Origin of the sequence: Rhodococcus sp. NPDC059968 (assembly GCF_042738615.1) — a bacterium.
GTDB lineage: Bacteria > Actinomycetota > Actinomycetes > Mycobacteriales > Mycobacteriaceae > Rhodococcus_F.
The window spans coordinates 1-57,671 of sequence record NZ_JBHWUE010000051.1 but is presented as its reverse complement, the minus strand read 5'-3'; the positions used below and the strand labels follow the sequence as shown (position 1 = coordinate 57,671).

The 57,671-nt window shown below is 63.0% G+C and carries 42 protein-coding genes and 6 pseudogenes (1 of these 48 running past the window's edge); 28 read left to right on the top strand and 20 right to left on the bottom strand.

The window, feature by feature from the left end; translation table 11 throughout:
• Window positions 1-1,171: the 5' portion of an MFS transporter gene (locus tag ACFWAY_RS32560; RefSeq protein ID WP_378513454.1), read on the bottom strand. Its footprint begins 11 nt before the window's first position; only the first 1,171 of its 1,182 coding nucleotides appear in the window; the start codon lies at window positions 1,169-1,171; the stop codon falls past the left edge of the window.
• Window positions 1,172-1,314: 143 nt separating this feature from the next.
• On the opposite strand from ACFWAY_RS32560, the gene ACFWAY_RS32555 reads away from it, so the two are divergent.
• Complete coding sequence (locus ACFWAY_RS32555) at window positions 1,315-2,481, top strand: acyl-CoA dehydrogenase family protein (protein WP_378513453.1); 1,167 nt, start codon at window positions 1,315-1,317, stop codon at window positions 2,479-2,481.
• Window positions 2,482-3,072: 591 nt separating this feature from the next.
• Here ACFWAY_RS32555 and ACFWAY_RS32550 read toward each other — a convergent pair.
• Window positions 3,073-3,687, bottom strand: coding sequence for a superoxide dismutase (locus ACFWAY_RS32550; protein ID WP_378513452.1), 615 nt, complete (start codon window positions 3,685-3,687; stop codon window positions 3,073-3,075).
• Between the two features lie 266 nt (window positions 3,688-3,953).
• Here ACFWAY_RS32550 and ACFWAY_RS32545 point away from each other — a divergent pair, with 266 nt between their 5' ends.
• From ACFWAY_RS32545 to ACFWAY_RS32535, 3 genes are all read left to right on the top strand, one after another.
• Complete coding sequence (locus tag ACFWAY_RS32545) at window positions 3,954-4,496, top strand: transposase (RefSeq protein ID WP_378513451.1); 543 nt, start codon at window positions 3,954-3,956, stop codon at window positions 4,494-4,496.
• Between the two features lie 134 nt (window positions 4,497-4,630).
• On the top strand, window positions 4,631-5,404 hold the full coding sequence (locus ACFWAY_RS32540) for an enoyl-CoA hydratase/isomerase family protein (protein WP_378513450.1): 774 nt from the start codon (window positions 4,631-4,633) through the stop codon (window positions 5,402-5,404).
• A 67-nt stretch (window positions 5,405-5,471) separates the two neighbouring features.
• Window positions 5,472-7,025, top strand: a complete 1,554-nt coding sequence (locus ACFWAY_RS32535) for a class I adenylate-forming enzyme family protein (RefSeq protein WP_378513449.1) — start codon at window positions 5,472-5,474, stop codon at window positions 7,023-7,025.
• 6 nt (window positions 7,026-7,031) lie between these two features.
• On the opposite strand, the gene ACFWAY_RS32530 is transcribed toward ACFWAY_RS32535, so the two are convergent.
• Both ACFWAY_RS32530 and ACFWAY_RS32525 read right to left on the bottom strand, forming a co-directional pair.
• Complete coding sequence (locus tag ACFWAY_RS32530) at window positions 7,032-9,353, bottom strand: ATP-binding protein (RefSeq protein WP_378513448.1); 2,322 nt, start codon at window positions 9,351-9,353, stop codon at window positions 7,032-7,034.
• A gap of 223 nt (window positions 9,354-9,576) precedes the next feature.
• Window positions 9,577-11,619, bottom strand: coding sequence for an FAD-dependent oxidoreductase (locus ACFWAY_RS32525; protein ID WP_378513472.1), 2,043 nt, complete (start codon window positions 11,617-11,619; stop codon window positions 9,577-9,579).
• A gap of 412 nt (window positions 11,620-12,031) precedes the next feature.
• Between ACFWAY_RS32525 and ACFWAY_RS32520 the strand changes: the two genes are divergently transcribed.
• The 20 genes and pseudogenes from ACFWAY_RS32520 (at window position 12,032) to ACFWAY_RS32425 (ending at window position 30,914) form a co-directional block, all read left to right on the top strand.
• Window positions 12,032-12,526, top strand: a complete 495-nt coding sequence (locus ACFWAY_RS32520) for a VOC family protein (RefSeq protein WP_378513447.1) — start codon at window positions 12,032-12,034, stop codon at window positions 12,524-12,526.
• 289 nt (window positions 12,527-12,815) lie between these two features.
• Complete coding sequence (locus ACFWAY_RS32515) at window positions 12,816-13,226, top strand: carboxymuconolactone decarboxylase family protein (protein ID WP_378513446.1); 411 nt, start codon at window positions 12,816-12,818, stop codon at window positions 13,224-13,226.
• A 102-nt stretch (window positions 13,227-13,328) separates the two neighbouring features.
• A complete protein-coding gene (locus ACFWAY_RS32510) occupies window positions 13,329-13,514 on the top strand; it encodes a ferredoxin (RefSeq protein WP_378513445.1) in 186 nt (61 codons plus the stop codon).
• Between the two features lie 99 nt (window positions 13,515-13,613).
• Complete coding sequence (locus tag ACFWAY_RS32505) at window positions 13,614-15,293, top strand: FAD-dependent oxidoreductase (RefSeq protein WP_378513444.1); 1,680 nt, start codon at window positions 13,614-13,616, stop codon at window positions 15,291-15,293.
• A gap of 126 nt (window positions 15,294-15,419) precedes the next feature.
• Window positions 15,420-15,548, top strand: a complete 129-nt coding sequence (locus ACFWAY_RS32500) for a biotin carboxylase N-terminal domain-containing protein (protein WP_378513443.1) — start codon at window positions 15,420-15,422, stop codon at window positions 15,546-15,548.
• Between the two features lie 41 nt (window positions 15,549-15,589).
• The gene (locus tag ACFWAY_RS32495) at window positions 15,590-15,787 is read left to right on the top strand and encodes a biotin carboxylase N-terminal domain-containing protein (protein WP_378513471.1); all 198 of its coding nucleotides are present in this window, start codon (window positions 15,590-15,592) and stop codon (window positions 15,785-15,787) included.
• A pseudogene (locus ACFWAY_RS32490) lies at window positions 15,766-16,318 on the top strand (biotin/lipoyl-containing protein); the annotation flags it as partial. The gene ACFWAY_RS32495 and the pseudogene ACFWAY_RS32490, both read left to right, overlap by 22 nt.
• 170 nt (window positions 16,319-16,488) lie before the next feature.
• Window positions 16,489-17,055 carry an NADPH-dependent FMN reductase gene (locus ACFWAY_RS32485; RefSeq protein WP_378513442.1) on the top strand — a complete coding sequence of 189 codons (567 nt, stop codon included), beginning with the start codon at window positions 16,489-16,491 and terminating at the stop codon, window positions 17,053-17,055.
• Between the two features lie 121 nt (window positions 17,056-17,176).
• Window positions 17,177-18,277 (top strand): pyrimidine utilization protein A, encoded by a 1,101-nt coding sequence (gene rutA, locus ACFWAY_RS32480; RefSeq protein WP_378513441.1) that lies wholly within the window; start codon window positions 17,177-17,179, stop codon window positions 18,275-18,277.
• Between the two features lie 31 nt (window positions 18,278-18,308).
• A complete protein-coding gene (locus ACFWAY_RS32475; protein WP_378513440.1) occupies window positions 18,309-19,688 on the top strand; it encodes an amidase in 1,380 nt (459 codons plus the stop codon).
• 53 nt (window positions 19,689-19,741) lie between these two features.
• Window positions 19,742-21,037 carry an NAD(P)/FAD-dependent oxidoreductase gene (locus ACFWAY_RS32470; RefSeq protein ID WP_378513439.1) on the top strand — a complete coding sequence of 432 codons (1,296 nt, stop codon included), beginning with the start codon at window positions 19,742-19,744 and terminating at the stop codon, window positions 21,035-21,037.
• Window positions 21,038-21,107: 70 nt separating this feature from the next.
• Window positions 21,108-22,337, top strand: a complete 1,230-nt coding sequence (locus ACFWAY_RS32465; RefSeq protein WP_378513438.1) for an acetyl-CoA C-acyltransferase — start codon at window positions 21,108-21,110, stop codon at window positions 22,335-22,337.
• A gap of 26 nt (window positions 22,338-22,363) precedes the next feature.
• Entirely contained in the window at window positions 22,364-23,410 is a 1,047-nt protein-coding gene (locus tag ACFWAY_RS32460; RefSeq protein WP_378513437.1) for a phosphotransferase family protein, read from the top strand.
• Window positions 23,411-23,486: 76 nt separating this feature from the next.
• Window positions 23,487-24,407: an SDR family NAD(P)-dependent oxidoreductase gene (locus tag ACFWAY_RS32455; RefSeq protein ID WP_378513436.1), complete on the top strand. Its 921-nt coding sequence runs from the start codon at window positions 23,487-23,489 to the stop codon at window positions 24,405-24,407.
• A 238-nt stretch (window positions 24,408-24,645) separates the two neighbouring features.
• Window positions 24,646-24,813: an SMR family transporter gene (locus ACFWAY_RS32450; RefSeq protein ID WP_378513470.1), complete on the top strand. Its 168-nt coding sequence runs from the start codon at window positions 24,646-24,648 to the stop codon at window positions 24,811-24,813.
• Window positions 24,810-25,883 (top strand): GTP 3',8-cyclase MoaA, encoded by a 1,074-nt coding sequence (gene moaA, locus ACFWAY_RS32445; protein WP_378513435.1) that lies wholly within the window; start codon window positions 24,810-24,812, stop codon window positions 25,881-25,883. Before ACFWAY_RS32450 ends, moaA begins: the two co-directional genes overlap by 4 nt.
• Before the next feature lie 967 nt (window positions 25,884-26,850).
• Complete coding sequence (locus ACFWAY_RS32440; protein WP_378513434.1) at window positions 26,851-27,792, top strand: LysR substrate-binding domain-containing protein; 942 nt, start codon at window positions 26,851-26,853, stop codon at window positions 27,790-27,792.
• Window positions 27,793-27,811: 19 nt separating this feature from the next.
• On the top strand, window positions 27,812-28,696 hold the full coding sequence (locus tag ACFWAY_RS32435) for an AAA family ATPase (RefSeq protein WP_378513433.1): 885 nt from the start codon (window positions 27,812-27,814) through the stop codon (window positions 28,694-28,696).
• Window positions 28,697-28,699: 3 nt separating this feature from the next.
• A complete protein-coding gene (locus tag ACFWAY_RS32430; protein WP_378513432.1) occupies window positions 28,700-29,797 on the top strand; it encodes a VWA domain-containing protein in 1,098 nt (365 codons plus the stop codon).
• Window positions 29,790-30,914 carry an XdhC family protein gene (locus ACFWAY_RS32425; protein ID WP_378513431.1) on the top strand — a complete coding sequence of 375 codons (1,125 nt, stop codon included), beginning with the start codon at window positions 29,790-29,792 and terminating at the stop codon, window positions 30,912-30,914. Before ACFWAY_RS32430 ends, ACFWAY_RS32425 begins: the two co-directional genes overlap by 8 nt.
• Window positions 30,915-31,886: 972 nt before the next feature.
• Here ACFWAY_RS32425 and ACFWAY_RS32420 read toward each other — a convergent pair.
• From ACFWAY_RS32420 to ACFWAY_RS32385, 8 genes and pseudogenes are all read right to left on the bottom strand, one after another.
• Window positions 31,887-33,203, bottom strand: coding sequence for an MFS transporter (locus ACFWAY_RS32420; protein WP_378513469.1), 1,317 nt, complete (start codon window positions 33,201-33,203; stop codon window positions 31,887-31,889).
• Window positions 33,204-33,326: 123 nt separating this feature from the next.
• Window positions 33,327-35,675: a xanthine dehydrogenase family protein molybdopterin-binding subunit gene (locus ACFWAY_RS32415; RefSeq protein ID WP_378513430.1), complete on the bottom strand. Its 2,349-nt coding sequence runs from the start codon at window positions 35,673-35,675 to the stop codon at window positions 33,327-33,329.
• A complete protein-coding gene (locus ACFWAY_RS32410; protein WP_378513429.1) occupies window positions 35,675-36,178 on the bottom strand; it encodes a (2Fe-2S)-binding protein in 504 nt (167 codons plus the stop codon). The genes ACFWAY_RS32415 and ACFWAY_RS32410 overlap by 1 nt, the downstream gene beginning before the upstream one ends.
• Window positions 36,175-37,050 carry an FAD binding domain-containing protein gene (locus tag ACFWAY_RS32405; protein ID WP_378513428.1) on the bottom strand — a complete coding sequence of 292 codons (876 nt, stop codon included), beginning with the start codon at window positions 37,048-37,050 and terminating at the stop codon, window positions 36,175-36,177. The genes ACFWAY_RS32410 and ACFWAY_RS32405 overlap by 4 nt, the downstream gene beginning before the upstream one ends.
• 353 nt (window positions 37,051-37,403) lie before the next feature.
• A pseudogene (locus ACFWAY_RS32400) lies at window positions 37,404-37,544 on the bottom strand (IS3 family transposase); the annotation flags it as partial.
• Window positions 37,545-37,822: 278 nt separating this feature from the next.
• Window positions 37,823-37,970, bottom strand: a pseudogene (locus tag ACFWAY_RS32395) (integrase core domain-containing protein); the annotation flags it as partial.
• Between the two features lie 428 nt (window positions 37,971-38,398).
• The gene (locus ACFWAY_RS32390; RefSeq protein ID WP_378513427.1) at window positions 38,399-39,796 is read right to left on the bottom strand and encodes a flavin monoamine oxidase family protein; all 1,398 of its coding nucleotides are present in this window, start codon (window positions 39,794-39,796) and stop codon (window positions 38,399-38,401) included.
• A gap of 460 nt (window positions 39,797-40,256) precedes the next feature.
• The gene (locus tag ACFWAY_RS32385) at window positions 40,257-41,729 is read right to left on the bottom strand and encodes an APC family permease (protein WP_378513426.1); all 1,473 of its coding nucleotides are present in this window, start codon (window positions 41,727-41,729) and stop codon (window positions 40,257-40,259) included.
• Between the two features lie 847 nt (window positions 41,730-42,576).
• Between ACFWAY_RS32385 and ACFWAY_RS32380 the strand changes: the two genes are divergently transcribed.
• Window positions 42,577-42,804: a hypothetical protein gene (locus ACFWAY_RS32380; protein ID WP_378513425.1), complete on the top strand. Its 228-nt coding sequence runs from the start codon at window positions 42,577-42,579 to the stop codon at window positions 42,802-42,804.
• A 467-nt stretch (window positions 42,805-43,271) separates the two neighbouring features.
• The gene (locus ACFWAY_RS32375; RefSeq protein ID WP_378513424.1) at window positions 43,272-46,787 is read left to right on the top strand and encodes a protein kinase; all 3,516 of its coding nucleotides are present in this window, start codon (window positions 43,272-43,274) and stop codon (window positions 46,785-46,787) included.
• Window positions 46,788-47,227: 440 nt separating this feature from the next.
• Here ACFWAY_RS32375 and ACFWAY_RS32370 read toward each other — a convergent pair.
• The 3 genes and pseudogenes from ACFWAY_RS32370 to ACFWAY_RS32360 form a co-directional block, all read right to left on the bottom strand.
• A pseudogene (locus ACFWAY_RS32370) lies at window positions 47,228-47,439 on the bottom strand (IS481 family transposase); the annotation flags it as partial.
• Between the two features lie 95 nt (window positions 47,440-47,534).
• Complete coding sequence (locus tag ACFWAY_RS32365; protein ID WP_378513423.1) at window positions 47,535-47,831, bottom strand: hypothetical protein; 297 nt, start codon at window positions 47,829-47,831, stop codon at window positions 47,535-47,537.
• Between the two features lie 396 nt (window positions 47,832-48,227).
• A pseudogene (locus ACFWAY_RS32360) lies at window positions 48,228-48,893 on the bottom strand (group II intron maturase-specific domain-containing protein); the annotation flags it as partial.
• A 39-nt stretch (window positions 48,894-48,932) separates the two neighbouring features.
• Here ACFWAY_RS32360 and ACFWAY_RS32355 point away from each other — a divergent pair.
• Window positions 48,933-50,257, top strand: a pseudogene (locus ACFWAY_RS32355) (IS256 family transposase).
• A gap of 3 nt (window positions 50,258-50,260) precedes the next feature.
• Here ACFWAY_RS32355 and ACFWAY_RS32350 read toward each other — a convergent pair.
• From ACFWAY_RS32350 to ACFWAY_RS32330, 5 genes are all read right to left on the bottom strand, one after another.
• Window positions 50,261-51,445, bottom strand: coding sequence for a reverse transcriptase domain-containing protein (locus ACFWAY_RS32350; RefSeq protein WP_378513422.1), 1,185 nt, complete (start codon window positions 51,443-51,445; stop codon window positions 50,261-50,263).
• Window positions 51,446-52,066: 621 nt separating this feature from the next.
• Entirely contained in the window at window positions 52,067-52,774 is a 708-nt protein-coding gene (locus ACFWAY_RS32345; protein ID WP_378513421.1) for a hypothetical protein, read from the bottom strand.
• A gap of 32 nt (window positions 52,775-52,806) precedes the next feature.
• A complete protein-coding gene (locus ACFWAY_RS32340) occupies window positions 52,807-53,130 on the bottom strand; it encodes a hypothetical protein (protein ID WP_378513420.1) in 324 nt (107 codons plus the stop codon).
• 89 nt (window positions 53,131-53,219) lie between these two features.
• The gene (locus ACFWAY_RS32335) at window positions 53,220-54,281 is read right to left on the bottom strand and encodes an IS630 family transposase (RefSeq protein WP_378513419.1); all 1,062 of its coding nucleotides are present in this window, start codon (window positions 54,279-54,281) and stop codon (window positions 53,220-53,222) included.
• A 187-nt stretch (window positions 54,282-54,468) separates the two neighbouring features.
• Entirely contained in the window at window positions 54,469-56,793 is a 2,325-nt protein-coding gene (locus tag ACFWAY_RS32330) for an ATP-binding protein (RefSeq protein ID WP_378513418.1), read from the bottom strand.
• 569 nt (window positions 56,794-57,362) lie between these two features.
• Here ACFWAY_RS32330 and ACFWAY_RS32325 point away from each other — a divergent pair.
• On the top strand, window positions 57,363-57,671 hold a 309-nt coding region (locus ACFWAY_RS32325), incomplete at its 3' end, for an AMP-binding protein (RefSeq protein ID WP_378513417.1).

Genomic DNA, 57,671 nt, shown 5'->3' with positions numbered 1-57,671 from the left:
ATGTTCTTGCCGGGACGAGTACCACCGCCACGGCAGGAAAGACCGCCGCGACGCAGAACGCTGCGACATAGCCGCCGCCGCTGACGATGACAAGGCCCAGAACGGGCGGTGTGGTCGCGGACGTCATGGTCTGGATTGTGTTCTGCACTCCCATGGCTCGGCCGGACCACTCCCTGCCGGCCAGTTCGGCGGCAGCGGTGAAACCAAGCCCGTTAGGGCTCACGGTGATCACTGCCGCAAGCGTCAACCCGACGACCACCAGCCACGGCCAACTCACATCACCCAACGCCACCAGAAGCATCACCGCCGCACTGGCGCAGGCGATCTGACGAATCGGACGGAAGCGGCTACCTACCCGATCCGACCAGTAACCAGCGCCGATCCTGCCCAACGCGCCGAACACCTGCACGCCGGCAAGGAACCAACCAGCGCGCACCGCATCCCAGTGCTGCACGGTCACCAGATACACGGGTGCAAACGCAGACACCGCGAACTGCGGAACCACCAACAGTGCGCTCGCGCCGTGTAGCCGCCAGAGGGTCGAACCACGATAGGGCGATACAGCCGGGGCGGAGGTGTCCGTGTCCCCCGCGCTCTCTCTCGGCGGATCGATGACGAGCACGGCGACAAGACCTGCGACCACGAGTGCCAGGCCCGCTGGAAACCACAACGCCGCCCGCAGGCCCCACTCATCGGCAATCGGCGGCAGAGTAAGCCCCGCAAGCCCCATACCGAGCGGCTGAGCGGTCTGCCGAACACCCATGGCGAACCCCCGCTCGGTCGCGTCGAACCAGCCCATCACTACTCGACCGCTGGCTGCATTGACCGAACTCGCGCACGCTCCCGCAAGCAGAAACAGGACAAACTGTGCCGCCAGGTCACGGGTCGCGACCGCGGCGAATGCGATCACCACGCCCGAACTGCCGAGGCCGAGCGCCATGATCAGCCGTTCACCGAAGGCGTCGGCCGCCGCGCCCCACAGAATCAGCGTCGCTACGAACCCGATGCTCGGCGCCGCCACGAGCATTCCTGCCTGTGTAAGCGAGAGCCCCTCGGAGGCAAGCAAAGTTGGGACCAGAAACGGGATCCCGAAGGCAAAGACGCAGTTGGCGGCTTGAGCGAGAAGCCCGAGAATGAGGATCAACCACCGTCGCGGAGGCTTAACCGGCATTCCCGCTCCCACCCGTAATCGTGATACTAACAAGTGTACGTAAGTGTCATGAAATCGACAACCACGGCGATCGGTTTGTGGATCCCGCGCAGCTGTGCCGTCACGTGACCGTCACCAGAGACTACGAAATGCGAGGAAGTAGAGTGGATTTCGATCTGTATGAGGAGCAGCAGCTATTCCGGGAGAGCGTCCGGCGGTGGGTGGACCGGGAGGCGCCCAAGCCGTGGGCGCGTGAGCTGGAGAAGGATGAACACACTTTTCCTCACGCATTGTGGGACAAGTTCACCGCAGCAGGATTCCACGGCATCGGTGTGGCCGAGCAGTACGGGGGTCAGGGCGGGGACATCATGACCCAGATGATCCTGGCGCGGGAGCTCGCGCGGTCATTGGCCGGACTGACTTGGGTGTGGGGAATCACCTCGTTTGCGGGAGGGAAGTCGGTCGGGTTGTATGGCACCGAACAGCAGAAGCGTAGGCACCTGCCCGCCATCGCCGAGGGTCGCGAAAAGTGGGCAATCGCGTTCACCGAGCCGGGGGGCGGTACTGACCTACTCGGCGCAATGCGGACGAAGGCGACGAAGATCGACGGCGGATGGGTGCTCAATGGACACAAGACTTGGAGTTCGATGGCGCACGTCGCGGACTACATTCTCCTCCTGGCGCGCTCCGATGAGTACACCGAGAAACGGCACCAGGGTGTGTCACTGTTCATCCTGCCCGCCAAGAGCGAGGGCGTGACGACATGCGAGATACCCAAGCTCGGTATGCGGTCGCTTGGCTCGTGCGATGTCTATCTGGACAATGTCTTCGTCGCGGACGAGAACCTTTTGGGGGAGCCGAACCGCGCCTGGTACATGCTCCTGCCCACACTGAACAACGAGCGCATCATGCTGTCGTCGTTCTGTGTGGGGATCATGGATGGCGTCCTGGAAGATGCGTTGCGATTTGTACAGGACCGTGAGGCATTCGGAGGGCCGATCGCCCGCTTCCAGTCGCTGCAGCATCACATCGCCAACATTCTGATGTGGCGCGACCAGGCGGAGCTGATGGTCTATCGGGCGGCGTGGTTGCAGTCACGCGGTCGGCCGTGCGGGCAGGAAACCAACATGGCCAAGGTCGTCGCCTCGGAACTGGGCAGCCGCGCCGCGGACCTGGGGTTGCAGATTCTCGGGGGTATGGGTTACTCGGCCGAGACGGACATGCAGCGCTACTGGCGCGACGCGCGGTTGTACCGGATCGGGCCGGTGACAAACGAGATGGCCCGTAACAGCATCGCCGAGGGTCTTGGACTGCCAAGGTCGTTCTTTTGACCGCCGTCTCATGCAACACCGCCTGGCGGCGCACAGCGCCGGTACACGAACCCCGGTTGCCTCGAGTCAAGGATGCGCGCGAAGGACCTTAAGGGGGCAGCCGAAACTCCGCGATAAAAAGCCGACGATCGGGATGGGTGCCGACCGTGGTTGATCCGGCGCATGGCCAATTTGTGTTCGTGCCCGGAATCGTGTTTGGTCGCCCTTCTGGCGAAGTCCACCGAGGTCATGCTCGGCATCGAATTGACAGCACCCCACGATCACGCTGGGCGGCCACCGTTGTCAACTCGTCCAGGTACGGGAGGAGTTTGGCTTCCGTCTGGATTCCGCTCCGGCACTTGGTCAATTCTCGCCGCGGACGACACTCTGCTCATGCTGGACTGGCCCGGAGCAGCGTCAACCGTGTGATCGGTTGCGACCGTCCAGAGCACGCTCAGGTCAGATCCGTGCGTCGCCCGGCCACCCCCGGAGACAGCAACTCAGTCATTGGCCGGACCCTGCCCGGTTACAGGGCGGCACCCGCAAAAGCTGCCGCCCCGGACCGTGCAGACTGTCCGGGGCGGCAGCTTACCTGTGATCAGGCGGGGACGATCAGCTCGGCACTAGGGTGCAGGCCTTGTCGAAGCGCTCGGCGGCGTCCGCCCAATTGACGACGTTCCACCAGGCCTTGATGTAATCCGGCTTGACGTTCTTGTACTGCAGGTAGAACGCGTGCTCCCACATGTCGAGCATGACCACGGGGATGATGCCGACCGGGGTGTTGCCCTGCTGGTCGGTCAGCTGCTGGATGACCAACTGCTCGCCGATCGTGTCGTACGCCAGGATCGCCCAGCCGGAACCCTGCAGGGTCGTGGCGGCTGCGGTGAAGTGCGCCTGGAACTTGTCGAACGAACCGAAGTCGTTGTCGATCGCCCCGGCCAGGTCACCGGTCGGCTTATCGCCGCTGTTTGGGGCGAGGTTCTTCCAGAAGATCGAGTGGTTGGTGTGACCACCCAGGTGGAAGGCGAGGTTCTTCGACAGTGAGAGCGCCTTACTGGCGATAGTGCCGTCCTCTCGAGCCGCGGCCATCTGCTCGAGCGCGTCGTTTGCGCCCTTGACGTAGGTCGCGTGGTGCTTCGAGTGGTGCAGTTCCATGATCTCGCCGGAGATGTGAGGCTCGAGAGCGCCGTAGTCGTAGGGGAGGTCGGGAAGCGTGTATTCAGCCACGAGTTGTCTGTCCTTTGTGGGCGTGTGGACGCCCTGATAGTGGATGTTGGTTGAAGCGTCCAGCTCTTTCCGCGTCGCTATCGGGTTCCGCTCCGCAGCCTTCTTGCCGTCGCGGGAATTACTGCGGGCCGCGACCGGGTGGTGCGTGCCGTCATCCGCGAACTCGATAGGCCGAACAGCGCCAACCGGACGCGGTTAGCGTGCGCGCTCAACCGCTTTGGCGTCAAGGCCCTTTCGATGCCGTCTTGCCGTCGGCGAGCCAGTCCATGGCGGCGTACACCTCGCCGGTGCGAGGACCGCGTCCGTGTCGCGAAAAGGGTCGATCTGCAGAATCTTCGCACCAGTTCGCCCAGAACCGGATCTGGCTCGCCATCGTCCAACTCGCCAGCGAGCTGATCGCATGGACCCAGATGCTCGCCCTCCCCGAGCGTCGGGCTCGCCGATGGGAGCTGAAACGCCTTCGACTGCGGCTGCTGCCCATCGCCCGGCGTATCGCCCGCCGCACCCACCTGCGGCTGTCAGCGCACGCACCGTTCACCGACCTGCTCACCACCGCACTCGCGGCCTCGCCGCATTGCCGGCGCCCCGCCCAACAGAACCGATGTCAAACCGACCCGAACGGACCTTCACCGCCGGACCGTGGACCCGGCCTTCACCGGCGACTCGGGCGGACGGCCACGCTCCGAACCCGCTACGACGACCGAGGAACACCAGTCCGGAACCTGATCGGGCCGACGCATCAACTCACGAAAGATCGAGGCTGGAACCGGCGCGGCCCGCTCCTGCCGTATTCCGCCGTGCACCCTTGACAGCGGCAAGACCCATAGAAGATACTCACAGTCGTTAGTTAGTCCCCCAATCTGGTCTTCGACCTGAGGCTGGCACGCGCCGCCAACCGCGGCAATCGCGTGCGCCAAGTCTGTCCATAGAGAGGTGTATTTTCGTGTCGATCGAGTCCGGGAAAGTCAAGTTCGAGATCGTGGGCAATACCGCGCTCATAACCCTCAACGACGGAGCGCGACGCAATGCGCTCGGCCCGGATATTCGAAACGGAATACTACAGGGACTTGACGCAGCGTTGTCGGACGATGACGTGAATGCAATAGTTCTCACAGGCTCGGGGCCCGCTTTTTGTGCCGGCGGCGACTTCCGCAACGATTTCCTCGCGGTACGGAACGATCCGCGGGCGATCGACAGCCTACTGACCGAACTGTTCGGGCTCTTCCGGGCAATTGAGAAATGTGCAAAGCCAGTCATCTGTGCGGTGAATGGATTTGCGCTGGCCGGTGGCATGGAGATCGTCCTGTCCAGTCATCTGGCAGTCGCCTCGTCAGAGGCGGTGTTTGGCCTACCTGAGCCCATGGTTCTTGGCGTACCCGCGGGATATGCGGTTTCTCGTATCCAGCGGCAGATTGCGAGAAAGCACGCGAACGAAATTGTTCTGCTGGGTGAGCGGCTCAGTGCACAGCGTGCGGCCGACATTGGCCTGGTGAATCGTGTGGTACCGCCCAATGAGGTTGTTCCCGCAGCGTTGGAACTCGCGGAGAAGATCGCGCAGGCCTCGCTTCTGGCCATCCAGACAAGCCTGGAATACCTTTCGGCCGGCGATACCGGTGAAGAATTACAGCATGCTCGCCGGACAGTTGGTTCGGTCTTCTGCACGCCCGATGTCGAGTCGAGAATCGATCGGTTCCTCGACCGCAGTCGGAATAAATGATTCCGCGAGCGATCTCTTTGCCTCCGGCTCACCGGTCAGCATACAACCTGTAGGGAATGGAGTCACCGTGAACTTGGTGTGGGATGTTTTCGAGCGGGGTCTGCGACGTAACCCCGGGAATCCGCTATTCGTCTTGGATGATGGTACCTATTCATATGCCGAGTTCGGTGCCGCCGTCGACCGGTTCTGCTGGGCACTTGCAGGCCTCGGCGTAACCAAGGGCGATCGGGTCAGTTACTACATGAGTAATCGATTCGAGGCTCTTGTCACGTACTGGGCGTGCATCAAAATGGGTGCCGTGCTGGTACCGCTAAACGTCATGCTGCGCCCGAGGGAAGTTGTCCACGTACTGAACGACGCCGGTACCAAGGTTTTGGTGGCTGACATGGGCGTACCGAATGTCCGGGCGAGCCTGGAGTCGAGCGTGCCGGAGCTGCGGACAGTCGAGGCCATAGTTCCTTGCCGAGGAACAGTTCCGGGTTATCGAAGCTGGGAAGCTGTTCTAGAAGCTGGACGCGGCGATCCATTTTCCGTTGTGGACTGTGCTGAAGACGATGTGGCGCAGTGCTTTTACACATCCGGGACCGAAGGTCGGATGAAGGGTGCCGTCACGAGTTACGGGTCGCTCTTCGACATAACACAAAACTATGTTCTGTCGTTCGGGTTCAGGCGCACTGACGTAGCAGTTACGTCGATGCCGATATATGCCGCATTCAGCCCATGGTTTATTCTTCAACCGATCATGCAGGTCGGCGGCACGGTAATTCTGCATGAAACTTTCGATGCGAAACGGATACTCGGCGATATCGAACGTTATCACGCAAACTATTTCTGTGGCTCACCGACGATGTTCGTTTCGCTACTGGCGGAGCATCAATCGGACGCGGCCGACTTCGATGTCTCATCTCTGCGTACGTGCGGCGTGTCTGGGGCCAAGATGCCGGAGGACCTGATCGCCGCCTTCGAGGCGGAGCTTGGTTGCCGGATCGGGGAGGTCTACGGCCAAACTGAAACGGGACCCGTTGCGGTCACACCCGTCTATGGGCAGCGTCGGGCTGGCGCTGCAGGGCTGCCCGCCGGCGGTACGACGATTCGCATCCTCAACGAGCAGGATGAGGCTCTGCCGCACGGTGAAGTGGGGGAGATTGTCGTCCAAAGCTCCATGTGCACCCGCGGATACTTGAATCTTCCGGATCTGTCCGAGGAGCTCTGGCGGTCAGGCTGGCTACACACGGGCGATCTCGGATATCTCGATGAGGATCAATTCCTCTATGTAGTCGACCGGAAGAAGGACGTCATCATCACGGGTGGGGCGAATATCTATCCCGCAGAGGTCGAGCAGGTGCTCATGGAGCATCCAGGAATTCTTCATGCGGCAGTAGTTGGTGTCCCCGATTACAAGTATGGAGAGCTTCCCAGGGCGTACGTCGTCCGCGGTGCCAACACAGTTCTCGACGATAGCGACGTTATTTCTTTCTGTCGTGAAAGGCTGGCCAAGTACAAGGCCCCGCGTTCCGTGGTATTTCTCGAGGAGGCGGAGCTGCCGATGACCGCAAACAGGAAGATCCTGCGTCGTGAGCTACGTGATCTAGCACGTGCCGAAGCAGCGATCGACGCCTAGGTATCGCTACCTGCCGTCGGGCGGGTTGGACGAGGCCGTTCGGTGCTGAGCCACGAGAGCAGCAACTTGGGTGCGCGAGGTGAAACCGAACTTGGTGAGGATATTTTGAACGTGACTCTCCGCGGTCCGTAGCGAAATCACCAATTCGGCTGCAATTTCCTTGTTGGTCAACCCATCCGCAATCAGTTGACAAATCTCTCGTTGCCTGCGGGTGAGGCTTGCGCTCGCTCCATCCTGGACCGGCGGCTGCGGCCTTGTTGGGACGACCCGGTCGCCGAGTGCGTACGCGAGCAGGTCGTCGATGGGCATCTTTGCCCCCCGGCTGTACCCCTCGATAAACCCTTGATCGCCCATCTGTCGGCGTGCCTGAGCCTCACATCGTTCTCGCAGTGCGACAAAGTCTTTGTATCCGAGTAATTGTTGACGGCTGAATGTATTCCACAGTTGAGCTGCCGCGCCGAGTAAGGTGGCCGCCCGCACGGCGTCCCCGCTAGCAGCAGTAATCCACGCTAGAGTGTCCAGGACGAGTGCGAGTCCGAGGGTGTCGCGGAAGACTCGCTTGAGCAGGAGTCCGTCACGGACGTGTGTTGCCGCCGAATCGAGTTCGCCGCGGGTGAGCTCGATCAGGCCAATCCCCCACAAGGCATAGGACAGCAGCCACTGCGCTTGATGCTGGTCACACACCATCCGACAGGTGTCGTACTGCTCGAAGGCGAGGTCTGGTCGCCCGGTGAACAGGTAGGCGAGGCCGAGTTCGAACCGCAGGTTCACTTCGGGGTCGGTGCGTATGCCGAGTGCCAGGTAGTCCTCCAAGGCCCTCTCCATGAGTTCACAGGCGGCAACGGCCTCGCCGCGGAAAAGCCGCGTGCATCCGAGCATATGATTTGCGGCCGCAACGATCGCTCGATCGTTGAGCTCGGTGCCCACTGCTCGGCACTCTTGGCCCATCGCTTCCGCAGCATCGAGGTCACCTTGTGTGTTTGCGATGAACGCGTTGGTCCAGAGCGCCTGGCCGCGAACGATGCTGGGTGTCGACGAGAGTGCAAGCGCTCGGTCGAGCCAGTACCGCCCCTCGGCCAAGGACCCGCACGCCATCCACAGAAAGTACGGGCTAGCCAACCGCAACCCGGTCTGATGATCTCGCAATTCGCTGAGGCAGTACTCGAGCGCTACCCGCAGGTTGGGATATTCCGTTCGCAGTCGTACACACCACGTTTCCTGCGCCGGCCCGAACCATTCCTGCGCGGCGCGTTCGACTAAGCCCACGCACCAGGCAAGGTGGCGTTGGCGAACCTCAGCACAACTACTGTCAGGGTCAAGCTTCGTTTCGCCGTACTCGCGGATGGTTTCGAGCATCCGGAACCGGACACGCCCGGTGTCCTCTTCCCGAGCCAGGATCGACTTGTCCACCAGCCCGGTGATCGTCTCGAGGATGGACTCGGGGCTGGATGTGTCGTCGCCGCAAACGGCCTCAGCCCCCTCGAGATCGAACGTGCCGGCGAATGCAGAGGCTCGGGACCAGAGTGTTTGTTCGTCGCTGGTGCACAGATCGAAACTCCAATCGACGGTCGCCCGCAGCGTCTGGTGGCGTTCGGCGACCGTCCGGCTGCCGCCGGTAAGCAACGTGAAACGATGACTCAGGCTGGTGTACAGTTCGTCCACCGCGAGTACGCGCAACCGCGCCGCGGCGAGTTCGATCGCGAGAGGCAAGCCTTCCAGTTGCTGGCAGATCCGCACGATCTGCAGTTCGTTCTCCGGTGTGATCAAGAAATCCGGGACGACTGCCGTCGCACGTTCGACGAACAGGGTGACGGCTGCGAACTCCGAGGACATGCCGGATTCGGGAATCGTGCCAGGAATGGGAATGGGCAATGGCCGAATTGGCATGAGATGCTCGCCCGGAACCCCAAGGGCCTGGCGACTGGTGGCCAGCACTCGGAGTCCGGGCGCCCGACGGAGCAAGGAGTCGATGAGGGTAGCTGCGGCGGTGAGCAGATGCTCGCAATTGTCCATCACGAGAAGCATCTCGCGGTGGCGGACAAAGGCCCTGAGGACCTCTAATCGGGAGCCCGTGGAACCCTCCGTGATGTCGAGGGCATCGATCACGGTCTGAGCCAGCACCGTCTCATCTCGCAGTGGCGCCAGCTCGACTATCCAGACGCCGTCGGCGAATGCGCGGCGCAGCGAACGCGCCAACTGTGTAGCCAAACGGGTCTTGCCGACGCCGCCAACACCGGTCAGGGTGACGAGCCGGGCGTCGCTCAGCAGTTTTCTCGCCTGCGTGAGCTCGTGACGGCGCCCGACAAAGGTGGTCAGATCGGCCGGCAAACGATCTTCGGTTGACCCACGAGTTGAGGGAAATTCCCAGTCGGGTGATGCTCGCCTCGCATCTGGTGGGCGGTTGTTGCTTGATCCGTTCAACTCGGGGCCTCCACGTTTCCGCAGGCCGCCTGGGGCCAAGGGCACACAGCGAGCCTACCTCAACCAGGCGTGACGTCGGCGTAGCCACACCACGAGAGACGCGCGTATCCAGTGCAGGTTGGATCAGCTTTCAGGCCTGACCGACGAGATTCGCTTCCCGAGAAGATGAGTCTGGACGGATATCCAGGACGGTCTCCAGTAGTCCCAATGTTGACCAGTATCCCTCGTTCACGGCTTCGAATATGCCCCGCGGAGCCGCAGCGTCACCGATGATGAGCGTTCGCGGGTCATCCAGGACGTCCCGGTTTTCCGTCGGCACATGGGCCTTCCTGGAGCGGGACACGCAAACCACGCCGAATTCACCCAACGAGACAGCTTCACCGTTGTCGAGGTCGATCGCCGTGGCCTCGAGGTCGTCGATACGGCCGACCAGGTGATGGCTGACAATCTTGACACCGCGCCTGCGCAGCTGTTCGTGAAGGTCGGGGACCTCTTGAGTGCCCAGGATGCGATGGCCGAACTTCGGCTGAGCCGTTACAAGGGTTGTTGGATGACGGCCCTCGGCAAAGTAACTCGCGACCGAGTAACCAATCCAGCCGCTGTCGTCATCGATGACGAGCACCTCTCGTGATCGTCCGTCACTGAGGCTGAGCGGCGTGATCTGCGAGTCTCGCTCATACCCGGAGCGCAGGACTTCATCGGGAAATACCACGATCTTGCCGTCAATGCCCGGTAGAACCGGCTCGTCCGGCATGAGCGCACTGAACCCGGTGCGGTCGGCAGTCGACCCGGTGGCCACGATCCAAGCGTCGAATTCGGCGGACTGTCCACCGGGGGCTGATTCCCCGAGCCGGAGTGTCACCCCCAACTTGGTCACTCGATCCGCCAGCCACTGGGCGATGCCGAGCAGCGGAGCGCGCTCGACGCTTCCGACGGTGATGTATCGAAGCGCGCCGCCGAGTTCGCGTTCGCGCTCGAAGAGCGTGACCTGCGCGCCCATTCGCGCCGCGGTCTCGGCGGCTTTCAGCCCCGATATCCCGCCACCGATCACCCCGATCCGCGGAGTCACGGCGGTTTTGTCGAGCGCGACGCGGATATCACCCTCTCGCTTCTTCGATTCTCGCTCTCGACTGACAGTCGGGTTGTGTCCGCAGGACAACGGCCGGCGATCGACGCTGTGTGAGATACAGATATTCGCACCCACGCAGGGCCGCACATCGTCGACCTCCCCTGACAGGGTCTTGCGGACCAGATGTGGATCGGCGATGTTTGCCCTCGTCATGCCGACCAGGTCGGCCTTGCCGGAGGAGATGACGGCCTCGGCCTCGGCCAAGGTCGTGATCTTCCCCGCCACGATAACGGGCACACGTTCTTGAATGGCCGAGCGAATCGCGTGCGCATACGCTACGAATGTCCCAGCGGGTGCATGAACCGTTGGGATGATCTTGTTGTAGCTGAAGTGGGTGCTTGCGGTAACGCTGATGTAGTCGACAAGTCCGGCGTCGACCAGGCGCACCGCGATCTCCGCGAAGTCTTGGGTCTCGAGTCCGCCCGGAGTGAGTTCATGTCCGGCGAGGCGGACACCGAGAGCCTTCTCCGACCCCAGCTCCGATCGAACCGCATCGAGGACCTCGGTCAGGAACCTCATACGATTCACGAGAGAACCGCCGTACTGGTCGGTTCGCCGGTTGAAGACTGGCGACAGGAACTGCTGCGGCAGGTAGCCGTGGGTGGAATGCACCTCGACACCGTCGAACCCGGCCATGACCGCGTGCTTCGCCGCGAGCGCGAAGCCGGCCCGCACGTCGGCGATGTCCTGGAGTGACATCGCACGGGGGACCTCGAGGCTCGATGCCTCGGGAATGCCGGAGGGGCCGAGCAGGGGCCGACCGCTGAGGATTCCGGACTTCGCCGCTGCGCCTTTGTGGGACAGTTCCAGTACACATCGTGCACCGTGCGCGGTGACGGCTTCGACGATGCGGCTATACCCGTCAACCGACTTGGGATCGAACGCGAAGAGAACACCCTCATATGGGACATTCGACGGGTGAACGGAGCTGGCCTCCACCGTGATGAGACCTACTCCGCCCTTTGCGCGCTCCTCGAGGTAGTCAACGAGGCGCTGCGAAGGTAGATGGTTCTCGGCCAGGAACGATACGTGCGGGGTAAGCACGATTCTGTTCTTGACACGGATGGCGCCGAGGTCGATGGGCTGACGAACGAGATCCACTACCAGCTCCTAGTTCATTCATTGAGGGGTACAGCCTAACAACCGATCGTACGTGCCAGGCGCGCTGATGGTCAAGATTTCGACAGTGCAGTATCGGTGACTGAAGGCTGGACAACTTCCCTTGAAGCCGCGGGGCGTGTTGCCGTAGTTCGCGTGTTCGCTCGGCACTGGTCACCAATTCAGTTGGTCGACAGGGCTATTAACCGAGTAATGAAAGCGGGCAGGAGTGATCGCGCTGCCATCGATAACGCCCGGTGCCAGGGCCTTGTCGGCCCAAAAGGGTCCGACGTGTTGACAGCCTGCGTCGAACGCCATACGATCGCTCGTTAGTGACACCGAAACGAAGGAGAACCCTATGGCGGTCAACAACCACAAGCTTGCACACGTCTGCATGCTTGTTGAAGATATCGACAAAGCGGTAGCCGATTACCGTGAGATCCTCTCGGTTCTCGACCCGAAGCAGCTCGACAACGAGCTGGTGTTCTACAAGGACTTCGGAGTGGGTGAGGAGCGCCTCAGTTTCGCCACGTTCCCGTCGACCGAGTGCGAGATTCAATTCATGCAGCCACTGACGCCGAAGACGCCGCTGTACAGCCGTCTGGACAACAATGGCGAGGGTGTGCACCACATCTGCTTCACGTCCAGCAATGTGCGAGAGGTTACGCAGGAGTTGAAGGACAAGAATATTCGCATGAAGAACGACGGGGAGCTCGTGATGGACCCGACCATGCCGTGGCAGGAATGGGGATTCATCCACCAGGGCCCGGGGCACGGCGTTCTCATCGAAGTTGCCAACGCGTACCTGTCGATCAACGGAACATGGCAGCCCACAATTGGACTCCCCAGGTAATAATCTCGTCCGTGACCTGAGTTAATTAGTAAGGCAACCGGTTTCGAATCACGAGACTGATTCTAGGGCGAGAAGGAACGGCTCGGACCCCACGGTGGGCGGCTTGATCCGGTGGTCAAGCCGCTCGCATTGGGATCCCCTCACCTGCCACCGTTGGTGATCGGCCGCGCGACGACTGGTTCCTGTCCGATCGCCCGAATCCGAGCCGACACGCGTAGGCGATGAGTTGTTCGTTGCCAGATAACGCGAGCCCGTGAAGGGCGATGTATTGATCCGAGGGAGGGTCACGTTGAGCGATTTCCAAGAAAGAGCGATGCAAATCCGCCGCGATATTCTGGGCGATGAGCACGTCGATCGAGCAAATGCAAACATCACTCCATTTAGTAGGCCGTTTCAGGAATACATCACGCGGGTAGCGTGGGGTGAGATTTGGGGTCGGCCTGGGCTGAGTCTACGTGAGCGGAGTCTGATGACGCTCGCGATGATGGCTGTGACACGGCAGGAACACGAACTTGCCGTTCACGTACGACTGGCGCGGCGAAACGGCCTGTCGGTCGAGGAGATCGCGGAAGCGCTTCTACACGCAGGTCTGTACGGCGGCGCCGCGGCGGCAAACACTTCCTTTGCTATCGCACAACGGACGCTTGCGGAGCTCGGAGAGCCCGACGCGATCCCGTTGCGCGACGAGCAACCGGTGTGAGGCCCTGCCCGCTCGGGAATGGATTCAACGAATCATCCTCTGGACGCCATGCACATTCACTCCGCGGGAGGTGACGACGAAATGATCGATGAGCACCAACCCGTGGCGATCGAAATCGACGCCGGCAAGTGTTTCGGAATGGGGATCTGCGAGATGCTGGCACCGGACGTCACTGAGAGAGATGACGATGGAATTGCGCATACGACCGGCGCCACGGTGCCACTGTCGCTCGCGCGGGATCTGCGAGACAACTGCCCGAGCGCGGCCATCGCCATCCCCTCGGACTAGCTCGTGATCTTCGCGATGCTGCCTGCGGTGCGCTGTGCGACGGTTGCCTCCGGCCGGCAGCGTTGTTCGTGTCGGATTTAGGGATTAAGCGAGTAGAAAATGACCTACGTAATAACGCAAGCATGCTGCAATGATGCGTCGTGTGTCAGCGCGTGCCCGGTGGACTGCATTCACCCCACTCCCGACGAGGCGCCGTTCATGAGAACGGAGATGCTCTACATCGATCCCGACACGTGCATCGACTGTTCCCAATGTGTGTACGCATGCCCCGTCGACGCTATTCGTCCCGACGATGATCTCGACGATGCGATGATGCCGTTTCTCGAGATCAACGCCGCATACTACGAGAAATACCCCATCGAACCCGGTACGGCTGTGCCTCGACGCTTCACCAAAAGGGACTTCGACTATTCGTCATTGCGCGTTGCCATCGTCGGGTCCGGGCCCGCCGCTAGTTATGCCGCGTTGGACCTGCTGGCCCTGCGTGGGGTGAAGGTCGACATGTTCGAACGGCTGCTGACGCCATACGGCCTCATACGGTTCGGAGTTGCGCCTGATCATCCCGGTACCAAGGCTGTGACCGACGTCTTCCAGTCGCTGGGCAGCGAGCCCGGGTTTCGGTTGCACCTCGGTGTCGAGGTCGGCAAGCATCTCAGCCATGAGGAGTTGCTCGCGCACAATCACGCCGTGATCTACGCGGTGGGAGCAGCAGGAGATCGGCGATTGGGCGTTCCGGGTGAGCACCTTCCGGGTTCTCATGCCGCGACCGAGTTCGTGGCGTGGTACAACGGTCACCCCGACTTCGTGGACCGCCGGTTCGATCTGTCCTGCGAACGCGCAGTCATTGTCGGCAACGGAAATGTCGCGCTCGATGTCGCACGGATCCTGGTGACAGACCCCGACGATCTCGAAAAGACCGACATGGCAGACCATGCGATTGCTGCCCTGAGAAAGAGCAACATACGTGAGGTAGTGGTGCTCGGGCGCCGCGGTCCCGCTCAGGCCGCGTACACGAACCCCGAGTTCCTCGCCCTCACCAATCTCGCTGACGTCGATGTTGTCATCGATCCCGCGGACGCTGTGCTCGATGAGCACAGCATCCGCCTTATCGAGTCCGGTGCCGTCGAGCCGTCCGTGCGGATCAAGGCGGAACTCGCGGAGAGAGTTGCGGGCACGCCGGCGACGGGCGCTTCCAAACGAATCGTGTTTCGCTATCTGGAATCTCCCGTCGAGGTGGTTGGCGACGAACAACAGCTAACAGGTCTGACGATTGTGCGCAACGTCCTCAATGAGGGGCCGGACGGATCCCTTCTCGCAACACCAGGTGACCAGACCGAGCTGATCGAGGCGGGGTTGGTGCTGCGTTCGATCGGATACCGCGGTAGCTCGACGGTGGATGTGCCGTTCGACGAAGTGCGGGGCGTGATTCCCAACGACGGAGGTCGGGTCCTGGAGCCGTCGACGGGTGCGCCCGTGCCGGGCGTCTATACCGCCGGCTGGATCAAGAGGGGCCCCTCCGGCGTGATCGGAACGAACAAAAAGTGTGCGGCGGACACCGTGGAGCGGCTGATCGACGACTTCGAGAACGGCAAACTCACCGCTCCCAAGGTCGGTGCGGAAGAGTTGGAAAGACTGGTTGCAGAACGCAATCCGGATGTCGTCGACTTCGCCGGTTGGACGCGAATCGACCAGGCGGAGATTGCAAGCGGTGATTCCCGCGGCCGTACTCGGGTCAAGCTTGTCGATGTGGAGAGCATGCTTGCCGTCGTCCGTTCGTAGAGGTCCGATAGCGACGGCGGCCGGTGGCTGAGGCGAATGGTCGATCCAGCCCGAGATCGTGATTCGCGCAAGTCCTAGTACAGCATCCACCGAATCAACGGTGTACCAGGAGAGAAGTCTGCTCGCATGTTCTCGAAGGTTAGGGTCGCCAATCGTGGCGAGATCGCAGTCCGCGCGTTCCGTGCGGCCTACGAACTAGGTGCCGGGACGGTCGCGATGTCCGTACGAGGACCGCAAACCCCGGACATCGGTTGAAGGCTGACGAGGCTTACCAGATCGGTGAACCGAGCCACCCGGTGCGCGCGTATCTCTCGGTTGACGAGATCGTCGGCGCGGCCCGTCGGGCGGGGGCGGACGTCGTCTACTCGGGGTACGGCTTCCTGTCGGAGAACCCGGATCTGGCCGCCACGTGCGCGGCCGAGGGCATCACCTTCATCTGCCCGTCGACCCCAGGGGCCTCGCGGCCAGCCCCGCCGAGAGGCGCGCCACGCTGAACCGACTGCTGTTCCCCGGCCCGACCCGGGACTACGAGAACCACAGCGAATAGTACTGCTACACCTCGCTGCTCTCGCGCAACCAGTTCTTCTACGGGCTGCGCCGCGGCGAGGAGCATAACGTTCAGCTCGCCCCCGGGGTGTAGCTGCTGATCGGGCTCGAGGCAATCTACGAGCCGGACGAACGCGGCATGCGTACGGTCATGTGCATCCTGAACGGGCAGCTGCGCCCGGTCCAGGTGCGCGACCGATCGATCGCCAGCGATGTGCCGAACGCGGAGATGGCGGACAAGGCGAACCCCGAGCACCTGCCGGCGCCGTTCGCCGGTGTGGTCACGCTTGCGGTCGAGGAGGGGCCGCCGAATCGAGGCCGGCGCGACCATCGGCACCATCGAGGCGATGAAGATGGAGGCCGCGATCACCGCGCCGCGCTCCGGCACGGTCACCCGCGTCGCCATCGCCTCGGTGGCGCAGGTCGAAGGTGGAGACCTCCTGGTCGTCATAGGGGAGGTAGGGGACCACACAGGTTGACCCCGGCAACCCTTGACCGCACCCAGTGCCATGCGTACGATCGATCGTTAGTGACGACGGACACTGAAGGTGGCAACCGCTCATCCTGCGGGGCTGCATTCAGGCGACGGAGGTAAAAGTGATCCAACAGCGTCCATCCAACCCGCTCGGCGAGTGCTGGTGAGGCTGACATGAATATTGCCCTTGTATACGGAACTGCGAGCCGGCCGGGCCGCTTGTGGAGCGTTCTTGAAGCCTTCTCGGCCGCGGTGGGTCAGCAGGTGTCGAATGACAACGTCGTCAATCTGCATGAGGCACCACTTGATTGGGCAGATGGGCGCCCATTGACCGAGCTGTCGGCGGCAACGCAGCATGCAGTAGACGTCGTCTCCACTTCGGACGCCGTCGTGCTCTTCTCGCCGGTGTACCGAGCATCGATGCCCGGCGCGCTCAAGAATTTTCTCGATCTTGTGCCCGTGGAGGCTCTGGAAAGCAAGGCCCTGGGCCTGGTGTCGATGGGGGCGACGGCTCACCACTACCTTGCGGTCGACAATGAGATCAGGCGGATCGGTTCGTGGTTCGGTGCCGTGGCTCTTCCGACGAGCCTGTATCTGAGCGGGCAATCGTTCGAGAACGGCGAGCTCAAGGAAGCGGCTCTGGCGGACGTCCAGTCCTTCGCCGACACGACTCGCGCGTTCACACAACATCTGGAGAACATCGTGGTCCGTCCGCGCCCATTGGCCGCAATGTCTCGGTAGCGCCTTCGAGGCGCGTGGCATTGATCGATCAAATGCCCACTCACAAATCGACGTACCCATTCATATCGCAGTACCGGCCACTCGGTCGTCCGTGGTCCGGACCGATTCTCGAGGAGCATCCATGACCAAGATCGGTGTCTTCATCCCTATCAACAACAACGGTTGGCTGCTGTCATCCACGTCCCCGCAGTACATGCCAACTTTCGAACTAAACAAGGAAATTGCTCGGCGCGCCGAGCACTACGATCTGGATTTCTTGCTCTCGATGATCAAATGGCGCGGATACGGGGGGGAGACCGAGTACTGGGATTACGGCCTGGAGTCGTTCACCCTGATGGCGGGTCTGGCTGCCGTGACGGAGAAGATCGATCTGTACGCATCGATCGCAGTTCTCACGATGCCGCCAGCCGTCGTTGCCCGCATGGCTGTGACAATCGATTCGATCGCGCCCGGCCGGTTTGGTGTGAACATCGTTTCTGGCTGGGCGAAGGCCGAATACGATCAGATGGGCATCTGGCCCGGCGACGAGTACTTCGGCTATCGCTACGATTACTCCTCCGAGTACATGCAAATCATGCGTGAGCTGTGGGAGACGGGGCACTCGAACTTCAAGGGCGAGCATTTCCAGATGGACGACTGCCATCTGCTGCCACGCCCCTCGCAGCCCATCAAGGTCGTGTCCGCGGGTCAAAGCGACCGTGGCATGAAATTTGTTGCGGACTACTGCGACTACGGCTTCGTGGTCGACAATGGAGTTAATGTCCCCAAGGACATCGCACCGACCGTGGAGCGGCTCAACGCCGCCAAAGCTGAAGTCAGCAACGAAATCGGCTGCTACGTTCTGCAATTGGTCATTGCTGCCGAGACGGATGAAGAAGCAATGAAGAAGTGGGAGACGTACAACCAGGGCGCCGACGCCGAGGCAATGGCCGCGATGGGATTGATCAGCGCCGGCGATCCGACTGTGTCGAGTGGAGTGACGACCAGTTCGACCATCAACAACGCACTGAAGGCGAAAGTTGCCGTTCCTCACGTCATCTGCGGTTCATACGAAACAGTCGCGCGCTCACTCGATGACGTCGCAGAAATTCCCGGTGTCTCCGGCGTAATGCTGATCTTCGACGATTATCTCGTCGGGATCGAACAGTTCGGCCAGTACATCCAGCCCTTGATGAAGAGCCGCTCCGAAATCGGTGAGTCTCTGTCGGCGACCGGATCGTGATGTGGCGCGCTGGGGTGGGAGGGTCTGAGCTGTGATCGAACCCCACATGCTGACCGGTTCGGAAGCCCTCCCGCTTCTTCGAACGGGCCAGCTCACCGTGGAAGGGTTGGCGAGGTCCTGCCTGAAGCGCGTCGCGGAGCGAGAGCCCAGCGTACGGGCCTGGTCATACCTCGATCCAGAGGCGGTACTGGCCGAGGCTCGGCGCCTCGACCGCGAAGAGCGGAAGGGGCCCCTGCACGGCATCCCGGTTGGGGTGAAGGACGTGATCCTCACCAAGAACATGCCAACACAACAGAATTCGCCGATCTATGCGGACGATTCTCCGAGGATCGATGCCGCGTGCATCCAGACGCTGCGGGCTGCGGGTGCCCTTATCTTCGGTAAGACGGTGACTACCGAGTTCGCGGCAACGGCGTCAGGCGGGCCGACCAGAAACCCGCATGATCTCGCGCGGACGCCAGGCGGTTCCTCGAGCGGATCCGGCGCTGCGGTGGCGGACTTTCACGTCCCGATCACGCTTGGGACGCAGACGGGTGGATCGACCATCCGTCCGGCTTCCTACAACGGTATTTCAGCCCTGAAGCCCACCTGGAATGCGATCAACAGAGAAGGTCTCAAGATCTTCGTCCCGTCCACCGACACTCTCGGGTTCTGTGCACGCTCAATCCAGGATCTCGAACTGCTTGCTGACGTCTTCCAGCTCGAGGACTGCGTGCCCGCCAAGCGAATCGAACTGTCCGATGCACGCATCGGCTTCTATCAGGGTCCCGCCTGGGATCGGGCAGAGGACGCCACCCGCGCGGCCATGGACCTCGGCGCCGCCCTGCTTCGTGATGCGGGCGCACATGTCGAGGAGCTGACGCTGCCGTCAGCCTTCGACGACGTGCTGACCCAGTTCGGGATCATTTTGGCAGGGGAGGCTCGAACGAGCTTTCTGCACGAAGCGCTCATGCACCCCGATATTCTTCGCGACGAGTTCATGGCCTTCGTCGATGACCGGAACACGGTGTCGCGACGGGACCTCGTCGACGCGTATGACAAGGTGGCATCACTTCGACGGGTGTTCGACGAAAGGGCAGGCGCTTTCGACGCCGTGCTGACGCCGAGCGTGCCGGGCGAGGCACCACCCGGAATCGACCGCACCGGAGATCCGGTCTTCAACTCGATGTGGACCGTGTTGCACACACCGGTCGTCAACATTCCAGGGTTTTCCGGTCCGAATGGCATGCCGGTCGGTCTCTCCTTGGTGTCGCCGCGCTACACCGACCGGCAACTCCTCGCAATCTCCGCGGAAGTAACCGACCTGTTCGTCGCCAAAGGAGGTTGGCGGCTCGGCGCGGATGAACGCCGCGAAAGTGTGGCGGCACAACGTGGTGCGCTTGTCGACCAGAGCATGCCGGTAAGGGGATAGCTGTGCCAGGAGGTATTGACTCGCCGGAGCACATCCGCGAAGGGAGCCGATCGATGCGGACCCCGCGAGTGGTGATCGTCGGATCGTCGGTTGCAGGCGTTCGAGCAGCGCAATCGTTGCGTACGTGTGAGTACACCGGTGAGGTTGTCCTCGTCGGTGAGGAGCTCGAGTTGCCGTATGACAAGCCGCCGCTGTCCAAGGGGCTGTTGGCCGGCGGTGAGCGTGCGCCCAAATTGTCGTTGTTGTCAGCCGAGGAAGCCGACGCCGCGGGCATCGAATTGGTTCTGGGCAGGTGCGCCGTTCATCTGGATGTGCCGGGTCGTGAGGTTGTCCTCGCCAGTGGTGAGCGGCTGGCCTTCGATGATGTGGTGATCGCGACAGGCGCCCGGGCGCGCCCTTCGCCGTGGGGGCGCACCGAGGGTGTCCATGTGCTGCGTTCGTTAGCGGATGCCTCCGCGTTGCGTGCTGATCTTGTGCGGGGTGGTCACCTGGTGGTGATCGGCGGCGGGTTCATCGGATCGGAAGTCGCCTCGACAGCCAGGGGTTTGGGGCTCGAGGTAACGGTGGTCGACCCTCAGGCGGTCCCGATGGGCCGTGTTCTCAACCCGGAGATCGGCCGGTTGTTCACGGAGTTGCATGAACGTAACGGGGTTCGGACCAGGTTCGGTGTCGGTGTGGAGGGTATCGACGGATCTCGGGGGGCTTTGCGGGTTCATTTGTCGGACGGATCCATCCTGCGAGCGGCCACCGTGGTGGTAGGCATCGGGGCAATCCCGAATGATGGGTGGCTCGGTTCGTCCGGTTTGAGGGTCGAGGACGGCCTGGTGTGCGATGAGTACAGTCGGGCGGTCGGAGCGCCCCGGGTGCACGCGGTTGGCGATGTTGCGCGCTGGTATCACCCGACGCATCGGGCGCACATGCGTGTTGAGCATTGGACGAATGCCGTCGAACAGGCGGCGTGTGTGGCGCACAACATTACTCATCCGGAGCGACTGCGTATGCATGCGCCGTTGGAGTACATCTGGAGCGATCAGTACGACTGGAAGATCCAGATCGCGGGGCGTACTGGTGGGGCCATGGAGCATTGTGTGGTGACGGGACCGGAGCCCGGTCGGTCGTTTGCGGTGTTGTACGGCGATGGCGAAGGCGCCCTGCGGGGTGTGGTTGCCGTCAATTGGGTGCGTGCTCTGGTGGAGTGTCGTCGCGCGCTCGGTGCGGGTGGCGATGTGTCGGTCGGGGAGGTACGCGAGAAGATCACCGCGCTGGTGAACCACAAACCTCGACCGAATCGGACAAGCGCCGACCGGATGCCTATGCACTCCAATGGGAGTCGCAGCCTCGACTCGTGAGTGACCATGGTCGGATACAGATGATCGGCGAACGCCATCCCTTCGCACAACAGGAAGAGCTGAGTACCAAATGAGAGAAGCAGTGATCGTCTCGACGGCGCGGACGCCGATCGGTAAGGCGAACCGTGGGGCGTTCAACGACACCCAGGCCCAGGAGCTTGCGGCCCATGCGATTTCGCACGCGGTGCAGCGCGCCGGGCTCGACGGCGGTGAGGTCGACGACGTGATCCTCGGGTGCGCACTGCAGCAGGGCTCCTCGGGTGGAAACGTCGCCCGGCAGGCGGTGCTACGTGCGGGATTGCCGGAGACCGTGTCGGGCATGACGATCGACCGTCAATGCTCCTCGGGGTTGATGGCGATCGCGACGGCGGCCAAGCAGATCATCAGCGACGGAATGTCGATCGCGGTCGGCGGTGGTGTGGAGTCGATTTCGCTGGTCCAGAATGATCACGCCAACAACTATCGCGCCGCCGATCCCTGGCTGGTCGAGAACAAACCGTCCATTTACCAGCCGATGTTGCAGACCGCCGAGATCGTTGCCGAGCGATACGGAGTGAGCCGGGACCGGCAGGACGAGTACGCCCTGCAGTCGCAGCAGCGCACGGCGGCGGCGCAGGATGCGGGCCGATTCGATCGTGAGATCGTCGCGTTGCCCAGCATCAAGACGGTCACCGACCGGGAGACCGGGGAGGTGCGCACGGAGCGGGTGACGCTGACCCGGGACGAGGGCAACCGTGCGTCGACCACCCTGGAGGGTTTGCAGGGTCTGCGCGCGGTGCTGCCGGACGGCCGGGTCAGCGCGATATCGACCGTGACGGCGGGCAACTCGTCACAACTGTCGGACGGTGCGTCGGCGTCGGTACTGATGGAGGCGGGGGAGGCACAGCGGCGTGGATTGACGCCGCTCGGCCTGTATCGGGGCATCGCGGTAGCCGGGTGCGGGCCGGACGAGATGGGCATCGGCCCGGTGTTCGCGATTCCGAAACTGCTGAAGGCCCATGACCTCACGCTCGACGACATCGGCCTGTGGGAGCTCAACGAGGCGTTCGCGTCGCAGGCGGTGTACTGCCGTGACGAGCTCGGTATCGATCCAGAGCGGTTCAACGTGAACGGTGGCGGCATCTCGGTCGGTCACCCGTACGGGATGACCGGTGCCCGGCTGGTGGGCCACGCGTTGATCGAAGGCAAGCGGCGTGGTGTGCGGTACGTAGTGATCACGATGTGTGTCGGTGGTGGCATGGGTGCGGCCGGCCTGTTCGAGGTCGCCCGTGATCGCGCATCGAGTGACGACCGGCGGTGACGATGTCGAGCGAGGAGCGGATCGCGATGAACGAGGAAGTAGCGACTGAACAGGCCGCACCTGATGGGCTGGATCTCGATTCGTTGCAACGCTTCTTCGAATCGACAGTGGGTGCATACGGCCTGGTGCGTGCGGAGCTCTTGCAAGGCGGTCGATCCAATCTCACTTACCGCATCACGGATGGGTATTCGTCATGGGTGCTGCGACGACCGCCATTGGGTGGCCTGACACCCTCCGCACACGACATGGGCCGAGAGTTCAGGGTGGTAAGCGCACTCGCGGGCAGCGGAATACCGGTCGCTTCCCCTGTCCGGTACTGCGAGGACCTTTCCGTGTTGGGTGTCCCGTTCTCGGTCGTGGGGTATGTACCTGGACGGGTGATAAGGACCCACGACCAACTGCACACGCTCAGCGCGGGAGACATTGTCCGATGCGGGAACAATCTGGTCGACCTGCTGGCACAGTTGCACGCCGTGCCGCCTGAGGCGGCGGGTCTAGCGGGATTCGGCCGCGCCGACGGCTACTTGGACCGGCAGATTCGACGGTGGCGGGACCAATGGCGGCGGGTTGCCGCGCGCGATCTCGAGGACATCGAGACGCTGCACGCCCGGCTCGCCGATGACGTTCCGGCCGAGAGTGGATCAGCAATTGTCCACGGTGACTACCGCATCGACAACGCCATCCTGGACCCGGACGATCCCGCGAAGGTTCTTGCTCTGGTCGACTGGGAGATGGCCACGATCGGTGACCCGCTGGCCGATCTCGCGTTGCACCTGGTCTATCGCGATCCTGCCTTCGATCCAATCCTGGGCGGTTTCGCGGCTTCCACCAGCGATCGTTTGCCATCGATTCCGGAAATGGCACAGCGTTACGCCACGGTCTCCTCTCGGGATCTGGGCAACCTGGACTTCTATCTCGCGCTCGGCTACTTCAAGCTGGCTGTCATTGCCGAGGGAATCCACTCGCGCTACCTACACGGGAATACGCGTGGAACGGGGTTCGATAGGGTAGGCGAAGCCGTCCCCGACCTGGCGGCAGCTGGTCTTCGGGCATTGAGCGTGGCCCGCAGGTAATGAGGTCGAATCACATTGTCGGGCACGGGCTGCCGATTTCGGCAAGGTCGCCGCACAGCACAGAGAGGATTCCGAAGTGAATCGAGTTTCGCCCGGAGGGCAGGTCGCGATCGTGACGGGGGCGGGACAGGGAATCGGCCGGGCTGAGGCGCTCGCGTTTGCCCGTCTTGGTTCTCATGTCGTCGTCAACGATGTGGCGAAAGAGCATGCCGACGCCGTGGTCGGCGAGATTGTGAAACTCGGAGGCCAAGCGGTTGCCAGCTACGATTCGGTTGCGACCGCCGAGGGCGGTGCGGCCATCGTCGACCTCGCTCTGAGCCGGTATGGCACCGTGGATGTCGTGGTCAACAACGCCGGCTTCCTGCGGCCGGCGCTGTTCGAGAACCTAACGGTGGCCAACGTCGAGGAAATCATCGACGTCCACCTCAAGGCGGCATTCTTCGTGACACAGCCTGCGTGGCGTGTGATGAAGAGCAAAGGCTATGGCCGTGTGGTTATGACCGGTTCGAGCGCCGGGATGTTCGGGCAGGGTGCCAATAGCAACTACTGTGCGGCCAAGGGAGGGGTCTTCGGGCTTACCCGGGCACTTGCCGTCGAGGGTGCCGATCACGGAATCGGCGTGAATCTAGTACTTCCCTTTGCCTCGACCACGATCAGCGCCAGCAATCCCATCCCGGGCATCAGCGTGCAACGGGAACGATACGGCGGTTCCTATGACGGCAGACTGGCGGAGCGTCGCACGGTGGATTCCGTTGCACCTTTGGTTGCCTATCTCGGCAGTCCCGAGTGCAGCCTCTCCGGCGAAGTATTCTCCGCGTGCGCAGGACGCTACGCCCGGGTATTCGTGGGAATCGGGCAGGGATGGACGGCACCCGATGTCGACGTCGTTTCACCGACAACGATCTCCGAGCATCTCTCCGAGATCCGAGCAGCCGAGCCGTATATCGAACCCGAAAACATGTTCGCCGAAGTCGCCGAAGTCGCACGCGCCTTGTAAGTGCAAGGCGCACAATACCGGCACCAGGAGACCGAAACGGGGTGTTCCTCCGTATCCATCCGTCGAGTTCGATGGAGACGTATCGCCGGGGATACCTGCGCGTTCACCACGGCCGCAGACTACGTCCCTGCGATCGGTCCGCAGGATCGACCGCAGTGCGTTGCAGCCGCTCTTGCTGCACGGAGCCAGATCGTTCGAGGAGTGAAGATGGGTAGTCTTAGTATATTTCTACTTTGCCATCGCGATCGCCAGGGTCGTCGAAGTTATCGACACCTCCGGGCTCAGGTCTTCGAACGGTTTCAGCCCACTCTGGCACTTGGTGACGGCGGTTGTCGGCTACGGGATAGCCCTCTCCTTTCGCATCGTCGATTCGCCAGGTAACTCGATGACGGTGGTGACACGGTGACCACGGTTGCCAATCCGGTCCAATTGGGAGTGCCCGGTGTGCGAGAGTATCGATCGTCGTCGAGGGTTGCGCGCCCAGCGGTCCCCGTGCTCGTCGATAGCTTCGGCCGTATCGCCCGCGATCTGCGTGTTTCTATCACCGAGAAGTGCTCGCTGCGCTGCACGTACTGCATGCCTGTCCAGGGTTTGCCCGAGATCCCGCGGGATCGATTGCTTACCGCTGCCGAGATCGTCCGGCTGGTCCGGATCGCGGTTGAGCGACTCGGGGTGCGCGAGGTTCGTTTCACTGGTGGTGAACCTCTGATGCGCCACGACCTCGAGGACATGATCGCCGGCTGCGCGGAGGCGGCACCAGGTGTGCCGCTGTCGATGACCACCAACGCGATCGGTCTCGAGCGCCGGGCCAGGGCACTCGCGACGGCCGGACTGAGCAGGGTCAACGTGTCGCTGGATTCGCTCGACCGCGCGCATTTCGCTGAGTTGACGCGCCGAGACCGACTGCCCTCGGTGTTGTCCGGAATAGCGGCCGCCTCACAAGCGGGACTCGCGCCGGTCAAGATCAATGCCGTATTGATGCAGGAAACACTCACCGGCGCAGCGGATCTGCTGGCGTGGTGCCTCACAAACGGGTGCCATCTCCGGTTCATCGAGGAGATGCCGCTCGACGCAGATCACGCATGGACCCGGGACCGCATGGTGGACGCAGCGATGCTGCTTACCGTCCTAGGGGAGCGCTTCGACCTCGCCGAGGTCGGTCGCGAGGACCCGTCGGCACCAGCCGAGGAGTGGACCGTGGACGGCGGACCGGCGACCGTCGGAATCATCGCCGCGGTAACGAGAAAGTTCTGCGCAGATTGTGACCGTACCCGGCTGACAGCGGAGGGGACGGTTCGTGCATGTCTGTTCAGCGACAGCGAGATCGACCTGAGAGTCGCCCTCCGTCGCGGCGCGAGCGATGAGGAGGTAGCACAGTTGTGGCGCGAAGCAATGTGGAACAAGACGCCTGGCCACGGTATCGGTTCGGATGGGTTCGAGTCGCCGAACCGCACCATGGGGGCGATCGGTGGCTGAGTTTCCGATCCGGGTCCGGTACAACGCGGCCGCGGAGGAGCCCAACTCGTCGCACGGCGAGTCCGTGCAGACAAGACAAGGTGCGACGCTCGGAGACCTCGAGGACGCGCTATTTGTCCTGCGCGGCCGCAGATGGAACGGGTCCAACGCATCAGGGCCGAGGTTCCGATCGGGAAGCGGCAACACTTCGCAGAAAAGCCACGGAACGGGTTGGCCTCTAACAGAAGAGCATCATCGTCTTCCAACGCCCGTCGCAATCTCGTCACCACGACACACGATCTTGGCTCCACGTCTGATGCGTTGCCTCAACCATCGTGAAACCCGCGACGTCACGCGGAAACTATAGTAGGTATGTCGCGTAACCGTAGGTTTCCCGGGGACCTGTCAATCGCTGGTACGCGAATGGCCGCCACCGAAGTTCCACGGACTCGGGACATCCTCCGAGTTGTCACCAGATCGATCAGAACGCGAGTTCCGAGTGTCCACCTGGAAAGTTGCGGCACCCCCACCGCGGAACTACATCACGATTGCGAGGAATCAATGAATCCAGAGGATAAGGACATCTTCGACTTCGCCCGCCTGTGGATACCCTATGGTGGGCCAAGCCGCGGGGACATCCTGGTCAAGTTCGGCATGACACCGTCCCGTTTCTACGGTCACCTTATGCGAATCGTCGGGGAGGCCGGAGTAGCGGTGCTGTCGTCCGAAGAGAGGCGGTTCCTCGATCGCCTCAACGAACATTCCCACTCGACCGCGCCGAGGAACCGCTGACAACAGATGCTGCATCAACACACCGTGCACGATAGATTGACCTTGGCGCCAACTTATCTCGGCGATGGGGTGGCCGCTAGGTTGGTGAGAACTTGCCGGGTTGCTGGTGAGAAGCCCCAGCGGGTGTCGATATTCCGCCCGGATCGCGAAGCGCATGACTTCGGCGGGACGTCCGGTTTACCCCATTGATGTGGCTATGAGTGATCGAAGTTATCACCCCACATTGGCGCAACTCCGTGCCTTTGCTGCGGTGGCTGAATACCGACATTTCGGCTATGCTGCAGCGCATCTCGGCGTGAGCCAGCCCACACTCTCTCAAGGATTGGCAGCACTTGAGGCTGGGCTCGGGGTGCGGCTGATCGAGCGCAGCACCCGACGTGTGATTGTTACCGGCGCTGGTATGCGTCTACTACCGATGGCGGTGAAGACACTGGAGTGCGCCAACATGTTCGTTGCGGCTGCCTCGGATGAGGAGGACCAATGGTTCGAGCCTATCCGGATCGGTTTGATCCCGACCGTCGCACCCTATTTGCTTCCGGCAATGTTGCCCGCGTTGCGCAAGAGGTTTCCTGGCCTGCGTCTCGTTGTAATCGAGGACCAGAGGGCTGGGCTACTGGAGGCGCTGCGAGCCGGCATTCTGGACGTGGCTGTGTTGGCTTTGCAGTCGGTTGCCTACAGCGGCGCTGTCGAGATTGAACTCTATTCCGAGGATCTCATCCTGATTGTCCCGCAGGGCGACCCGATCGCAGGGGAACGTGGTCTGCCGTTGTCCGCTCTGCGTGATCTGACGCTGCTCCTGCTGGAGGAGGGTAGTTGCCTGCGCGACCATACGCTGGATCTGTGCCGCTCGATCGGCGCGTTTCCGCCGTCAGGAGACTCCAGGTTCTCCTCGCTTGCGACAATCGTGCAGTGCGTTGTCGGCGGCCACGGGGCCGCCCTGGTGCCCGAGTCGGTCGCCGAGATCGAAACCGAGGGCGCCGCGGTGGCGGCCGCGAGATTCTCCTCACCCGCGCCGAGTCGGACTGTCGGGCTCGTTTACCGGAGTTCGAGCAGTCGGAGCGAACACTATCGACAACTCGCCGAGGCACTGGCTGAGACGAGGCCAAGGGCTTCCGCAATCCAACACACAGTTAACTGACGTACGTTAGGATGAGGAGGTGGACCAACAGAGCGCCTCCGCGCAGGATCTCACTGAGCGACTGGCTGGGACCGGCTACCTCGCAGACCCTGGCCTGGGTACCGCCATCTTCCTCGCGTGCAAGATGCACAAACCGCTGTTCTGTGAGGGCGAGCCGGGGACTGGGAAGACTGCCCTGGCCAAGGCGCTCGCCGAGGCGCTTGACCTCGAGCTCATACGGTTGCAGTGTCACGAGGGGATCGATAAGTCCCAGGCGCTGTACGACTGGGACTTCGGCCGTCAGCTAATGCATCTGCGTGCCCTCGAGGCGGCGAACACGAGCCAGCTCGACGCTGACGAAGCCGAGAAATCCGTGTACGACGAGCGTTTCCTGCTCGATCGGCCTTTGCTGCGCGCGCTTCGGTCGGCTCCGTGCGTGCTGCTAGTTGACGAGATCGACCGCGCGGACGACGAGTTCGAGGCATTCTTGCTGCAGATCCTCGACGAATTCACGGTGACCATCCCGGAGTTGGGCGAAGTCAGGGCGAGCACCGCACCACTGGTCGTCCTGACCTCCAACCGGACCCGCGAAGTGCACGACGCACTGAAGCGCCGCTGCCTCTACCACTGGCTGGAACATCCAGATATGGCACGGGAGATCGCGATCCTGCGCCGTCGCGTACCGGAGCTGAGCGAGTCGATGGCACGCCAGGTGTCCCAGGCGGTGGCCAAGCTGCGCAAGATGGCATTGCTCAAACCGCCAGGCGTCGCGGAGAGCATCGACTGGGCCTACGCGCTGCTCGCGCTCGACCGGGATGTGCTGGACGTGCAGACGGCGGCGACCACCCTCGGTGCGGTGTTGAAGTTCCATGAGGACACCGACCGGGTCATCGCCTCCGGGCTGGACTCCCTGCTGGCCGGGTGAGCCATGGATCCGATGCCCGGCCTGATCGGCTTCAGCCGTGCACTCGCCGCGTCGGGACTCCGGGTGAACATCCACCGCAGCCTCACGTTCCTGGCCAGCGTCGAGCACGTGGACATTGCCGACCCGCAGCAGCTGTACTGGGCCGGCCGGGCTTCATTATGCGCGGAGCCGGAGGACTTCTCGGTGTACGACAGGGTCTTCTCCAGCTGGTTCGGCGTGTCCCGGCTGACTGCGCCGCCCGTTGACCGGCATGAGCAACCTCGCCGCAGCAACCTCGCCGCGCTGACCCTTGAGCCAGGTGAGCAACGGGAGGACACCGAGAACCCGCTGCAGACCGCAGCACAAGACATCGAGTTACTGCGGCACCGTGACCTCGCGGAGCTGAGCACGGCCGAACTTGCGCACCTCGGGACGCTGCTGACCATGCTGGACACCCGGCCACCCCGGCGGCGCAGCAACAGGTTGAGGCCGAGCAGGCGGGGTGAGCTGGACCCGGGCCGCACCCTGCGCCGGATGCTGGCCACAGGCGGAGAACCTGCGCACCTCGCCCACCACAACAAACGGCAGAAGCCGCGCAGGGTGGTGCTGCTGATCGACGTATCCGGCTCGATGAGCCCGTACTCGGATGCACTGTTGCGGTTCGCGCATGTGCTCACACGCGCCGCCCCGGCAAGCACGGAGACGTTCACCTTCGGTACCCGGCTGACCAGGGTTAGTCGGGCGCTGCGGGCCAAGGACCCTGAAATCGCCCTCGCCGCTGCCGGTCACGCGGTGCCCGACTGGGCGGGCGGGACCAGGATCGGCGAATCTATCCAGCTATTCTGCGATCGCTGGGGGCAACGCGGGATGGCCAGGCGGGCGGTCTTCGTGGTGTTCTCCGACGGCTGGGAACGCGGCGACTGCGCGCAGCTCGGCGAACAAATGACACGACTGAGTCGCCTCGCACACCGGGTGTTCTGGGTTAATCCGTACGCCGGACGCGACGGTTACCAACCGGTGCAATCCGGTATCGCAGTGGCCCTTCCCCATCTGCATGCCTTGCTTGCCGGGCACAGTATTTACACATTGGAACTGCTGTTGAATAAGGTGCGCGATGCGTGAACTCTTGGATGAAGTACTGCGTCTGACCGCTCGCGGCGAGACCGTCGGGCTCGCCACCGTGGTGGCCACCTTTCACTCTGCCCCGCGCGAACCTGGTGCGGCGATGCTGGTGGCCGCGGATGGCACGGTGAGCGGCAGCGTCTCCGGCGGCTGTGTCGAGGGTGCCGTCTACGAGCTGGCCAGCGAGGTCGTCAACGACGAGGTTCCGGTGCTGCAGCGTTATGGTGTCACCGATGAGGACGCGTTCTCTGTCGGGCTCACCTGCGGCGGGATCCTGGACGTGTTCGTGGAGAAGATCGTCGATGCACCATGGCTTCGGCTGCTCGGTGATTCGGTCGCCGCCGAACGACCTGTCGCGCTGGCCACGGTGATCGAACATCCCGATCGGACGGTGCGCGGCGCGCACCTGCTGGTGTGGCCTGACGATCGGATGGGTTCCCTCGGCTCGGAGAGCGCCGACGAGGCGGTCACCGATGACGTGCGGGGCGTGCTCGCCACCGGGCGCAGCGTCTCCCTGCATTATGGCCCGGCCGGTCAGCGCCGCGGCGAGGGCATGACGGTGTTCGTCTCGTCGTACGAGCCGCAGCCGCGGATGCTGGTGTTCGGCGCGATCGACTTCGCAGCCGCCCTGGTGCGGCTTGGTTCGTTCCTTGGTTACCGGGTGACGGTCTGCGATGCACGGCCGGTGTTCGCCACCGCGAGCCGGTTTCCAGAGGCGGACGAGGTGGTCGTCGACTGGCCACACCGATACCTGGAGAAGGAGCTCCAGGCGGGCAGGGTGGATCGGCGCACTGTGGTCTCGGTGCTGACCCATGACCCGAAGTTCGACATTCCGCTGTTGTCTGTAGCGTTGCGTGCCGACATTGGCTACGTGGGCGCGATGGGTTCCCGGAAAACTCACGCGGACCGGATAAATCGCCTGCGCGAGCAGGGGTTCAGCTCGGCCGAGCTGGAACTCCTGTCCTCGCCCGTCGGCCTCGATCTCGGCGCGCGCACTCCCGAGGAGACTGCGGTGTCGATCGCCGCGGAGATCATTTCCCTGCGCTGGGGCGGACAGGGTGTGCGTCTTTCCGCGCTTAAGGGCCCTATCCACCGCGACAGCGCGGTCGTACGGTGACCGTTCCCCGGCAATTTGTGTACAAATTGTCGTCACGTGGGTTGCCTTCGAGCGTGGCCCCGTACGGCTTACTCAACGTGGGGTCGCGGGTCGCCCTATGCCCCAGCCGATCACATCAGCCGGGTTCGCTCGGACAAGATCTTAGGGTATTCAGCCCTCAAGCACCGCCAGCGACCAGCTCTAGGAGAAGGTGCGGGCGAGATCCCGATCAGTGCGTAGGAGATCACGGCTGCAGACCCTCTGCGGGGGCGGAGTCGTAGGCCGGTTGCCGACTGGGCGTGGTGAAGGTCTGTGTCTGCAGCCATCACTCATATTTGCCGGTCCACGTCCGAGGACCTCCTGCCAGGGCTGGAACCGGTGCGTTCGACCTCCAACTCCAACTCGGAGAACGCGAGCATGCCCACGTCGGCAGATCGGTACCGCGAAAGTAGTGCGACCCCTGTCGCGGCCCTGCCGACCTCGCAGAGCGGGCTCGTGTAAGTCGGTGCCGTGCCCGCATCCGCCACGTCATCCGACGGTCCTCGCCATGGGAGCCCGCGCTGCCGACCGTGAACTTGACATTTATCAACTCCTGCACTGTCAAGGCAGCCATGCCCATGGAACGCTTTGCGCACGTGATCCTCTCGGCGCATGCCTGGGAACAGCGCATTGATACGCTGCAACCCAATCCGAGACCACGACCCGAGAACAAGCGCTACGCACTCCCGCCGAGTTTGAGTCCAACCGCTATGCGCTAAACGAGCCCCGGCAACTTGGCGGCGTCACACAAGCTTTGCATCACATTCGGTCCGATTCAATCAGTCCTTCGACGGTTCCGATCTGCCCGCCGTGGTTGTCGATCGTGTCCGCATCGCGCAACACTGTCGAAGTCCTTCCGATCCCGCCGCTCGCGCTAGCGATACAGGACTTCAGCGATTTCCTGCTTGTCGACCAGCGAAACGTTCTCTCCTCACCGCCCGCTTCGTCCCGTTGCTAGTCGGCCTGCAGTTCGATGCCCTTGGTCTCCTTGAGGAAGAGGACCGTCACGAGGGTGAGGACCGCACAGAAGACGAAGTACCCAGCGGGTGCCAGCGAGTTTCCGGTGGCGTCGATCAGCCAGGTCGCGATGAACGGGGCTGTGCCCCCGAGGAACATGGTCGTGATGTTGTTCCCAAGTGCGAGTCCGCTGTAGCGCACCGAGGCCTTGAGCATCTCGGCGTAGGTCACATACGTGGCGCCGTTGACGACCGACACTGCGACGAAGAGTGCCGACTGCCCCACGACCGCCTGCCAGACGCTGCCGCCTGCCATCAGCATGAACATCGGAATGCCCAGCACCACCGACGCCGCGCTGCCGGCGAAGAGTACCGGCTTGCGGCCGTACTTGTCCGCAAGATAACCCGAGATCGGAAGCGTGATCACACCCAGGGCCAGCGCTAGCGAGGTGGACAGGAACGCCATCGACGAGGAATGCCCGCCCTGGGTCTGTAGGTAGGTCGCCGCGTACACCGAGGCAATGTAGTACCCGCCCACGATGAGGGCACCGAGAAAAACGATCTTCAGAAGGCTCGTGCCAGAGGTGCTCAAGAGCTCCTTCACGGGAATCTTCTTCGTGTCGCCCCTGCCCGCCAACTCCTGGAACTGTGGAGTGTCCTCCATGGAGTTCCGGATCCAGATACCGACGACGCCCAGCATCAAGCTCAACACGAACGGCACACGCCACGCCCAATGGACGATCTGCTCGTGGGTGAAGATCGAAGTCAATGCGAGCGCGACCAGCGAGGCCACCAGTGAACCCAGGTAGGCCCCGGAATTGACCATCGACGTTTGGGTGGCGCGCCAACGCGGCGGTGCCGATTCAGAGACGAATGCGTTGGCGCCCCCGATCTCGCCACCCGCTGCAAAGCCCTGCAAGCAACGTGCGAGCGCGATTGTTGTCGTGGCCCACACGCCAAAGGTGACATATGTGGGCATGAAGCCAATCGCCGCCGTGGCGAGCGCCATGAGAAGGATTGTCCACGAGAGAGCGTTCTTGCGGCCGTACTTGTCACCGATGTGGCCGAAGAAGATACCGCCGGGGACGCGCAGGAAGAAAGCAACGGCGAAGGTCGCGAACGTGCCAAGCAACGCGGCGGTGTCATTGTCCGAGACGAAGAACAGCGAGGCGATGATGGTCGCCATGTAGCCGTAGATGGCGAAGTCGTAGTACTCGACAATTGTGCCCACCATGGCCGCCCGGATGACCTTGACGGGTGACTGGCGCTGCGGCTCTGTCGGTGCCATATCGGCGATGCCCGCGGCTGGTGGCATGGCGTCTTTTCCGAGCATTCGGTGTCCTTAGTTAGTGTCGGGTGTGGCAACACGATTGACGGTGTCGGATTCCGACTGTTGTCATGTCATAGAGCCGAACGGGCCGACATGCTGCCTGCGGACTCAGCTGTCCAGCACTCCGAGAAGCTCCAGGATCCGCGTCGGGGTGATGGGGGTCTCGAACACCCGGCCCCGTCCAACCTGCGCGAGCGCGTCGTCGATCGCGCAAAGCAGCGCGGCCGGAGCGAGCACCGTGCCACCTTCGCCCACGCCGCGGGAGCCGATCATCTTGTCTGTCTCGAACTCCAGGTGTTCGATCTCGATCTCGGGGACATCCGCAGCCGTGGGCATCAGGTAGTCCATGAACGTCGAGGACAAGTACTGTCCGTCGTCGCCGTAGGCGGAGTGCTCGTACATCATCCCGCCGATTCCCATGGCGATGCCGCCGATGACCTGGCCGTCGACGACGGCCGGGTTTATGACCCGACCGCAGTCTTCGACGACGAGGAATCGGATGATCTCGACCATGCCCGTCTCCTGATCGATCTCCACCCAGCATGCGTGGCTGGCCTGTGAGAAGCCGCCATTTTCGCCGTCGTAGCTGGCGACGTACTCAAGGTCCGTGTTCGCGCCGGGTGGCATCTGTTCGGGGGCTAGGTAGCACCCCATGGCGATTTGCGCCATGGGCACCGAAGCCCCGGGCGCGCCCTTCACTGAGACGATGCCGTTCTCGATCTGCAGGTCGTCCACGTTCGCCTCAAGCATGGCTGACGCGATGTCGAGGATCCGCCGTTTCAGCTCGCGGGAGGCGAGAACGATCGCGCCGCTGGCCATGGTCCCGGCGCGGCTAGCGCCGGTGCCAATCATCCCAAAAGGCGTCGCGTCGGTGTCGCCCCAGACAACGCGGACGTCCTCGAATGCCACACCGAGTTCGTCACCGATCAGCTGGGCAAAGGTGGTCTCGTGGCTCTGGCCGTGCGGTACCTGCGGGGTGAAGACCGTAACCTTGCCGTCGATCTCGATCCGCAACCGGGCGGGCTCTGCGCAGAAGGGGAAACCGGCGCCAGCCCAGAAGTCGGGAGTGCCCGGCTCGGGGTTGATATGGGTGCTGAGCCCGAATCCGATCAGCCTGCCTTCGGAACGGGCTTGCTCCTGATCGCGCGCGATTGTGTCCAGGTCGATCCGCTCGACGAGCGTTTCGAATGTTTCGGCGGCCGTGACATTCTCGAGCGTGACATTGGTGATCATCTTGGTTGGCTGGTCGTCGAGCGTCAGCATGTTGCGCCTGCGCACCTCCACTGGCGAGATGCCAACCTCCTGAGCGATCTTGTCGAGCAATCGCTCGCGTACGATCGTTTCGACGGCACCCGGTCCCCTCAGGGAGACGTAGCTCGCCTTGTTGGTAGCTACAATTTTATGACTGAACTGATAGGCGGGCAGGCGGTACGGCCCAGGAAGGCACATGCGCATGAGTCCGGGGAAGAGGGTGCTCGGTAAGTTGATCGGGTAGGCGCCGTGGTCAAGCAGCACCGCCACACGCAGACCTAGCAGGGTGCCGTTGGACGTTACCGCCGCCTCGATGTTGACCTGCTCCTCGCGGGCTCCGCCAGCGGCGGTGAGATTCTCATGGCGGTCTTCGACCCACTTGAGCACCGCGCCGAGATGCTTCGCCGCAGCGCACAGGGCGACGTCCTCGCGATAGACCGAGAACTTGAGGCCGAAGGAGCCGCCGATGTCGTTGGCGGTCACCCGGATCTGGTGGATTGGGTGGTTGATCAACTCAGCCAGGACGAACCGCAGGGTGTGGGTGGTCTGGGTGGAGGCCTCGTAGGTGAGCTGGCCGGTTCCACGGTCGAAGGTGGCGACGCCACCGCGCCCCTCCATTGGCACCGGCGCCCAGCGGTGCTGCGAGAAGCTCTCGGTGACAACATGGTCTGCCATGGAGAACGCGGCCTCGATGTCGCCGAAGAGTTGGTCGTCGGAGTGGATAATGTTGCCCGGCACATCGTCGAAGAGCTGCGGCGCGCCATCGGCGAGCCCGGCGGTCGTGCTCATCACCGGCTCGAGGACCTCATATCCCACCGTGATCAGCCCAGCGGCGTCCTCGGCCAAATAGCGGTTCTCGGCCACGACCAGGGCGACAGGCTCGCCGACAAATCGGACTACGTCACGCGCGATCGCCGGATAGGACGGGCAGTGCAGGCCGGGGATTGGCAGCGCAAAGTTGAGGTCGTTGGTGATTGCGCTCATGTCGGCGCCCGTGAAGATATGCACCACACCCTCAAGTTCGCGCGCCGCGGTGACATCGATGCTGGTGATCCGGGCGTGCGCCACCGTGCTGCGCAAGAAGTAGCAATGCAGCATCGAGCGGTCCTGCACGTCGCTGACGTAGCGGCCCGCCCCGGTGAGGAGGCGGACGTCTTCCTTGCGTCCGATCCGTGCGCCGACCAGACCTGAGATTACGCCAGCCATCAGTGTTCCGTTTCCGTGGCGCCAGCGGCGGCGGTCCCCGCTGCCAGTGCCCGCTCAACGCCATCGATGATTTGCTGGTATCCCGTGCAGCGGCACGTATTACCGGAGAGCTCCCTCCGGATCTGCGCGCGGGATTCGGGTCGGGTGCCCTCGGCGATCATGGAGCAAACGGACATGACGAAACCGGGGGTGCAGAACCCGCATTGGAACGCGTTACTGTCGCGCAGGGCCTGCTGCACGGGGTGTAGCACGCCGTCCTTTGCCAGCCCCTCGACTGTCGTGATCTCGTGGCCGTCGGCCTGCACTGCGAGCTGCAAACAGGAACGCGCAGCCTCGCCATCGAGCATCACTGTGCACGCACCGCATACGCCGTGTTCGCATCCGAGATGGGTTCCGGTCAGCCCGAGATCTTCCCGGAGAAAGTCGGCGAGCGTGCGCCGGGCCTCGACGGTGGCGGTACGGTCTCTGCCGTTCACCGTCACTGTGATCTCACGTGTGGTCATCGGTTCTCCCGGGCGTGTGTGGTGGCGGAGGTCAGGGCACGGCGAATGAGCACGCCGGCGACGTGGCGGCGGTAGGCGGCCGAGGCGTGCAGGTCGGACGTAGGGCTGATGCCCTCGAGCCCGGCGGCTGCTGCGTCGGCAATGGCCTTCTCCACGGGGGCCTGTCCGGCGAGGGCGGCCTCGACCCCGTTCGCCCGAACAGGGGTAGTACCCACCCCGGACACCGCGACCCGGGCCTCGGTGACCGTGTCCCCGTCGAGACGTATGACCGCGGCGACGCCCACCATCGCGAACCCGACATGCTTACGGGATAGCTCCTCGTAGGCCGCGCCGGTGCCCGATGCGGCGGACCGGACACGCACAGCGGTGAGGATCTCGTCATCGGCCAGGTTGGTGCTGAAGGCCCCGGTAAAGAACTCGGCTGCCGGTATGACGCGCTCGCCGGCCGGCCCCTGCACTACAATCTCCGCATCGAGGCAGACTGCGACGGCTGGGAGCTCGGCGCCCGGATCGGCGTGGGCCAGGCTTCCGCCGATGGTGCCGCGGTTACGGATCGCAGGGTAGCCGATGAGCCGGACAGCCTCGGCCACCAGAGGGCATGCGCGGCGCACCACATCGGAGCGCTCCGCTGTGCGCTGCCGGACAAGCGCGCCGATGGTCAGCAGGCCATCCGCCTCGGAGATCTCGCTCAGCGCGGCGATCCCGTTGATGTCCACGATCCTGGTGGGGTGAGCCAGGCGGAAGTTCAGCTGCGGCATCAGGCTCTGTCCCCCGGCAAGGACCTTAGTGGCACCTCCGTCCGTGTTGGTCAGGGCCTCCACCGCCGCAGTCAGCGATGTCGGCGACAGATATTCGAAGGCAGCGGGTTTCATCGCCCACACGCTTCTTTGTGCGATCTGCCACACGGCGCCGTTCGAGGCCTCCGGTCGGACCGCGAGCCCTGCGCCGCACGTCGTCCATCTTCCTCAAGTCTTGAACGAGTCACTGGATTCTCCAATCGAAACGTGCGTTCGCCACGGCAAGCCTGTCCGAATAACTAACGTACGTATGCACGGTCACGAACGTACATTTAGTCAGTTCTACTTGTCAATAGCCGCACGGTCGCTGCAATATCACGAAGTAGGCAAGGCGGCGACAGCGGGCTTCCAACCGTATGAGGTCGAAGCGCTGCCGGTCCGGCGCAGTGGTCTGCCGCGAAGATCTCGGACAATGGAGATCGCTAAATTCAGTCCGCGATCGCGGTGTGCTGGTAACTGTAGTGGACCTCGTTCGGGAAGCGGCAGTCGAGCGCGAAATGCCGTCGCCGTGAGTTGTAAAACCCCTCGACGTACTTGATGAGGTCCTGTCTTGCATGATGTTTCGTCGAAGAGACCCGTGCGGTGGCGGATTCAACCGGCCGTCTCGGCACTACGTTGTTTAACTGACTATAGTTGCCCGGTAGGAACTTCGGTAGGTGTGCGCCCATCGAGGATATGCGAGGGCGGTTGTTCAATGTCGCCGCGATGGCGTCGAGTTCGCGTCTTCCATAGCGAGAGATGTCTGTTTCAGTCTGAAAGCATTGGCGCAGTAGTCCGTTGGTGCTCATATTCACCCCTCGCTGCCACGCACGGGCTGTAACGGTCGCAGAAGTAGACCTTGATGCCGCAACCCGATCCCGGTGTGCCGATGCTCGTGGTTGGGCCAGTTGGTGAAGCTCTCCATGAATCCCCGTGCGTCACCCAGTGATCCGAACCGTTCAGGGAACTCCGGTCCGTACTTCAACGTCTTGAAACAACGACTCCGAGTACGGGTTGATGCTCCTATAGATGTCAAGCGGCCTGGACGAGCGTTGTTTGGACTTTCGCGTCGGCGGCCCGGGCATAAGACGTTGTAGATTTCGCGTGCGATGTAGCGCTTGAGGCAGCGGATGACCTCAGCTTTCGTCTTCCCTCGGCGAGTCGACGAGTCATGTAGGCGCGGGTGGGTTCGTCGAGGGCGACCGCGAAGTGGCGCACGCCTCGAAGGACTTCATGCCACGTGATGCTGCTCACCACATTCATACCCGGCTCCTGCAGCCCGGCCTCGCCGCCCTGCACGACCCAGACCCAGCCGCACCCAGCCGGTTGCGGGCCTGCTGCACGCAACGACCAACACGCCCTCGACCAATTTACCCAGGAGGCCGAAACGCGGCATGAACGTCAAGACGACTCAACATCACCCGACTTCGCCGGACCAAGCCCTCTAGCCGATCGACGTTGCAGCGGGACCCGAGGATGCCCCTCCCAGCATAGCTATCGGTTGGCGGGCCTCCTGGCTGCCGACGTGGCGCATCTCCCGCACCTGCCGCCCCGCGCGAAGGCCGGACTCGATCGCGCCGTCGATGAATCCGCACCAGCCGCTTGCGATATCTGATGTAGCGAAGACGAGTCGGCCCTCGGGCCGCGCGAAGTTCTTGTGCGGTGCAAAGCGCGCGAGCTGGCCACGTTTCGGGAACGGCCAACCACCCCCGGCGAAAGCGTCGTCGTCCATGTAAGTGCCAGCGGCGATCTCGGCTACCTCCACGTGCGGGAGAATGTCCTGGATCGCCGCCGTGACTTCTTCCGGATCGTGGGCATCCTTAAGGGTAGGACTGCCGAAGAGTCCAACTATCTGTTCGTCCGACGATCGCTGGTGGGCGGACCACATCATGCCGATCGGATGCCCAGCGTGAGGCTGAACGTAAAAGCGACGACTCTCTCCTCGGATCACGGCGACGATCCTCGACCCGCGTGCTACCTGCATACCCTCGCGGGCAGCTGCAGCTCGATCGGCCGACAGAGCCGGCGAGAACTCGATGCGCGGCCAGATCCCCGACGGGGTCGCGATGACTGCGGTTGGGGCAGAGAAGGTGCGTTGGCTTGCTGTGTCCACCCGGACGCCATCCTGGTCGCTGGTCACGGCCGTCACCGGCTCGTTGAGGCGAAGTTCGGCCCCGCCGTCGGCGATTATCGCGTTGATGAGGCTGACCGTGCCGCGGGCCAACTTGTAGCCGAACACCGCCTCCTGGTTCGCCTCGTAGTTGTGGCCCGACAGCGCCCACCAGCGCATCAGCGTCAGGAAGCTGCTCTTCGAGACATCGTCGCCCGATTCCAAACTGAGGAGGCCGGCGAGGTATGCGTCGTCATCGGGCGAAAGGTCCATCTGGTCGAGTCGATCGCGGACCGAGAGCTGGTCGAGTTCTGCCACCATCTCGCCTGCGAACTGCGGATCGAAGGGACGCGGAACCGCCCCCCGCGACCGCTCGAAGAAACGCTCGAGCAAGGCCTTCTCGCGAAGCTCGTGTTCTTCGAAGCCGTACCACTTCAGACCTGAGCCTGCCGGAACCAGCGCCCAATCGGGCGGTTCCGCCCCGGCCACGATCTCAGTATCGAGGCCGTATCGGCTGATCTCCGACCACGTGTGCGGCTGCAGCCAGTGGACATAGGTGCCGCCGATCTCGATGAGCTCGCCATCGGTCAGCCGCGACGTCCAGGTTCGTCCCCCCACCCTGTCGCGCGCTTCGAGCAGGACGGTGCGAAGCCCCCGTGTCGAGCATTCACGTGCCGCCGTGGCACCCGCAAATCCGGCACCTATGACGATGACGTCGTAGTCGTAACGCATAACGTTTCTCCGTTCATACTCTGAGTGGTGAGTTCCAAGCTCTTGGGAAGGCCGTGCGAGCCGCCAAATATTCAGGGTTGTTCCCCTCGAAGCACCCGCCCGAGCCGTAGCGGCCCACGCTGCCTGACCCCGTATCGGGAAACTGCCGCCACTGGATGCAGCAGGCTGTTCTGGGCCCCGGTCGGATGGTCCTGGGCGACGCGTTGCCAGAGACACCGGCCGCCGAATGCATGGACGGAGCGGGGTGTGCGCCCGTCGTCGTCCCGATTCTGATCAGTTGACGGTGCTGCAAGGGACAGAAGATTCATGCCAGGCGTGCGACTGGTCACTTCGAATGAAAATCTATTCGCTGCCGCTATTTCAACAGCGATAACGGGAGTGGATCACCCCGGTGTGGTTGTTGAGCGAAGTAGGAAGACTCTAGGGGCCAACCGGCGCCATCTGCTTAAGCTAGTACCACCTATATCGGGTCGTCTTCGAACTGCTGGTGGAGAGATGGCGCAGTGACGATCGTTGGCAGGTTGTTCTGCGGCGTGGAACGACGTAGTGGCGCTCCCAACGTTCGTCCAAGCGATACGATCAACAGGAGAGCGGCGAGGCCAATGCCGATTATGGGTGCGACTTTTTGAATTGCTCCCGTCACGTGTGTCACGTTGTATACGAGAAGCCATGCGATGAATACGAATCCGAAGGCGCCGGCACCTGATGCAATGGACACCAACTTGCGGTCTCGACGCTTCAGGGCAACGAGCCCGACGCACATCGCGGCATAAGGGAAAAGCCATAGGTAGATGAGTGTGGGGGAGATCGCGGTCATGGCTTGCATGGGTGATTGCCGAACTACAAACTGGGACAACGCTGGTACGCCGACCGCGAAGATACCCAGGATCGCCACGGCACTGGCGGGCGTGTGCGACTTCGGGCTGATCCTTCCGAGCCATGAGGGGAGCATGCCGTCGGTTGCAGCTGTTGCGATGATGCGTGATGCGGTGTTGAAAACCGCGATCATGCAGGCGAATGCTCCAACAGTCAGGCTCGCGTCCAGGGGCACGTTGAGTAAGCCAACCCCAGCTGCATTTGCCAGGATCGCCGATGGTGACTCGCCGGCGTTTATTGCATCTAGGTTGTTCAGGAGCACTGGTGCGAATACAAGGCATCCGAGCAGGATGAGCGCTACAACGAGCGCGACCAGGAAGTAGAGGATTCGCGGAATGTTTCGAACGGGATTCCTGGTTTCGCGCCCAAGAGCAGTGAATCCCTCAAATCCGACCAGTCCGGTGAAGGCGAGGACGAGACCCGATGTCAGGTCAGCTAGATGGACGCCCTTCAGGGTGAGCGCCGTATCCCAGGCGACGTTGTTGTGGAGCAACGTCGCGACGAGGACGATGAGCACGAACGGAACGGACACTAGCGTCGCGCCAATAGCCCAGCGTGCCGAAAGCTCGACGCCTCGATAGGCGATGTAGCCGGCAAGGAGAGACAGGGCGGCAATGACACCGACCTGCGCCGACGGCGCGTTTGCCCAGGATTGTTCGAGATCGAGGAGCAGCCCTTGAGCAAAGATCAGGGTGAAGATGCTGGCGACTGGTATCAAGGCCAGATATCCGATGATCAGTGGAGCCCCAGAAACAATCCGGGACTTCTCGCCGAAGGCATCACCCAGATAGGACATCAGTGAGCCGGTGACGATGTACCGGCGGGCGAACACTGCGATGGCTGCCACTAGGCAGATGAGGACGGGAATGTCCAACAGAACGGCGAACCACGATCCGCTCCCAGCCGTCAGCGCAATGCCCGCGGTCGTCGAGATCATGATGACGCAGGGCGCGATGTAAGCGGCGCCCATGCCCATGGCCTTGGCCATGGATAGACTTTCCGATTGTAGTGCGGCCAAATGGTCGTCATCACCCGCCGGAAGCTCCATGTCTGTCATACACGTCTCCATTCTTGAGAATTGAGCCGTGAACGGGCCCATTGTATGTGTCATGCGCGCCTAGCTGCTGGCTACTATTAGGCGGTCTATTGGAAGACGCGACCGACTTATCGACGACTAGGGTGATTCGCTTTGTGAATCGGACGTTGGCGCTCGTACTAATGGAAACTTAGTTTGGAGCGGATCCGTCGAGGTAGGCCAGGCGGGTGAGTGTTGCGGCCTGTTGCGGTCAGCTTTTCAGCGCGACGAGGAGCTCCAGCATGCCGGTTGGGGTGAGGGGGTTCGGCTACCCAGCCCTTCCAACCTGTACTGATAGGCCATAAGGACCGTCTGCGCCAGATTTCGCCGGACGACGCCTTCTCAGGTCTTGACCGAGTCATCAGCTTCTCCAGTCGAAAACGTGTGTTTATCCATCGGCGAGCGCCTGGATAACTAACGTACGTAATTTGACCATGACGAACGTACAACTGGTCGCTTCGACCTGTCAATAGCCCGCGATACTTCATCCAAATTGCCCGCTAGACCTCGTTGTTGCCTCATCTGGCAATGCCCGGGTATGGCGCGCCGGAGTGGGCTGGGGTGCAGGTCGCATCGGGTCCGATGGGGTTGACGATGAGTGAACTTATGGCTGTGGCGAAGGCGATCGCAACGTGTTACAGGCGTGCCGGCGAGGCGGGAAAGCAGTCGATTCTCCGCGAGTTGCGCCGACCAGCTGGCATGGTGACCATGCGCGCAATGCGTCGCGACGTCCGTTGACGCCGAAGGTGGTGCGGGCGCGCACGCCGCGTCCACCGAAGTGCGACCGAAAGGCATTGCCACATTGACCGTCTGACGGGAATTGCTGTGGATGCCAGCCCGCAATCGGTTGGCTCCGATCTTGCCGGCGCTGGTGCTCGTTCTCAGAAACTTCACCGAACTCGACATCGACGCCGCCGACACCGCGGATCTGCTGGTGTCGACGTCGGCGGCGACCATCGAACCGCCGGCTGGCCCGGAACGCGTCAAGCATGGGTTGCGGGGTCATCCGCACACGAAACTCTCACCGGCGCCGGTGAGGAACGAGACGAGTCCTTAGGCCTGAACATAGCCTCAGCCTCAGATAATCAATCGAGAATCCAGTCGCCGAAAGGGGCATCCGAGCGAGGCGCCAGTGCGGGAATCCCGTACCAGCATCACCGGGGTGGACGGTGCTGCCTCCATCCTCCGGATAACTTCATCGGCGACGATGCTGGCGGAACTTGTGAGATCGAGGACGCGGCGAAGGCGTCGACAAAGCACGCCGATCCGCGAAGGGGATGCCCGACCGGCGAGCCACCCCCAGGGTAAGCGACTTCATCGCGAGCCCAAGCCTGATGAACTATGTGAGTCTGTTGGCAGGCGATCGACGATATCCTTGAGTGAACGGCATCAAGAGGTGGTTGCATTGGATACGCCTTCTAGAGGTTTGCGTTCCAGTCCATCTGCGCGCTCACGTCTTGACAGAGAAAATAGCCCGAGGTTTGGCGTCGCAGCAGATAGCACACCAGGGGATTGAGGCCGTCGATGCCCGAGATTGATCCACTGGCGACGCAGCGCGACGTGATACCTGCGATCACGACCGAACTCGCGGTGGCCGGTTTCGAGAATGCACAGGAGATCGGTCGCGGCGGGTTCGGTGTCGTTTACCGATGTGAGCAGCCCTCCCTCGATCGCATTGTCGCCATCAAAGTCCTCACCTCCGACCTCGACGCCGAGAACCTCGAGCGATTCCTGCGCGAACAACGAGCGATGGGCAGACTGTCCGGCCACCCGAACATTGTCAATATTCATCAGGTCGGCACCACGGAGAGTGGTCGACCGTACATCGTGATGCAATACCACCCCCGCGGTTCACTGGACGCGCGGATCCACGGCTCCGGACCGCTCGGCTGGAAGGAGGCACTCCGAGTCGGAGTGAAGCTGGCGGGCGCCCTCGAGACCGCGCACCGCGTCGGCACCCAGCATCGCGATGTAAAACCCGGCAACATCCTGCTGACCGATTACGGCGAACCTCAGTTGACCGATTTCGGTATCGCCCGGATCGCCGGCGGCTTCCAGACCTCCACGGGAGCTGTCGCCGGCTCGCCAGCCTTCACTGCCCCGGAGGTACTCAGGGGTGAGCCACCCACTTCGAGAGCAGACATCTACGGCCTCGGCGCGACGCTCTTCTGCGCTGTCACCGGCCACGCTGCTTTCGAACGCCGCAAGGGGGAGCAAGTAGTCGCCCAATTCCTTCGGATCACCACACAACCCATACCTGATCTGCGCGGGGAGGGCTTTCCCGACGACGTGTGCGCGGCCATCGAACGGGCAATGGCTGGCAAGGCAACTGACCGTCCCGTCACCGCAGCCGAGTTTGGGGACGAGCTTCGCGAGATTCAGCGTCGACATGGCTGCAGTGTGGATGAGCTTGCGCTGGCAGCTGATCCGGGCACCGAGCAGCAAATCGGCGAAGGTATCGTCGAGGGCTCGACCGGACCTGAGTCGGCCAGTCCTCGTCCACTCACGATGGACGTCCGAAAGCAGCCTGCACCGGTCCACGCGCCGCCCTCTCCGGCGACCAAGTTTCGACCGCCGACTCCCACCCGATCGTTGGTTGCGCGGGATCGACTGATCGAGACGCTGCGCGCCGGGCAAGATCGGCGGCTGATGGTAATTCACGCGCCAGCCGGGTTCGGCAAAAGCACACTCGCCGCTCAGTGGCGTGATGTTCTGACCGAGTCGGGAATGGCGGTTGCGTGGCTGAGCGTAGATGATGACGACAATAACGTCGTCTGGTTTCTGACGCACCTGATCGAGGCGATCCGACGCGTACGGCCTGCGATCGCGGATGAGCTAGGCCAGGCTCTAGAAGAACATGGTGATGAGGCTGAGCGCTGCATTCTGACCTCATTGATCGACGAGATCCATGACAGCGGTGAACGCATGGCTGCTGTCATCGACGATTGGCACCGGATAACGAATGATGCGACTCGCGGAGCACTGGATTTTCTCCTCCAGAACGGTTGTCACCACCTCCAGGTCATTGTCACGAGCAGAACGCAGGCCGGGCTCCCTATGAGTAGGATGCGGGTTCGCGATGAACTGGTCGAGATCGATTCCACCGCATTGCGGTTCAACGACTCGGAGTCGCGTTCCTTTCTCGTCGACCTGGCGGGGCTGGCACTCGAGAATGACGACGTGTTCCGTCTGCGGGAATCGACCGACGGGTGGGTGGCCGCGCTCCAGTTGGCATCGCTGTCGTTGCGTGGGTGCGAGGACCCCGCCGAGTTGATCGGGCACATGTCGGGACGACATCATGCCATCGGCGAATACTTAGCCGAGAACGTGCTCGATACCCTGGAACCTAAGACTCTCGAGTTCCTGCTGGCGACTTCAGTCACCGAACGGATCAGCGGCGACCTCGCGTCAGCGCTGGCCGGGGTGACTCGGGGGCAGGCGATGCTCGAGGAAGCCGAGGATCGGGACCTCTTCCTGCGCAGGATGGATGAGGACGGGGAGTGGTTCCGCTATCATCATCTCTTCGCGCAGTTTCTGCGGCGCCGGCTCGGCCGGGATCGCCCTGACCGGGTCAACGAGCTTCATCGGACGGCATCGCGGTGGTTTGCCGATCATGAATTCCTCAGCGAGGCCGTCGATCATGCACTGGCCGCGGGAGATCAGCAGCGGGCCGTCGAGCTGGTTGAATTGGACGGAACGCGTCTGCTTGAGCACTCTCAGATGTCTACCCTGCTCGCTCTAATTGCGAAACTCCCACCACAACTCGCGGTATCGAGCCCACGGCTACAGATCGCTGTCGCGTGGGCGAGCGAGCTGCAGCGCATTACGTCCGCACCGGCGGCACTCGACCACGTCTACGACCTGCTCGATCACAGCCCCCTACCAGTGTCCGAGATTGCCGATCTACGGGTCGAGGCCGATATCGTCAAAGGAGCGATCGAGATCTCCGCGGACCGGATCGACGGCGTGGATGAGTTGGTGTCGGAATGCCTCGCCCGACCGGAGACTCTGCGCCCGTGGGTCGTTTCGGCGGCAGTGGATGTCGCTACCTTCGTCGAGATCTACCGGTTCGACTTCGCTGCGGCGAGGCAATGGCAGAACTGGGGAGTCCCCTACCATCAGCGGACGAGCGGTCCGTTCAGCGTGATGTACGGATACTGTTTTGCCGGAATTGCAGCAAGAGAACAACTCGACGTAATGGGGGCCGAGGAAAACTTTCAGAAGGCAATGCACCTCGCCAGGGAATACGGCGGGGCCCATTCGTACTCGGTGCGGTTGGCTGGTGCGCTCCTCGGTGAGTTGCTGTACGAGCGAAACGACGTTACCGCCGCCGAGCGGCTTCTGGATGAAAGCTACCAACTCGGATCCGAGGGCGGCGTAGTCGATTTCATGCTCGCCACGTATGCAATCGGTGCGCGAATCAAGGCGCTGCGGGGCGATCGTGAATCCGCGGAACAACGTTTGCACGACGGAGCAAGAACGGCTGAAGTTCTCGCGCTTCCGCGGTTGGCCGCCAGAATCAGGAACGAGGAGATCAGGTGGGGACTGTCCGCAACATCCGAAACCGATGCGTCCCCTCGAAGCTCACCGGATGTGCCTGGTGCTGAGGCTGAACTACGCCGACAACGAGACGGCATTGTGGCGGTAACCGCCGAACTCCGCGAAGACTCGGCGATAAGGTTACTTTTGGCGACCGGTGAGCCCGACCGACTCGATCAGGCGTGCGCCCGGGCGGCGGCGCTGGTGAGCTACCTCGAGGGCCAGGGCCGGCCGCGGGCGTCACTGCAGGCGAATCTCTTGCTGACCGGATGCCTTGTGGCGGCGAATCGGATCGTTCAAGCCAAGAGTATATTGGCCCCGATTGCGGCCCAGTGCGCCGATCTCGGCCTCGTTCGTCTCCTGTCCGACGAAGGTCCACACGTACTATCCATCATCGCCGCTCTCCGAGACGATCAGCGCAGCGGTAACTGGCCACCGGAGTGGTCACGAATTCCAGTCTTGTTTCTCACAGCAGTGCTTGCCGCCGAGCACGGATCTTGAAACTATTGTTCTAGGAGCGCATCCCGTCGTGGGCATGGATGGTGCAGCACGTGCCGGGGCGATCGTACCGCTCACCTGGTCGCGCCCGAAGATCAGCCACGGCGAGGTGGGTCGCTCGGAAACAGCCGAGCCGATAGAACGGTGAAAGAGCCAAACTGAGGGCGTGCGCCGCCAGCCCAGGCGGGCGAGTTCCGGCAAAACGTGGCCTGGTCACGGCCGAGCTGAGGACCCATTCCTCCGCGGTCCCGCCCCAAGAGTCAGCTCCACCTCGGCGCAACGCACAACATCACCGCGACCGCATTGGCCGGGGCCGCCGTCGATGCGGGGTGGCAGGCGAATCCAGCCCCGCGTCGACAGACTCCAGCGTTCGAAGCAGTCGTCCGATAGCGCACCAGGTCGGCGCGACAAGCGGGGAGCGCCAGCCTAATTGGCTACTATTCCAGATGGCGATGATAGGCGATGCGGTGTCGCCCCAACCGTTTACTGAATCGGAGTCCGATGATGCGGTGTTCGGTGCGCGCCGGGGCCGGTGCGGGCAGGTGCGCGGCCGCGAGGACACGTCCCGCATGGCCTTCTCTCTGCCGGCTGGGTAGCGATCCGCCCACTTTTTCGCCGTGGCCGATGAGCAGTGGAACCGTTCCGCGGCTTGCTGTGGACGACGAGTTCTCCGAGGGCCAACCGTCGCCTCGGGGTGAGGAAGGCGCTAGCGAACCTTGGTCGCTAGGTGTACGAGAGTTGTCTCGAGTTTCAAGCTGCTGTGGGCAGCAGCCTGGCGTTATCGATGCACTGTGCGGTGTGAATAGCTATGTTGCGCAGTGCTGTACGGGTTGCGAATGGGGCCGGCGGTTGGTCGGCGGCGAGCAGGGGGCGCAGCACCCGGTCGTGCACCTTGGTGTAGAAGATCGCGAATCGGCGGCCGTCTGGGTCGAGGCGGTAGGTGTTTCGGCCCGGGATGCGGGTGATGAGCCCGTTTGTCCGGAGGCGGGCCAGGTCGTAGCTGGCCTGGTTCATGGAGTAGTTCGCACCGCCGAGTAGTCCGGTCATCAAGGCTCGCAGGCGCTTGTTGGTGATGCCGGTGACCGCGAGGGTGGTGGTGCACAGGGCGCCGGCCAGGGCCTGGACCCGAGGGTCGCCGAACCGCAGAGCCGGGGCCCGCCTGCCGTCCTCGGTGAGGGTGGGGCGTGCGATCCGCTCAAAGGCTGGACTCGCAAGGGCGCAACCCTGGCCGACACGTTCAGTATCGAGCAGGCGACGGTTGACCGCACGGGCACGGGTCTGCAGTTCGTCGAGGTTGGGAAGCCGTCGTAGGCAGCCCAGGTCGCCCGGGGCGTTGACGACGGTTTCGATTCGCAGCGCCCGCCCGTCCGCCGGGTAGGACCGGCGGGTTGCCCCGCCGATCCCCCCTCAGAACCGTACGTGCCACTCATCGCGGCATACGGCTCAAGCAAGCCGCGAGGGCGTGCAGGTTGACTGTGCTGGTTTCCGGCCTCGGCGGGCGTGGAGCCCGCGTCGGCAGGAGGCGTGCACGAGGCGGGTTGGATCATTGTGCGGTGGGCCCGGTCGCCCGTGGTGGACGAGGTAGTCCGCGGCTATTGCCTGACGGGTGACGTGCAGCCACCAGCGCTCCCATTCGGTCGGGGATTGTGGCGGCTGTTCGGCGGTGAGCAGGTGATCCCCGCAGAGCGGACAGCGCGCGTCCTGCCTGGCGAGCAGGCGCAGAGTGTAGTTGTCCAACGGGGGCTTGACCTTTCGTCGCCGCTCGGCCCAGTAGTCGGCCAGGGCGGGATCATCTGGTGAGGCCGCGCCCTGGACCATGACGTGCCGAACAATGTCGGTCCAGGAAAATTTGATCAGGTAGGCGTCACTTCCGGGGTCGCCGAATACCCACCGATCGTTTCTGAACCTGTTGTGCCTGCCGAAGTAGTGGTCGACGGTCCACTGCTTCGGCTTGTTGTTGTGGTGCCATGTCGCCCATTTGTAGGTGAGTTTCCACATCTGATGATCCAGCGTGTGGAACACCTTGGACGACACCACACCCCGGTAATAGGCTGCCCAACCCCGAATAATCGGATTGAGCTTGGCGATAGAGGTTGTCCCGGGTCTCGTAGAACTTGAGGTGGCGGTCCCCCGCTCGAGACCCGCCGTGTGGTAGGTGTCGGGCGTTCCTCCAAGAACTCCGACAGCAAGGGACCGCCGTGAAGAAGACTACCCAGAGCCGACCCGTGGACGAGAAGGTGCCGGCGATGGCCGAGATCGCCGAGAACATGCACGAGGGTCTGCTGGCGTTGGCGGTCGGCGCCGGCCTGCAGGTCATGCAGGCAATGATGGACGCCGACGTGATGGCGCTGGCCGGGTCGAAAGGCAACCACGATGCGGCACGCACCGCGGTACGTCACGGCCGCGAACGCGGGTCGGTGACCCTGGGTGGTCGACGGGTACCGGTGACCCGGCCACGCGTTCGGTCGGCCGACGGCTCGGGTGAGCTGCCGATCGCCTCGTATGAGCTGTTCACCTCGACGGAGATCCTCGGGAAGATGGCGATGGAGAAGATGCTCGCCGGGCTCTCCACCCGCCGCTACCCGGTCGGGCTCGAGCCGGTCGGCGAGCAGGTCACCGAGCAGTCGAGGTCGACGAGCAAGTCGGCCGTCTCCCGCAAGTTCGTGGCGATGACCGAGACCGGCCTGGGCGAGCTGCTTTCGCGGGATCTGTCCGGGCTGGACCTGGTGGCCTTGATGATCGACGGCGTCCACTTCGCCGAATCCTGCTGCATCGTGGCCCTCGGGATCGACCTCGACGGGCACAAGCACCCGCTCGCGCTGGTCGAAGGTGCCACCGAGAACGCCACCGTCGTCACCGACCTGCTCGTCGACCTGCGGGAACGGGGCCTCGATGTCACCCGCCCGATGCTGGTCGGCCTCGACGGGTCCAAGGCGCTGCGCAAGGCAGTGCTCGACGTACTCGACCGGCCGGTCATCCAACGCTGCCAACTGCACAAGATCCGAAACGTGAAAGCGCATCTGCCGCAACGCCTTCGCAGTAGTGTCGGTCGCAGGATGACCGACGCCTACCACGCCGCGTCGGCGCTCGAGGCCGAGGCCGCCCTGCGGGCCCTGGCCAAAGAACTCGACCGCACCCACCCCGGTGCGGCGGCCAGCCTGCGTGAGGGCCTGGACGAGACGCTCACCGTGCTGCGGTTGGGAGTGCCGCCCACCCTCGCCCGCACACTGCGCTCGACCAACGCAATTGAGTCGATGATCTCCGTCTGCCGCGAACACTCCGCCAACGTCAAGCGGTGGCGGGACGGGCAGATGGCGCTGCGTTGGTGCGCCGCCGGGATGATCGAGGCCGGCAAGCAATTTCGCCGCGTGAACGGCTACCGGCACCTGCCGACACTCCGCGCCGCGCTCGAGGGCGAGACGGCCAAACCTGTCGGACCTGTGGTACACAATGATCAGGTGAACGCAGCCTGATGCTCATCGGGCCGCCACCGAAGTTCCACGGAACTCGGGACATCCTCTGGCGATTACCGCCGCCGCATTCGATCCGCGCAGTGCGCGGATTTCGGACGCGAGCCGTTGCCGGAGCCGCCTGATAGCCGCCTTGCTCGGCTTGATCAGCAGCTTGGAGTGGTAACGGCGGACGTTGAACCCCAGGAAATCGAATCCTTCCTCACCGAGGTGCACGATCTGCGTCTTGCCCTCGTTGAAGAACAGGCCCCTGGGCGCCAGCCATTCCGCGAGCCGCGCCTTGACCTGTTCGGCCTGCTGCCGGGTGTGGCAGAGCACGACCAGGTCGTCGGCGTATCTGATCACGACCGGGGTGCCTGGCCGTGTGTGCCCGGAACGAGTTCCGGGCGCGTACCGCACCCCGGCGGCCTCCTCCAGCCCGTGCAACGCGACGTTCATCAACAACGGACTGATCACACCGCCCTGAGGAGAACCCTCCTCGGTCGGCGCGAACCCGCCGTTCTCGATCACCCCGGCCTTGAGCCACTTCCGGACCATTTCCCTGGCCGGGAACGATCCGAGCTCGTCGAGTAGCCGGGAATGATCGATTCTGTCGAACGCCGAGGCCAGGTCCGCGTCGAGCGCCCACACGCGCTTGGCCCGAGGGCCTTTGCACGTTGCGTAGATCGCGCCGATCGCGTCCTGGCAGCTGCGGCCCGGCCGGAACCCATACGAGCGTGGTTCGAACCGGGCTTCCCACTCGGGCTCGAGTGCGTTACGCACCCGAGATTGGTGACACCGATCCATTATCACCGGAATCCCGAGCGGCCTCAGCTTCGCACGGTTTGATGCCTTCGGTATGTACACGCGCTTGACCGCGGAGGGCTCCCAGGTCTGGATGCTCGAGTGCACGCGCACCGCCACATCCGCCCGCGCCTCGGAGGTCAACGCAACCTCCCCGTCGATCCCCGCGGTCTTGCGCCCAGCATTGCGCTGCGTCACCTGCCGCACGCTCACCAGCGTGTTCGACCGGGAACGCAGCATCAGCCTCTGCAGGCTTCTGACCCTGGGCCAGTCGCCCTCCTGCGTCGCCTTGAAGATCCGCTGCCGCAGTCGCCGTACCTCCCGCTCGCAGGTGGACCACTCGACCCGGTCCCAATCGACCGCGTCCAGGTCCAGCTCCGGCGGGAGGTCCTTCGGTCCGTTCACCATCAGGCGCCTAACTTGTCCTTGGGTTTCAGCTGTTTCGGCAGATCGTCGTCAAAGGCTCACCTGCCCATGTGGGCGCGCTTTCGCGCCCGGGCACACGGCCCGGTATCCGGCCAGTTATACGAACCGATCGGCGGAGGGCCGATCGACCTCGTTCGCCTTCCTGTCGCCTTTCGGCCGCCGGCATTTGCTTTTTGGGCATCCTGTACCCGCCGGGGAGTTGGGCCTTCGTTACCTCCGGCTTACCGCCACCCCCGAGGGCGTGGCGGACCCCGACGGGGTTTCCGTGTTCCACACGCATGAGACACGGCTGGGATTGGGTGCCCCCTGTACCCCGGGGACGGTGGTGTCCACGCGGCCGCGCACAATCCTTGGCCGCCACCTGCCGCCTTTCAACGGCCGGTCCCTGTCACCCTGGCGTCGCAACCCGTCCCAGGATGTGCAATTAACGAGGCATCAGCGAGGGTTCACTGGCATTCACCCCATGCCCAGCCTTCCCCTCGCCTGTGGACCCCGGACGGAGCGGGGTCTCTTGGGCTTTCCCGTGAGCTTCGCACCCGACCGCCGCTGGCGGCAGCGGTCACGCACGTCACGGTGGGGACAGGTCTCAGACACTGACCCGGGCTACGTCTTCAGCATCGGCTGACCCTCCAATCGGCATAGCCACTCCTTACGTGCGACCTCACGTCGCAATTGAGGTACTGCTTGATCCGCGAGTGCCGGTAGGAGGCGTTGACATTGACCTCGGCGGCTGTAGGTGACGATCTTGGTCTTGAAGTGCCCGGCCGCCGGACGTCCCCGCCGCTGGCCCCGCTTGAAGATAAGCTCGATGACCTCCGGGCGGCCGATGTCGAGATTGTCTGCGACGAGGGCCTCGAAGAATCCGCGAGCATGCCGGGGCGCATCGAACACCATCGTCCGCGAGACCTCGACCTGCCGCATCGACAGCTGCCACCAGTAGCCCGCCGCACGATCGGCACCGGTGAGCGGCAGAGGCGGGATCGACCACCACCGTTCGGCGAACACCCCGATCGTGCCGGGCCCGAGACGGTCGCAGATCGCCTGTAGTGCAGTGGGGTCGGTGCAGGAGGCGAACCCGTTGGACAGTTCGGTGAAGCCGATCCCGGCCTTGGCCGCCTGCCGTTTGGCCCACTCGTGCCCGTTGACCCAGATCTTGGCCGGATACGGGAAGTAGGCGCAGACCTTGACGAACGTCGGCCCGAAGTCGTCGTCCCAAAGGTAGAAGTAGTAGCAGGTCACTCGCCGGTCGGTCTTGGCAAAGGAGAACCACACCCCCGTGGTCCGCCCGGTGCGTTTGGTCGCGGTGAACACCGGGGCGAACTCCTGCGCGACCCCGATCGCAGCTACCCCCGGCCGACCGGTCTTCGCCTGCTGCTCAGGTACGGCCCCATCACGTCGATCTTGCGGTCGTGCTTGCCGAACCGCACCACCGGGATGTGGTTGTCGTCGGCGAAACGACGCACCGCCCGGCGGAATGCCGTGCCGATCCTCTCCAGGATCGCCGGGGACGGGATCGGGTAACCCAGGTGCGCGGTCATGAACGACACCACCTGCCCACCGACCTGCAGGTTCGGCACATAGGCGTTCAGGTAGATCCGGTCCAGACACTCAACGTCGAGCATCACATGCCCGTCGAGCAGATCATTCACCGTTGTCAGTGCAGCCATGACGACCAGCGTGACCGCAGCTCACCGCCTCGACAAGACCCCCACCTCGGCGGTCCGAGGCGAAGCCTCACTGGTGGTGTGTCTCTGATTTAGCTGATCTTTTCGAGTGCGACGCGGCCGCGCGCGACCTTGGCGAGGATGGATTCGGCGGTCGCGGACCATTCGTACGGTCGGGGGTTTTCGTTGTGCGCGTCGAGGTATTCCTCGATCGAGGCGATGAGGTGCGGTACGGAGTGAAAGACCCCGCGCCGCAGAGCTTTATCGGTCAGCTCTCGGAACCAACGTTCGACGAGATTGAGCCACGAGGAGGAGGTGGGAGTGAAGTGCAGGTGGAACCGTGGATGCTTGTCGAGCCAGGTCCGGACCTTCTCGTGTTTGTGGGTGGCGTAGTTGTCCACGATCAGGTGGATTTCCAAGTCCTTGGGCACCTCGCGGTCGATGGTGCGAAGAAATCGCAGGAACTCCTGATGGCGGTGGCGCGGCAGGCACTGGCCGATCACGGTGCCGGTGAGGACGTCGAGTGCGGCGAACAAGGTGGTGGTGCCGTGACGCTTGTAGTCGTGGGTCATCGTCTCGCAACGGCCCTTGACCATCGGGAGCGAGGCCTGGGTCCGGTCGAGGGCCTGCACCGACGACTTCTCGTCCGCGCACAACACGATCGCCCGCTCGGGCGGGTTCAGATACAGACCGACGACGTCGACGAGCTTGTCCTCGAATCGCGGATCATTCGACAGTTTGAACGTCTCGACCCGGTGCGGCTTGAGTCCACGAGCGGACCACACCCGCTGGACGGTGTCCTTGGAGACCCCCACCACCTCGGCCATCGTCCGGCAACTCCAATGAGTCTCGCCTTTCGGGCGGTAGTTCTGCGTCAGGTCCACGATCTCCTCGATCTTCTCCTGCGGGATCGAGGGCTTGCGGCCACGACCCTTGCGCACCTCACCCAACCGCGCCATGCCGTCCTCGGCGAACCGCGCCCGCCAGTTCGCCACCGATCCTGGCGATACCGACAACGCCTGCGCGATGGCCGTGTTGGCCACGCCCTCGGACGCCATCAACAGCGCCTTGGCCCGCACCACCTCCCGGTGTGCACCCGTCTGCGACCGCGCCAACGACTCGAGCACAACGCGCTGCCCATCGGAAATCTGCAAAGCGGGTACCGGATTCCTCCTGTACGGATTCTATCGAATCGATCCATAATTATTTGCGAGACACACCACTAGTGTGTGACACTAGGACCTCTCGGTGATCGGGGGTGTGTGGTAACCACACCGATGCCGGAGGTCCTCACCAATTTTCGTCTCGCCACGCCGTTAACAACCTGCCTGGGATCTTCAGCTAGGGCTGGCTGTCGTGCGTCTGGTCGACGACCCATGCCGCGATTTGCACGCGGGAGGTGAACCCCAGTTTTGCCAGCACGTGCTCGACGTGGCCCTGAGCAGTGCGCTGTGAGATCACCAGCTTCTCGGCGATCGCCCTATTTGTAAGTCCCTGGGCCACCAAATCGGCGACCTGCCGTTCGCGGTGAGTCAAGCTGATAGCGGCATCCACGTGCGACGATACTGCGGGGCGCCGCTCATCAAGGGCATACGAGACAGCATCCCCGGCACTCAGACCACTGCCACGCCTGAATGCGGCATCGAACGCTCTTCCGCCGAGCGTCGACCGGGTGTTGCGTTCACATTCCGCTTGATGAACGGAAAGATCGGAGAAAACGACTTTCGGACTACCGACAGACCGCCGCAATGACTCGGCAGCACCCAACAAGACGGCTGCTCGCTGCGCTCGGTTCTCCTCGGCGGCCATCCACGCTAACGTTTGCAAACACCAGGCACAGCCGAGCGGATCATCCGCTGAACGTGTCAGCCGCAAGCCTTGCTCGATCAGCTCGGCCGCTCGCGCCCGATCATTTTGCTGCCACAACGCCGACCCAAGGGCCCACAGAGACCACCCCCGGTACACCGACTCGCCGACAGGCTCGGTCAGAGCAAGAACCTCCTCATAGCATCTGATCGCCCGAGCCGTGTCCCCCAGCAGCCCACACGCCAATCCTAAACCCAAGAGAGACCAAATCCTCTGCAAGGTAACCTTATTAGTGCCAAACTGTCCCAGGGCGGTGTCGAAACAAGTGATCGCTCGGCCAAGGTCGCCGCTCCGGAGCGCCAGCCGCCCTGCCGCAGCCGTGGCGAGCGCATTCATCTCGGTGTCTCCCGACTGGTCAGCCAGCGCTTGCCCCCTTTGGGTCAGCGCCCCCGCGGCACTGATATCCCCCTGTGCCGCCGCAAGCCCGCTCGCGGCACACAACGCTCTCACATGCGCCACCGTCGGCTGATCGGCCTGGAGAGCGAGTACACGCTCGAGCCAACGCCGACCTTCACTGAAACGGCCACAAGCCCGCCAGAACGGATGGAGAGCGGTTACGAGAGGTAGTCCCACCTTTTTCCCCTCCGGGGCGGAGATACAGAATTCCATAGCGTCGCGGAGATTCGTTTGCTCTCGTTCAAGCCTGGCGATCCACTGCAGCTGCTGTGGCCCGATCCACTCGGCCTCGGCACGTAGCGCCAGCTCCTCGTACCAGTCCCTGTGTCGCCGCCGCAGGATCTCGTACGCGCCGCTCTCCCTGCATCGTTCCGCACCATATTCGCGGAGAGTTTCGAGCAGCCGATATCTCACGACGTCGCCCGGCTCCTCTCGAATCAGAATCGACTTGTCGACTAGTGAGGCCACCAGATCTAGCAACTCCTCCGCGGAGAGTTCGCCCGCACAGATGCCCTCGGCAGCATCCAGCTCGAACCCACCGGCGAACACCGCCAGCCGACCCCACAATGCACGCTCCCGCACAGTGCACAGCTCATAACTCCAGTCGACACACAGGCGCAACGTTTGTTGCCGTGTCGGCGCGCCGCGAGAGCCCACCGTCAGCAGTTGGAACCGGCCAGTCAGTCTGCGCAGGATCTGTTCCGTTGACATCGCCCGCAATCGAGCTGCCGCCAACTCAATCGGGAGCGGGAGACCGTCGAGCCGGGAGCAGATCCCTGCCACCGCGCCAGAGTTATCGTCTGTCAGATCGAACCCCGACACCGCTGCGGCGGCCCGTTCAGTGAACAGGGTGACCGCATCGAAGCTCGATAGCCCCTGCGCGGATGGGACGCGGTCCGGATCAGGGGCAGACAGTGGCGGTACCCGCAGAGCCGCCTCGCCGCCGATACCGAGAGGCTCACGGCTCGTCGCCAGAATTCGCAGGTCAGCGCACGCCTTCAATAGGGTCTCCGCTAACGCAGCGGCTGCATTGACCAGATGTTCACAATTGTCCAGCACGAGCAACAGCCGTCGCTGTGCGAGGTACTCCGTCAGTAGGGTCAACGGAGGGTGGGCAGCCTGCTCGCACAGCCCCAGCGCGGAAATGACAGCGTCCGGCAACAACTCCGAGTCCTGCAGCTCGCCCAGTTCCACGAGCCAAACACCGTCACCGAACGCCCGCGCTACGTCCGCGGCCACCCTCAATGCGAGGCGGGTCTTACCGACACCACCGATCCCCGTCAACGTCACCAGCCGCGTAGCGGACAGCAGCCGTTTCGCCTCGGTCACCTCGCGCCGACGGCCAACGAAGCTGCTCAACTCGAAGGGTAGATTCCCAACCCTTCCTTGCACTGCGGGCGGCATCAAACTGTCATTCTCGCTAACTCCTCGCCGCTCACGGTACTCCAGGAGCTACGTCGATACGGATACCCGCGTCACTGCCAAACACGTCATCTTGACCAATCAGGACGGCGTCCACGACGACCGTCATGGGCGCCCCCCGCCGTGCGCTTTTGACAAACCCAACTACATATCAGGGTCGGGGCGGTGAACGACAGTGAGCGCGTGGTGATGGCCGAATCGTCTCGGGCTTGATGCCGCTTCCTTCCTTGAGGAGGATGCAGACCGTGTCCAAGGGTCATCCGTCCGGTCAACGCTTCACAAGCGTGTCAAATTTGCCGCTTTTCCCACGTGTGCCCGCCAGGCCCCAGTCATCGAGAAAGCAATATGACCGGCAAGCTGTTACCGCGAGCGGCCACCGCCCCGTGTGGCGGAAGCCGCCGCGGTACTGGAGCCGTTCGCCGTCTCGCCCCTGCGTGTGGTCATTCGGCCCTTGCTGGAAGTTGTCGAGTTCCAAGGCGGGACTAGCAAACGTACGTACGTTTGACGTAGTGTTGGAGACCACAGCAATACTTGTACGGCTAAGGAGAACGATGTTTACTCTCGTCGACGCTATTCGGCGTAACGAGCGGCTGGTGCCTCAACGCGAAGCGATCTTCGACGGTACGCGCCGGCTCACGCATGGAGAACTCGCGGACCGGGCGTGGCGGATCGCAGCCGGTCTGCGGGCCCGGGGTGTCGAGCCCGGTGACACCGTCGGCGTCCTGGCGGGCAACTCTGCCTTCAGCATCGAAACCTTTCTGGGCATCGTTGCCGCCGGTGCCGCCTTCGTTCCGTACAACTGGCGATGGGCAACCGAAGAGCTGGCCCACGGCATCAACGAGACCGGCGCACGCGTCGTA

Bases quoted from the DNA above. Each gene is read 5' to 3' on its own strand.
- ACFWAY_RS32385 (WP_378513426.1), bottom strand. From the start codon at position 41,729: ATGACAGACATGGAGCTTCCGGCGGGTGATGACGACCATTTGGCCGCA.
- ACFWAY_RS32410 (WP_378513429.1), bottom strand. From the start codon at position 36,178: ATGACCACACGTGAGATCACAGTGACGGTGAACGGCAGAGACCGTACC.
- ACFWAY_RS32425 (WP_378513431.1), top strand. From the start codon at position 29,790: ATGCGTGAACTCTTGGATGAAGTACTGCGTCTGACCGCTCGCGGCGAG.
- ACFWAY_RS32380 (WP_378513425.1), top strand. From the start codon at position 42,577: ATGCCAGCCCGCAATCGGTTGGCTCCGATCTTGCCGGCGCTGGTGCTC.
- ACFWAY_RS32415 (WP_378513430.1), bottom strand. From the start codon at position 35,675: ATGGCTGGCGTAATCTCAGGTCTGGTCGGCGCACGGATCGGACGCAAG.
- ACFWAY_RS32375 (WP_378513424.1), top strand. From the start codon at position 43,272: ATGCCCGAGATTGATCCACTGGCGACGCAGCGCGACGTGATACCTGCG.
- ACFWAY_RS32465 (WP_378513438.1), top strand. From the start codon at position 21,108: ATGAGAGAAGCAGTGATCGTCTCGACGGCGCGGACGCCGATCGGTAAG.
- ACFWAY_RS32350 (WP_378513422.1), bottom strand. From the start codon at position 51,445: ATGGTGAACGGACCGAAGGACCTCCCGCCGGAGCTGGACCTGGACGCG.
- ACFWAY_RS32365 (WP_378513423.1), bottom strand. From the start codon at position 47,831: ATGACCGGACTACTCGGCGGTGCGAACTACTCCATGAACCAGGCCAGC.
- ACFWAY_RS32340 (WP_378513420.1), bottom strand. From the start codon at position 53,130: ATGGCTGCACTGACAACGGTGAATGATCTGCTCGACGGGCATGTGATG.
- rutA (WP_378513441.1), top strand. From the start codon at position 17,177: ATGACCAAGATCGGTGTCTTCATCCCTATCAACAACAACGGTTGGCTG.
- ACFWAY_RS32390 (WP_378513427.1), bottom strand. From the start codon at position 39,796: ATGCGTTACGACTACGACGTCATCGTCATAGGTGCCGGATTTGCGGGT.
- ACFWAY_RS32440 (WP_378513434.1), top strand. From the start codon at position 26,851: ATGAGTGATCGAAGTTATCACCCCACATTGGCGCAACTCCGTGCCTTT.
- ACFWAY_RS32500 (WP_378513443.1), top strand. From the start codon at position 15,420: ATGTTCTCGAAGGTTAGGGTCGCCAATCGTGGCGAGATCGCAGTCCGC.
- ACFWAY_RS32520 (WP_378513447.1), top strand. From the start codon at position 12,032: ATGGCGGTCAACAACCACAAGCTTGCACACGTCTGCATGCTTGTTGAA.
- ACFWAY_RS32420 (WP_378513469.1), bottom strand. From the start codon at position 33,203: ATGCCACCAGCCGCGGGCATCGCCGATATGGCACCGACAGAGCCGCAG.
- ACFWAY_RS32485 (WP_378513442.1), top strand. From the start codon at position 16,489: ATGAATATTGCCCTTGTATACGGAACTGCGAGCCGGCCGGGCCGCTTG.
- ACFWAY_RS32460 (WP_378513437.1), top strand. From the start codon at position 22,364: ATGAACGAGGAAGTAGCGACTGAACAGGCCGCACCTGATGGGCTGGAT.
- ACFWAY_RS32505 (WP_378513444.1), top strand. From the start codon at position 13,614: ATGACCTACGTAATAACGCAAGCATGCTGCAATGATGCGTCGTGTGTC.
- ACFWAY_RS32470 (WP_378513439.1), top strand. From the start codon at position 19,742: ATGCGGACCCCGCGAGTGGTGATCGTCGGATCGTCGGTTGCAGGCGTT.
- ACFWAY_RS32430 (WP_378513432.1), top strand. From the start codon at position 28,700: ATGGATCCGATGCCCGGCCTGATCGGCTTCAGCCGTGCACTCGCCGCG.
- ACFWAY_RS32405 (WP_378513428.1), bottom strand. From the start codon at position 37,050: ATGAAACCCGCTGCCTTCGAATATCTGTCGCCGACATCGCTGACTGCG.
- ACFWAY_RS32330 (WP_378513418.1), bottom strand. From the start codon at position 56,793: ATGCCGCCCGCAGTGCAAGGAAGGGTTGGGAATCTACCCTTCGAGTTG.
- ACFWAY_RS32545 (WP_378513451.1), top strand. From the start codon at position 3,954: ATGGCGGCGTACACCTCGCCGGTGCGAGGACCGCGTCCGTGTCGCGAA.